A 57,671-nucleotide genomic window follows, 5' to 3' on the forward strand; every position below is an offset into this window, starting at 1 on the left:
ACGCCCGACCGCGCCGACGCGTCGGCGCGGTCGGGCGTGCTGGCCGAAGGGGATCCCGGCTCCGTCGGGGCGGCCAGCGCGTGCGGCGCCGCGCCGAACAGCCCGCCGATCACCGCCACGGCCACCGCGGTCGCCGTCCGCCTGCCATGTCCGAACTGCATGGGGCTCCCCTCCTGCGGCCTGGTCGGAGCCAGGCGATCCGGCCGAGCGGCCCCGAGCCCACCACCCCCGTGGTGAGGGTGTCAATGCGCGTGGCCATTGTGTCGGATTTGCCCGTTGTGATAGTCAAGACCTGTCCTTCCCTCGCGGGATCGAAGGGGACTCGTAAGGGTCTCGTGGGAGCCTCGCGGGGGTTTCCCGGAGGTCTCGCGGGGGTCTCGTGAGGGGCGCGCGGGGAACAGATCGTGACTCGGCGCACGTTTACCGGCCATACACGTCTGTGGCCCCGCCCGCTGGGTAGGGCTGGCTGTGACCTGTTCCCCTTCCATGGGAGGCGCCATCATGGCGGCATCCGCGCAGCTTCTTCTCTCCGCCCTTTCCAAACAGGCGGAGCCCGCCCCGCTGACCAGCGAGCCCCCGCTCGCGGAGGCGGGCGCGGGACCGCTCACCAGCGAGCCCCCGCTGGCCGACGCGGCACCCCTCACCAGCGAGCCCCCGCTCGCCGACACCGCGCCGCTGACCAGCGAGCCGACCGCGCCCGGCACGGCGGGCGGCACGGAGTACCCAGGAGTCTGAACAATCGAACAGTCGAACAGGAGTAGGTATGGGCTTGGCCAGGCTCGCCGAGCTGCACGGTGTCGCCACCGCGTACTCACCCTCCCCGGGCGTCACCGTCCCGGTCCCCGACGACACGGTCGTCTCCGTGCTCGCCGCCCTGGACGTCGACGCGTCCGGCCCCGCGGCGGTGGCGGAGGCGCTGAGCCGCGCCGAGTCCGCCGCCGCGAGCCGCCTGCTGCCCCCGACGGTGGTCCTGTGGGCCGACGGGGCGGGCGGCGCGACCGCCGCCGCCCCGCCGCCCGCCCTCGCCGCCCTGCCGCCCGGCACGACGCTCCGGGTGGAGACCGAGCGGGGCGGGACGGTGGAGCTGCCGCGCACCGCCCCGGACGACGCCGCCGCCGTATGGGCGCGGCTACCGCTCGGCGTCCACGTGCTGGCAGCCGAGGCCCCCGACGGCCGCGCGCGGCGCGCCACCTTGGTCCACGCGCCCGCCCGCGTCCCGCAGCCGCCCGCCCGCACCCACGGCTTCCTGGTCCAGCTCTACTCCCTCCTGTCCGCCCGCTCCTGGGGCATGGGCGACCTCGGCGACCTGGCCGAACTCGCCGGCTGGTCCGGCCGGGCCCTCGGCGCCGGTTTCGTGCAGATCAACCCGCTGCACGCCGCCGTACCCGGCGCCCCCACCGACCCCTCTCCGTACCGCCCCTCCTCGCGGAGCTTCCCCGACCCGGTGCATCTGCGGATCGAGGACGTACCGGAGTACGCGTACGTGCGCGGCGCCGACCGGGAGCGGCTCGACGCCCTCGTGGAGCGCGCGGCGCGGCTGCGGGCCTCGGTCCTGGAGAAGGACGCGCTGATCGACCGCGACGCCGTCTGGGAGCTGAAGCGCGCCGCCCTGGAGATCCTCGACACCGTTCCGCTCGGCCCCGGCCGCCGCGCCGCCTACTGCGACTTCCTGGCCGACCGGGGCACGGCCCTGGAGGACCACGCCACCTGGTGCGCCCTCGCCGAGACACACGGCCCGCGCTGGTCCCAGTGGCCCGCCGCGCTGCGCGACCCGCGCTCCCCGGAGACCGCCGAGGCCCGGCGGCTGCTGCGCGACCGCGTCGACTTCCACTCCCGGCTCGCCTGGCTGACCGACGAACAGCTCGCGGGCGCCTGCCGGGCCGCCCGGGAGTCCGGTATGGCCGTCGGGATCGTCCACGACCTCGCCGTCGGCGTCCACCCCGAGGGCGCGGACGCCTGGGCCCGCGGGGACGCCTTCGCCGCCGGCATGTCGGTCGGCGCCCCGCCCGACGCCTTCAACGCGCTCGGCCAGGACTGGGGGCTGCCCCCGTGGCGCCCCGACGCGCTGGCCGCGTCCGGTTACGCCCCGTTCCGCGACCTGCTCAAGAGCCTCCTGCGGCACGCGGGAGCGCTCAGGATCGACCATGTGATGGGCCTGTTCCGGCTCTGGTGGGTCCCCGAGGGGCGGCGCGCCACCGACGGTACGTACGTGCGGTACGACGCCGAGGCGATGCTCGCCGTCCTCGCCCTGGAGGCCCATCGCGCGGGCGCCGTCGTCATAGGGGAGGACCTGGGCACGGTCGAGCCCGGCGTCCGTGAGGCGCTGGAGCGGCGCGGAGTCCTCGGCACCTCCGTCCTCTGGTTCGAACGCGACTGGGAGGGCACGGGCCGCCCGCTCGCCCCCGAGACCTGGCGGGCCGGCTGCGTGGCCACCGCCACCACCCACGACCTGCCCTCCACCGCCGCCCGCCTCACCGGCGAGCACGTGGAGCTGCGCCACCGGCTCGGACTGCTCGGCCGCCCGCTGGAGCGGGAGCAGGCCGAGGACCGCGCCGAGGTCGCCGAGTGGCTCGCCGCGCTCACCCGGCTGGGGCTGCTCCCGGAGGGCGACGGCAGCGAGGAGGAGGACATCCGCGCCGTCTACCGCTTCCTGCTGCGCACCCCGGCCCGGATGGTAGGCGTCTGGCTCCCGGACACGGTCGGCGACCGCCGCCCGCAGAACCTCCCCGGCACCTGGGACCAGTACCCGAACTGGCGCCTGCCCCTCGCCGACGCCACCGGCCGCCCGACCACCCTGGAACAGCTCGCGGCCTCGCCCCGTCTGCACCGCCTGATGGACGTCCTGCGCCCGCGCTGACGCGGGCGCGGCACGGCTTGCGGCACCCCGGCCGCGCGGTCCGCCCGGCCATTCGCTACGTTTGCACCGTGGACAAGAAGAACGCTCTGCGCGCCGGGGCCCTGACGGCCGGTACGACGCTGATGATGCTGCTCATGACGTCCCCGGCGCTCGCGCTGACCCGCGACGACGGCGACGACCCGGGACCGGGCCTGAGCGTCGGCGAGACGCTGGGGCTGTTCGTCGTGGCTCCCCTGGTGATCTTCGCCGTCATCACCGGCCTGGTCATGGTTCTCGACAAGTCGCGCAAGCAGGACCACGGGCACGCCTGACCCACCGGTCCTCCGGACCAGCCGGTCCTCCGACGCGCCGGTCCTCCGACCGCCTGTCCTTCCGACCGGCTGTCCTCCGGCGCGCCTGTCTTCCGACCGCCGGTTCCACCGGCCACAGGTCCTTCCGGCCACCGGTCCTTCCGCGACCGCCCCGCACCTGAGGTGCCGGGCGGTCGTCCCCGTCGACCCGGGCGGTACGTCAGCCGGGCAGCCGCCAGAACTGGTTCGGGTTGCCCAGGCAGTCCCAGAGCGCCAGCTCCGTACCGTTCTCGGTGTTGCCCTGGGGGATGTCCAGGCACCGCCCCGAGCCGGTGTTCCTGAGGGCTCCGTCCGGCTGCGGCTCCCACTTCTGGGCGTCGGACCCGTTGCACTCCCACAGCCGTACGGGCGTGCCGTTCTGCGTGCCGCTCCACTCGACGTCCATGCACTTGCCCAGGGCCTTCAACTGGCCCTCGTCCGTCGCCTGCCAGCGCTGGGCGTCGGTGCCGTTGCAGGTCCACATCTGGAGCACCGTGCCGTCCTGCGGGTCGGAGTTGGCGATGTGCACGCAGGTGTCGTTCAGGCCCGTCAGCGGTCCCTCGACGGGGGCGGGTTCCTCGGGCGCCGGTTCCTCGGGTGCGGGCTCTTCCGGGAGCTTCACGTTCGAGGGGGAGGCCGAGGAGCCGGCCGTCCCGGGGGACTTGGAGGTGTCCGAGCCCTCGCGCATGAGGACGGCCGTCAGCGAGCCCGCGACGACGACGAGGACGGCGGCTGCCGCGCCCGCCCACCGGATGGCGCGGCGCCGGTCGCGACCGGGCGAAGCCCCGGCCGTCCCCGCGCCCGCGCCCGTACCCCCTGCCGTACCCGCTGCCGGGGCCAGCGCCGTCATCGGAGCGGTCCTGGGGGCCGTCGCGGCGCCGGCGAGGGTGACGTCCGCGGGCGTGAAGTCCGCGGGAGCGATGTCCGTGGGAGCGGAGTTCGACGCCACCGTTCGCGCCGGATCGGTAACAGGGCTCTCGGCCTCGGCCACGAGCGCGCGGTACACCTGGTTCTCGGTGAGGGAGGCCCGGACGTCGCACCGCCGGATGATCTCCGCCGGGTCGGGCCGGAGCGCGGGATCCGTGGCGACGCAGGCCGTGATCAGTTCCGCGACCCTGCTGTCCACACCGGTGAGGTCGATCTCGCCCTTCATACTGCGGTACACCACCGACGCCATGGTCGAACCGAACGGCGCCCGCCCGGTCGCCGCGTAGGCCATCGTGGCGCCGAGCGCGAACATGTCCGCGGCGGGCCCGACCGGCCCCTCGGTCATCGCTTCGGGCGCGGTGTAACCGAGGCTGCCCACCGTCTGTCCTGCCTGGGTCAGCACGGTGTGGTCCGTGGCGCGCGCGATGCCGAAGTCGATCAGCCGGGGACCGACGGACGACAGGATGATGTTCTGGGGCTTCAGGTCGCGGTGGCTGACCCCGCGCGCGTGCACATCCGCCAGCGCCTCCGCGAGCGCCGCGAACAGGAGCAGGCACACCTCCGCCGACAGCCCCTCCGCCGTCGGCACGGCCGCGCCGAGCGTGGGGCCGGACACGTACTCGGTCGCCAGCCAGTACGGCTTGGAGGTGACGTCGTAATCCACCAGGGCCGCCGTGTAGGCGCTGCGCACCCGGCCGACTGTCTCGACCTCGCGCCGGAAGCGGGTCAGTACGTCGGCGGACTGGGCGAAATCGTCCCTGACCACCTTCACCGCGAGCAGCCGGCCCCCTGGCGAACGTCCGAGGTACACCTGCCCCATGCCTCCGGCACCGATGCGCCCGAGAATGGTGTGGTGGCCGAGCTGGGTGGGGTCATGGGCACGAAGCTGGTTCACGGCGGGACCATCTCACATACCCTGTGGGGGAGTTGAACTGGGTATCGATCTGACGGCCGGGGCCCGGCCGTGACGGGCGAGGTCCGGCCGTGACGGGCGAGGTCTGGTCGGCGCTGACGCCCGCCAGAACCGCGACGTTCGCGGGGCGTCAGACGATGCGCGGGACGGCACCGGCGACGGTGGTGCTCCAGTTGGTGACGAGGGGCTTGTCGACGGTGGCGGTGTCGGGGAGCTTGACCTCGGCGGGGTCGGCGTCCTCTTCGGTCACGGAGATGATGAGGAATTCGAACTCCACGCCGCCGTCCGTGTTGGTGCTCTTGGGGCTGACACCGGTGTAGGCGACGGTGGAGCCGCTCAGCTTGATGGGGTCCTCACCGCCCTGGCCGACGGGGGAGGCGACGCCTTCGGGCTTGGAACCGAAGGAGACCTCGGGAGTGTTGACGTCCAGGTAGCAGGTGATGCCGGACTTGGCCTTGGCGGTGACGAGGTAGTAGCCACCGGCCTGGCTCTCCGAAGTGGCCGTGAAGTCCAGGTCGTTGGTGCCGCAGGACTGGCCGTAGCCGTCCTTCTTGTTGTCGTCGGTGGTGTCGCCGGAGCCGCCCGTGGAGGAGCCGCCCGTGGTCGAGCCGCCCGTGGAGGAGCCGCCCGTGGAGGCGGCGGAGGCGGTGGGAGCCGCGTCGATGTCGTCGGGGTCACAGGCGGTGGTGGTGGCGGCGAGGGCCGTCACGGCCGCGGCGGCCAGGACGAGGCGGGCGGAACGGGTGGCGAGACGCGAACGCATCTTGTATCTCCAGCGACTTGTCGGTTGCGGTGTTTCCTGCTGACACCGATCACACTAGGGCCGAGTCGATCCTGAAATGATCCCGTGCATGTCCGGGTTCTGTCCCACCGCTCCGGTTCCGCGAAAACGCCTCGGATCGCGGCCGATTGCAGCTCAGGGTGGCTGTCCGTGCCCAGGGTCCTGGCCCGTGCGCAGCGCGGCGGCGTAGCGCGCGTGACGGTCCGGACGGCCGTCGCGAACCGGCGGGGCCGCCCAACCGGCGGGCAGGTGTGGAAATCGCCTTTCGTGCCGCGCCCGTCGACGGTTAGTGTTTTCGGGCACGGCGAGTGACCCACGAGGAGTGAAAGACATGCCCGGTCGTCCGAGCGCGCGTTGACGTCGTAGGCCGTGATCGGCCCGTCATCGCGTGCTGCCCCTGAAGTCGCGGCACAGCGAGCCTTCTCCCGCCCGAACCGTCGGCGCCCCTGTGGGGTGCCGGGTGACGGGCCTCGTGGTGAGCGACCCCAGGGAATACTCCGTGCCGTCAGCGTCCCGTGCCGCATCCGAATCCTCACGGCCTGTTCCGCCAAGCCTCTGGCGGGACGGCGACTTCCGTAGGCTCTGGTTCGGCCAGACAGCTTCCCAACTGGGCGAACATGCCGCCCTGGTGATCGTTCCGCTCTTCGCCGTCCTGACCCTGCACGCCGACGCCGGTCAGTTGGGCGTCCTGCGCGCGGTGGGGCAGGCGCCGATCCTGCTGCTCTCGCTCTTCGTCGGCGCGTGGGTGGACGGGTGGCGCACCCGCACGGTCATGGTGCTGACGGACATCGGCCGGACCTTGGTACTGGGCGCCGCCGCCGTGGCCGGTCTGCTCGGCCGGCTCGGTCTGCCCGCGCTGCTCGTGGTGGCCTTCGCCGTCGGGGCGTTGTCGGTTTTCTTCGACGTGGCCTATCAGGCGTCCGTCGTACGGCTGGTGGAACGTGACCAGTTGGTGCGGGCCAACAGCGCGCTCGAAGGCAGCCGGTCGGCGGCCCAGATCGGCGGTCCCGCCCTCGGCGGCGCGTTGGTGTCGCTCCTGTCGGCGCCGGTCGCCGCCGCCTCCGGCGCGCTGTTCTTCGCGCTGTCGTTCCTGTCGATCCGGCGGATCCAGCGGACCGAATCGGTCCCGGAGCGCCCGGCACGTTCCCCCAGGGTCTGGCGGCGGATCCACGAGGGCCTCCGCTTCGTCGTCGGCGACGCCACGCTGCGAGCCGTGTGCCTCGCCTCGGGCGCCTTCCAGCTCTCCTTCGCGGCCATGATGACCGTCTACCTGATCTTTTTGCCCCGGGAACTGGGTCTGTCGGGCACCGCCGTGGGCCTGGTGCTCGCGGCGACGGGACCGGGCGCGCTCCTGGGCTCGGTCCTGGCCGCCCGGCTGCCGAGCAGGTTCGGCTACGGCGCGGTGCTCGTCTCGGCGGCGGCGCTCGGCGACGGCGTCTTCCTGTGCGTGGCCGCGCTGCACGACTCCTCCGCCATGACGGTTCCCGCGCTCCTCGCGGTGAGCTTCGTATGCGGGGCAGGCGGCCAGTTGGTGAATGTCACGGTCATGGCCGTCCGGCAGGCCGTCACCCCGGACGGCATGCAGGGGCGCGCGGCCGCGACCATCACGTTCGTCGGCATGGGGCTGACCCCGCTCGGCTCACTGCTCGGCGGATTCCTCGCGGAGGAGTGGGGCCTGCGCACGGCCCTCCTGGCGACGGCCGCGGCCATGCTGCTGTCCCCGGCGGCGATGGCCCTGTCCCCGCTCGCGCGGCTGGGACGGGCGCTCCCGGGCGGGCGGGACGCACCGCCGACGGCCTGAGGGCGACGAGACGGGCCACGGCGCCGACGGCCGCTCAGTCGAGACAGAACTCGTTGCCCTCGATGTCCCGCATCCCGAGGCACGACTCGTTGAAGCCATCGGCACGCAGCAGTCGCCCACGGACCGCGCCGAGCGGGATCAGCCGTGCGCACTCGGCCTCCAGCGCGGCCAGCCGCTCCTCACCCACGAGGCCCGTGCCGACCCGCACGTCGAGATGGACCCGGTTCTTGACGGTCTTGCCTTCGGGAACGCGCTGGAAGAACAGCCGTGGGCCCGCGCCCGTGGGATCAAGACAGGCGAACGCCGAACCCTGACGCTCAGGTGGCAGCGAGCGGTCGAAATCGTCCCACGTGGCACATCCCGCCGGGGGCGGCGGTACGACATACCCCAGCACCTCGCACCAGAAACGAGCGACGCGCTCGGGGTCCGCGCAGTCGAAGGTGATTTGGACCTGCCTGATCGATGCCATCGCGCCATCGTATGAGCGGGTGCGTCGTGCGCGGGCATCCTTTTTCGCGCCCCGGACCTCGCCTGGTCGGTAGCGGTTCCGCTCGTACGACTCCGCGGAGCGAACCCGCCGGTCCCGTCAGGACGTCGCGGGCAGTCGCCCTCCGAGCAGCTCCTCGGAGCGTTCCCACAGCCTGCGGGCCAGGCCGGGGTCGGCGGCCTGGGAGTTCTTCGGCCGCACGTCCTTGCGCTTGTAGTAGTACGCCCCCGGCCGCCAGTCCCTCCCCGGGGTGCTCTCGGCGAGCCACACGATCTGGTCCGCGCCCTGCTCGGGCGTGGACAACAGGACGCGGCCGATCACCGGTCTCGTGCCGAGGAAACGGACGGTACGCATGATCGGGCTGGTGGTGTCGGAGGCGAAGTTCGTCTCGATGTTGCCCGGGTAGAAGCAGGCCGCCGAGAGGCCGTCGGCGTGGTGGCGCCGGTGGAGTTCCGTCGTGAACAGGATGTTCTCCAGCTTCGACGCGCCGTACGCGCGGACCGGGTCGTAGTCGCGGTCGTGATCGAGGTCGTCCAGGTGGATCTCCTTGCTGAACCGCACCGTGCTGGAGGTCTGGAGCACCGAAGCCCGCGAGGCGATGAGCCTGTCCAGGAGCAGCCGCGTGAGCAGGAACGGCGCGAGATGGTTGACCTGGAACGTCTTCTCGAAGCCGTCCACGGTCTTCGTCCGGGTGCCGAAGACCCCGCCCGCGTTGTTGGCGAGCACGTCGATCCGCGGGTAGGCGGCGCGGAGTTCGGCGGCGAGCCGCTCGACGTCGTCGAAGCGGGTGAAGTCGGCGACGAAGCTGTCGGCCCCGAGTTCCGCGGCGACAGCGCGGGTCTTCTCGGCGGAGCGGCCCACGACGGCGACCGTATGCCCGTCCGCGTGCAGCTTCCGCGCCGCGGCTGCCCCGATGCCGTCACTCGCGCCCGTGACGACGATCACCTTTTTGTCGCTCATCGCTCATCGCTCCCTCTGTCGAGGCATGCCATCCCGTTCGTGGGACACGGTACCATTTTCGATTCATGGTGCCGTGGAGTGGAGTGGAGTGGTGTGGCGTGAGGTGGTGGTCCGGACCGGCCCGAGCGCGGCCGGGTACGCTCGGCTCCGTGCCCCGCAAGACGAAGAAGGCCCGTCGGCTGGTCGCCGACGGGCACGTGTACCTGTGGAGTATCCGGCACAGCCACCGGGTGCTGGACGACGGCCGGTCCGCGGACTGCCGCCAGACCCTCACACTGCACCCGCAGCCGCCCGGCACCGGCGGCTCCCTGCGCGTCGTCTTCGCCGACGGACCGGGCCGGTACGTACCGGGTGGAGCCCCCATGGGGTCCGGAGACGTGGGACAGGTCCGCGGCGCCTCCCTGAACCTGCACCGACCAGGCGCCGTCCGGGCCCTGCTCGACGCGGCGCTGGCCATCGGGTGGCGGCCGGGGGAGCGGCGGGCGGTGGAACTGGACGGCTGGCCCCTGCTGGACGCGGCGGACGCGGCCCGCGCCGGACGCGGCGAGCCCCGCCCGGACGGCGGACGCCCGGAGGGCGGACGGCGCCATGTGCCGGACGGGGCCTGAGGACTGGCCGGCTTCGGCGGAGGGCCCGGTGGCGGTTCGCGTCCCGGCCCGGCGACGCCCGCGCGCCGTACGGGGCCCGGCGACGCCCGCGCGCCGTAACGGGGCCCGGCGACGCCCGCGCGCCGTAACGGGGCGCACTCGCCGCGCCCACCGCACGGTCGGGATCAGTACGCGCCCCGGGCGTGCCCTGCGGGCATGGGACCCGTGGGCCGGGCCCGGCGACAGCCCACAGGTCGTCGCCGGGCCCGGCCCACGGGCACGCTACGCCGCCGCCTCGTCCGCCGCCTGGGCCCTCAGCGCGCGCTCCACGCCCGCGCGTGACTCCGAGATCAGCCTGCGCAGCGCCGCGTTCGGGCCCGCCGCCGCGAGCCAGGCGTCCGTGGCGTCCAGGGTGGCCTGCGAGACCTGGAGCGAGGGGTAGAGGCCGACCGCCACCTGCTGGGCCATCTCGTGGGAGCGGGACTCCCAGACGGCGGCGACCGCCGCGAAGTACTTCTCCGTGTACGGGGCGAGCAGCTCGCGCTGGTCGGTCTGGACGAAGCCGCCGATCACCGCCTCCTGGAGGGAGTTGGGCAGCTTGTCGCTCTCCACCACCGACGCCCACGCCTCGGCCTTGGCCTCGGCCAGCGGGCGGGCCGAGCGCGCGGCGGCGGCGTGGCGTTCGCCGGCGGCCGTGCGGTCGCGCTCGTACTCGGCGGTGATCTCCTCCTCGTCGTGCAGGCCCACCGCCGCCAGCCGCTGGACGAACGCCCAGCGCAGCTCGGTGTCGACGGCCAGGCCCTCGATCGTCTCCGTACCGTCCAGCAGCGCCTGGAGCAGGTCGAGCTGTTGCGGGGTGCGCGCCGTCGCGGCGAACGCCCGCGCCCACGCCAGCTGGTGGTCGCCGCCCGGCTCGGCCACCCGGAGGTGGGCCAGCGTGGCGTCCGTCCACCGGGTCAGCCCGGCCTCGCGCCACGCGGGCGCCGCGTACAGGTCGAGCGCCAGCTTCACCTGGCGGTGCAGGGACTGGACGACGCCGATGTCCGACTCCTTGGCGATGCCGGACAGCACCAGCTCCAGGTAGTCGCGCGTGGCGAGTTCGCCGTCGCGCGTCATGTCCCAGGCCGACGCCCAGGACAGCGCGCGCGGCAGCGACTCGGTGAAGTCGCCGAGGTGTTCGGTGACGACCCGCAGCGACTCCTCGTCCAGCCGGACCTTCGCGTACGACAGGTCGTCGTCGTTGAGGAGGACGACCGCCGGGCGCGGGGTGTTCGCCGGGAACGGCACCTCGGTGCGCGCGCCGTCCACGTCCAGCTCGATCCGGCTCGTACGGACCAGCTTGCCGTCCTCGCCCAGGTCGTAGCAGCCGACCGCGATCCGGTGCGGACGCAGGACGGGGGAGCCCTTCGCGCCCTCCGGCAGCGCCGGGGCCTCCTGGAGCACGGCCAGGGACGTCACATGGCCCGCGTCGTCCAGCTCGATCTCCGGACGCAGGATGTTGATCCCGGCCGTCTCCAGCCACGCCTTCGACCAGGTCTTCAGATCACGCCCGGAGGTCTCCTCCAGCGCGCCCAGCAGATCCGACAGGCGGGTGTTGCCGAACGCGTGCGCCTTGAAGTACGCCTGCACGCCCTTGAAGAACTCGTCCTGGCCGACATACGCGACGAGCTGCTTCAGTACAGAAGCGCCCTTGGCGTACGTGATGCCGTCGAAGTTGACCAGCACGTCGTCCAGGTCGCGGATCTCCGCCATGATCGGGTGCGTCGACGGCAGCTGGTCCTGCCGGTACGCCCAGGTCTTCATGGAGTTGGCGAACGTCGTCCACGAGTGCGGCCAGCGGGACTCCGGCGCGTACGCCAGGCAGGCGATCGACGTGTACGTGGCGAACGACTCGTTCAGCCACAGGTCGTTCCACCACTCCATGGTGACCAGGTCGCCGAACCACATGTGCGCCAGCTCGTGCAGGATCGTCTCGGCGCGCGTCTCGTACGCGGCGTCCGTCACCTTCGACCGGAACACGTACTGGTCGCGGATGGTCACCGCGCCCGCGTTCTCCATCGCGCCCGCGTTGAACTCCGGCACGAACAGCTGGTCGTACTTGGCGAAGGGGTAGTCGTAGGCGAACTTCTCCTGGAACCAGTCGAAGCCCTGCCGCGTCACCTCGAAGATCGCGTCCGAGTCGAGGTACTCGGCGAGCGAGGGCCGGCAGTAGATGCCGAGCGGCACGGACTGCCCGTCCTTCTCGTACGAGCTGTGCACCGAGTGGTACGGGCCCACGATCAGCGCGGTGATGTACGACGAGATGCGCGGCGTCGGCTCGAAGACCCAGGTGTGGTCGCGCGGCTCGGGCGTCGGCGAGTTCGAGACGACGGTCCAGCCGTCGGGCGCCTTCACGGTGAACTGGAAGGTCGCCTTCAGGTCGGGCTGCTCGAACGACGCGAAGACGCGCCGCGCGTCCGGCACCTCGAACTGGGTGTAGAGGTACGCCTGCTGGTCGACCGGGTCGACGAAGCGGTGCAGCCCCTCGCCGGTGTTCGTGTACGCGCACTCCGCGACGACCGTCAGCTCGTTGTCGCCCTCGTGCAGCCCGTCCAGCGCGATCCGCGCGTCCTTGAACGCCGCCGCGGCGTCCAGGGCGGTCCCGTTCAGCACGACCTCGTGCACGGCGGGAGCCACCAGATCGATGAACGTCCCGGCTCCGGCCTCCGCGCTCCGGAAGCGCACGGTCGTCGCGGACCGGAAGGGGCCCCCCTCCTGCGCGCCGGAGAGGTCGAGGTCGATCTCGTACGAATCCACGGTGAGCAGCTTCGCCCGCTGCTGCGCCTCTTCGCGGGTCAGATTGGTGCCGGGCACGCGGTCATCTCCTCGGTATGTCCTCGATCTGTGACGTTCGGGTTCATCCTTCCACGCGGGCGCCGGTGCAATGAGGTGGCTATCCAGGTAGCTATTCAGTGGCTGTCTGAGTGGCTGTCCGAGTGGCTATTAAGGTGGCCAGTCAAGTAGCTATGAAATTCCTACCCAGGTAGCATTGATGGCATGAAGATCAGTGTGAGTCTGCCGCAGGAGGACGTGGCTTTCGTCGACGAGTACGCGAAGAGAGCCGACGCCGAATCCCGGTCCGCCGTGATACACGCCGCGATCGAGCTGCTCCGTGCCGCCGAACTGGAAGCGGAGTACACGGAGGCGTTCGCGGAGTGGGACGGGAGCGAGGACGCCGTTCTCTGGGACCGGACTGTCGGGGACGGACTCGCCGATGCGTAGGGGCGACATCTTCCTCTGTGACCTGGAACCGAGCGGGGGCGGCGAGGCCAGCAAGGTCAGACCGGCCGTGATCGTCTCCAACGACGGCGCCAACCAGTCGGTCGGTCTCCATGGCAGAGGCGTGATCACTGTGGTGCCTCTGACCTCGAACACCTCGCGCGTTCTGACCTTCCAGGTCTTTCTCAGCGCGGACGAATGCGGGCTGGCCAAGGACTCCAAAGTCCAGTGCGAGCAGGTACGGGCCATCACCCCGGACCGGCTCAACGGCCGGGTCGGCTCCGTACCGCGCCAGCGCATGGCCGAGATCGACACGGCGCTCCGCCGGCATCTGGGGCTCTGACCTCCGCCTACGGTCGGGCGGCCCGGCACGAGGGGCGCGGTTCGTCGAAGCGTGAGGTCGTGGCCGTTGTTCCCGGCCGCCGTCCGGCGAAGGCTGGTCCCTATGGAACAAATAATCGAACAGTCGCCGGACCGGGGTGCCTTGGCGCCCGCCGTGCTCGCCGTGGCCGTCGCCACGTTCACCGTGGTCACCACCGAGATGCTGCCCGTCGGCCTGCTGACCACGCTCGGCGACGGGCTGGGCCTCAGCGACGGTACGGCCGGGCTCACCGTCACCCTGCCCGGCGTGGTCGCCGCCCTCGCCGCGCCCGTGCTGCCCGTCGCCGTGCGCCGCGCGGACCGGCGGAGCGTGCTCTGCGCGCTGCTGGCGCTGCTGGCCGGGGCCAATCTGCTCGCCGCGCTCGCGCCCGCCTTCGGCGTGCTGCTGGCGGCGCGGGCGCTGGTCGGGGTCTGCATCGGGGGCGTGTGGGCGGTGGCTGCGGGGCTGGGCGTCCGCCTCGTCCGCGCCGAGGACGCCGGGCGGGCCACCGCCGTGATCTTCAGCGGGATCGCCGTGGCCTCCGTGCTCGGTGTGCCGACCGGGACGCTGATGGGCACCCTGGCCGGCTGGCGCTGGACGTTCGCCGCGATGGCGGGGCTCGCCCTCGCGGTCGCCGCGTTACTCGCCCTGCTGCTGCCGCCGCTGCCCCCGCGCGGTGCCGTGCGCCCCGCCGAGATCGCCGGGCTGCTGCGGATCCCCGCGCTGCGGGCCGGGCTGCTCGCGGTCGCGCTCCTGGTCACCGGTCACTTCGCCGCGTACACGTACGTACGGCCCGCCCTGGAGCGGGTGCCGGCGATCAGCCCCGAGGCGGTCAGCGGGCTGCTGCTCGGGTACGGGGTCGCGGGCGTGGCCGGGAACTTCCTGGCCGGAGCGGTCGCCGCCCATACCCCGCGCCGGGCGCTGCTGACCGTCTCCGCGGTCCTGGCCGGGACCGTCCTGCTGACCGCGCGGGCCGGGGGCTCGCTCCCGGCCACGGTGACGCTGCTGGTGGTGTGGGGGCTGGCGTACGGCGGTGTCTCCGTCAGCGCGCAGAACTGGCTGATGGCCACCGTGCCCGCGCACCGCGAGGCGGGCTCCGCGCTCTTCGCCGGGATCTTCAACGCGGCGATCGCCCTGGGCGCGCTGGCCGGCGGCCGGGCCGCGGACCGCTTCGAGGTCGCCGGGGCGCTCTGGCTCGGCGGCACGCTCGCCGCGCTCGCGCTCGGGGCGGGCCTGGCGGGCCTGGCGGGGCGGCCGGGGGCCGGGCGGGAGCCGGGGCGCGGCTCACGTACGTACTGAGCGGCCCCGGACCCGGCCGTACTGAGCGGCCCCGGCCCCGTTTCCCGAGGCTCAGGCCGTCAGCTCGGCCGCCACCAGCTCCGCGATCTGGACGGCGTTCAGCGCCGCGCCCTTGCGCAGGTTGTCGCCGGAGACGAAGAGGGCGAGGCTGTTCTCGGCCGTCTCGTCGTCGCGGATCCGGCCCACGTACGAGACGTCCTGGCCCGCCGCCTGGAGCGGCGTCGGGATCTCGGACAGCGCCACGCCCGGCGCGTCCCTGAGCAGCTCGTACGCGCGCTCCACGCCGATCGGGCGGGCGAAGCGGGCGTTGATCTGGAGGGAGTGACCGGTGAAGACCGGCACGCGGACACAGGTGCCGGAGACCTTCAGCCCGGGGATCTCCAGGATCTTGCGGGACTCGTTGCGCAGCTTCTGCTCCTCGTCCGTCTCGAACGAGCCGTCGTCCACGACGGAACCGGCCAGCGGCAGCACGTTGAAGGCGATGGGGCGCCGGTAGACGGTCGGCTCGGGGAACTCGACGGCCCCGCCGTCGTGCGTGAGCCGGTCCGCCTCGGCCACGACCTTCTGCGCCTGCCCGTGCAGCTCGGCGACCCCGGCCAGCCCGGAGCCGGAGACGGCCTGGTAGGTGGTGGCGACCAGCGCGGTCAGCTCCGCCTCGTCGTGCAGCGGGCGCAGTACGGGCATCGCGGCCATCGTGGTGCAGTTCGGGTTGGCGATGATGCCCTTGGGGCGGTCCGCGACCGCGTGCGGGTTGACCTCGGAGACGACCAGCGGCACCTCGGGGTCGCGCCGCCAGGCGGAGGAGTTGTCGATCACGACGGCGCCCTGGGCGGCGACCTTCTCGGCGAGCGCCTTCGAGGTGGCGCCACCGGCCGAGAAGAGCACGATGTCGAGGCCCGTGTAGTCGGCCGTCGCGGCGTCCTCGACCGTGATCGCGCGGTCCTGCCACTCGATGACCGAGCCCGCGGAGCGGGCGGACGCGAACAGCCGCAGCTCGGCCACGGGGAAGCCGCGCTCGGCCAGGATGCTGCGCATGACCGTGCCGACCTGACCGGTGGCTCCGACGATTCCGACCTTCACTGAGGCTCCTTCGCTCACGGCTGTGCCCGTACCTGTTCGCTGTGCCCGTACCTGTTCGGGGCGCGTTCCCGGACGCGGTTGTGGGGGACCACGTCCCCTCATCATGCGTCTGTCCCCGGCCCGCTTGTCCAATCCACTGTCCAAGGGCCGGGACACGGAAGGGCGGGCGCCCCGGTGGACGCCCGCCCCGATCACCGCGTGCCGTCACCGGCCGTCACCGGCCGGTCCCGGCGGTTACGGTGTGACGCTCTCGATGATCACGCTGCCGGTGCCCGCCGCCGTACCGCGCGCGTTCACCAGCTTCACCTCGCCGAAGAACTGCCGGCCCGCCGGGGCCGCGCTGTTCACCAGGATCTCGGCCGAGACCTTCGCCGTGCCGCCGCTCGCGATCTTCACCGGCCCGGTGCCGGTCGTGACCTCGCCGAGCGACGCCGAGTAGTAGACGTCCCGGTAGTCGTACGCCGTCGACCCGGCCGGGACCGAGTAGGCGTCGACGACGATCTCGTACGTACCGGCGGCCGGGTTGGCCAGGCTGACCCGCTCGTCCGACGAGGCGGTGGTGGACTGGCCGACCACGACCCCGTTCCGTACGACGTAGAGGTCCAGGTCGGCGGCCGGGTCCGCGGTGTTGCCGATGGTGATGTCGAGCCGCTCGACGCCCGCGCCGATGGTCACGGTCGACACCTGCTCCTCACCGTCCGCGATCGTCGGACGGGCGACCTTCGCCGAGCCCAGCGAGCCGCCGGCCAGCGTGCCGTCGATGGCGGCGAAGCTGTTGGTGACGTTCCAGGAGACCGGCGAGGGAGTGCCGATCTTCGCCTCGGGCAGCGTGGTGACCGCCGGGTCGAAGGCGGTGCCCAGGACCGACACCTCCAGCGTGTAGGGGTTGTCGAGCAGCGGCGACGTACGGCGCGCCTCGACCTCGACCTCCCAGACGCCCGGCAGCGGATCCGGGTACGAACGGACGTCCGGACGGCAGGTGTTGGCCGGGTTCGAGTAGTTCGGGTAGCAGTTGACCGTGGAGCTGTTCTCGATCTGCTTGCCGTACGGGTGGAGCGTGATGAACCGGGTCTGGCTGTCCTTGGCGAGTCCGCCGAGCGCCACCTCCAGGGTCTTCGCGCCCTCCGGGACGGTGATGAAGTACGACTTCGAACTGTTGCGCTGTACGGAGTTCTTCTCGGAGAACGCGTACGACGGCTTCGCCAGCGGCTTCGCGACGACCACGGTGGCGAGGATCTGCTTGTCCACGCCCTGCGTACGCGGGTCGTCGACCTCCAGGATCGCGCTGTGGGTCCCGGCGGAACCGGGCTTCGCCTGGACCTTCACGGTCACCGGCCGGTTCAGCGGCAGCTTGACCTTGTCGCTGCCGAGCAGCTTGTAGGTGCCGTCGTTGTACTTCCACTTCAGCCGGTGCTCGACGGCGCCCGCCTTGCCCGTGGTGCGGGTGACGACGACGTCGTACGTACGGCTCTGGCCGGCCTTCAGGCCGCCCTCGCGGTCGTACACGCCCGTGCCGAAGCCGGGGTCCTTCAGGTACTGGTCGAGCGTGGTGCTGACCGGCGCCTTGACCGCGAACTCGTTGACGTCCGTGCCCGAGGCCCGCTGGATGGCCTTCCACGCGTCGACGATGTCGATCAGGCCGGAGCCCTGCTCGTGCGCCTGGACGCCGGAGATCTTGGTGGCGGTGCTGGTGAGCGCCGTCCGCAGCCGTGCCGGGGTGAGGCTGATCTTCTTCTGCTTGGCGGCGGAGAGCAGCAGCGCGCTCGCGCCCGCGACCTGCGGCGAGGACATCGAGGTGCCCTGCAGCATGGAGTAGCCGGCGGGCAGCTGGTAGCCCGCCTCGGCGACCGGACCGCCGGGCTGCCAGGTCGGGGTGGTGTTGATGGCGGCGCCGGGGCCTGTGATGGTCGGCGTGAAGCCGCCGTCCTCACGCGGACCGCGCGAGGAGAAGGGCATCATCGCGTACTTCTTGGTCACGCCGGAGCCGTAGTTGGCGGCCCAGGTGTCCTTGGAGATCGCGGCGCCGACCGAGACGACCTTGTCGGCGAGGCCCGGGTCACCGATGGTGTTGAGGCCGGGGCCGTCGTTGCCCGCCGAGATCACCAGCTGGACACCGTAGGTGTCGATGAGCCGCGTGTACATCTGCGCGCGGGCGTTGTTGCCGTCGTTGAGGGTCGGCAGGCCGCCGATCGACATGTTGACGATGTCGACACCGCGGTTGACGACGAGGTCGATCATGCCCTCGGTGAGCGCGATGTTGGTGCAGCCGCCGCTCCAGGTGCAGGCGCGCGAGGAGACGATCTTGGCGCCGGGGGCGGCGCCGTTCATCGCGCCGCCGAACAGGCCGTTGGCGGCGGTGATCCCGGCGACGTGGCTGCCGTGCGCGCCCTCGACCACACCGATGCTGACGTAGTCGGACTTCGCGCCGGCCGCGTTGTAGACGACGTCCTTGCGGACCTCGACGGTGAAGGGGATACGGGTGGCGACCTTGCTGGACGGGTCCTGCTCACCGAAGTAGCCGACCTGGAAACCGTCCTTGTACGGCTTCATCGGCACGCTGTCGGTGAAGTCGCCGTCGTTGTCCAGGTCGACCCTGACGGTCCCGTCGGCCGGGTTGTAGAGCACGCCCCAGACGTCGGTGGTGGTGCCGTTGCGGTTGAGGTCACCGGCCATCTCGCCGCCCAGGGTGGCGGATTCGGCGAAGGTGGTGAACCTGTACGAGCCGGCGGGTGCCTTCCAGGTACGCCCGGCCGCCGTGAAGACGGGGCCGGTCACCGAGGTGTTCATCCGCAGCCAGGTGCCGTCGCCGTCGGAGACCGGGTCGGTGGCGGTCACCCAGTCGACGATCTTGCGCTCACCGGTGCTGGTCTTCTGGAGCGCCGGGTGGGCGATGTCCACCCCGGAGTCCAGGACGCCGATGGTGACCCCGCGGCCGTCGGCCTTGGGGTTCTTCTTGACGAAGTCCACCGCGCCGGTCTCGAAGGACGGGTTGTACGGGTTCTTCGCCGAGGTCTTCCGGTCCGGCGCCGGGTAGAGCTTGACGCCCGGGTTCTTCTTGTCCGTGCCCTTCGCGCCCTTCGCGGTGTCCGCGCCGGGCGTCGGGTCGTCCAGCATGATCTCCTGCTTGAGATCGATGCCCTGGACCGAGGAGAGCTTCTGGGCCGCCAGGATCGCGGCCTCCGCCTTGGCGGTGGGGAGCGTGGCGCGTACGTAGCCGAGCTTGTCGTACGTCTTGCCGACCACGGAGCCCTCGACGGCGTCCAGTTGGCCCGCGACCTGCTGGGTGGCCCCGGGGGTGGTGGCGACCATCATGGTGACGTTCTTCTCGCCCTCGGCCTTGGCCTTGGCGAGCAGATCCGCGTCGGCCGTGTCCAGCTTGCCGGGGTCGGCGGCCGATTTCACGGGCGCGGGAACCGTGGGGGTGTCGGCGCGCGTCGCGGAGAGCGCGGGCGCCGCACCGGAGGCGATCAGCGCTGCCACCAGCCCGGCCGCGGCCGTCACCCTGGCCACGCGTCTCGGCCCGGATATGGAGCTGTCGGATTCGGAGGTCATCAGCATCCTGTTCGGTGAAAAGACAGTCCGGATTTCGGTACCGGCTGACCGGTCAGCTTTTCCTACGAACCAGGGATTTGTGGAGGGTTGCCGGGCACGGGATGCGGTCATGGCGGAGATCCGCCATGGCGCGAGGCGCGCCACTGGGAATCAACCCGCCCAAAACGGCGCGGAATCAGCCCGGAAGCCCTCCGCTGACGACGAGTTCGGGCCACCGGCACCCCTCGGCCCACCGGCGCTCCTCGGGCCACCAGCACCTCTCGGGCCCCCGGCGCTCCTCGGGCCACCAGCACCTCTCGGGCCCCCGGCGCCCCTCGCGCCCCTGAGCGGCCGGAAGGTGACGAACCCTCCGGAGCGCGACCGGGCATGAGGCCGCGGGCGGCCCCGCGACGGCCGCCCGCACTCCCGTACCGCCCCGGATCATCTGGGCAGGACCACCACCCGCGCCGCCGGATCGCGGTCGTCCGCCGCCAGCAGCGCCGTGCGCACCACCGTCGCCTGCTGTTCGAGCGATTCGCGCAGCTTCTTCGGCGTCAGATGCACGACCGTGATGCCCAGCCGCTCCAGATGCTCGCGCTTGCGCACGGCGGCCGACCACTGCTCGTCGTCCTCCTCCTCGTCCCACCGGCCGGCCTGCCGGGGCGCGCGGGTGTCCAGCTCGACCGCCACCGAACGCTCCGGCCAGTAGGCGTCCACCGCGCCCAGTCGCGGCCCGTCCGGCAGCCGCAGATCCACGTTCCACACCGGCTCCGCCAGACCGTACGTCCGCACCAGCTCGTACAGCCGCCCCTCGGCCAGGCTGCGGCCCTCCGCCAGCAGCGCGTCCACCGCGTCGACCACGTACGGGCGCACCAGCAGCCCCGACTGGTTCAACTCCCGCACCACCACGGTCGGCTCGCAGTGTCCGTCCCGCACCGCCTCGGTCAGCAGCGCCACCACCGAGTCCGCGTCGGACAGCTGCGCCACCGCGTCCGCCACCGCGCGCGCGACGGGCGCCACCGGCAGATCGCCGATCAGCTCGGGCCGGGGCAGGGCGTGCGCCCGGATCAGCCGGGCGTACCCGGCGGACCGCAGCCGCCGGGTACGGGGGACGAGCACGTCGATCCGCTCCGCCGCGACCGGCGGCGGAGCGGACTCGGTGAAGCCGTGCAGCGCCAGCGCGGCCAGCCCCGTGATCATCGCCGAGCCGTACGGGGCCGACGCCGCCCGGCCACCGCCCCCGGCCGCGCCGGACGCGGGGCGCGGCCCCGGCTGGGCCGGGACGTCCCGGCCGCTCGCCGCGCCGGGCCGCCCCGCGTACAGCAGCGCCCCGCGCAGCCGCTCCTCGGCGGTCGGGGTCCCGGTGTGCAGCAGATAGACGCCGGGCAGCAGATGCCGCCAGGAGCCACCGGGCCTGCACAGGGCGGCGGCCCGGCCGGCCGGGACGCCGTAGGCGCGCAACTGCGCGAGCGAGAGCACCCGGCCGCTCGCGTCGTCGGAGAGACGGCTGAGAGGGAGCGGGAGGCCGAGGGGGCGGAGGGAGACCGGGGTGTTGTTCTTCATGTCCCGGGATCTGCCCCGCCGCCCCCACTCCTCAACCCCTGTAACCGATTCGTCGACAAAACCGGACAAGCTCGTACTAAAGTAAGTGCGTTCGACTGCCGATCACACAGCCCGCCCCCAGGCCCGGTCCGAGGCTGAAGACGGGCTGATCGGATCTGGGGCGTGTTGCGAAAGTCCCGCCTGGCCCGCGACGCCCGGCACGCACGCTCGCCGCGTTGTCGGAGTCGTCCGAGTACGTCCAGTACGAGGACGATCCTCCGCCTTGCGGGAGCGCTCGGCATCCGAAGGACGCGTCAACGCCGAGGCGGAGGGAGCGAAGCGAGCGCAGCGCACCGGACGCCGCCGGGCCCGCCCTCCGGGCGGACGGCGCTACTTTCGCAACACGCCCTAACGGCTCGCCGCGTCGCACTCCTGTCCGCGCAGCCCGCGCGCCAGGTCGTCGGCCGCCTCCAGCACCAGCCGACGCAGCGCCGGTGCCGCGTTCCGGTGGCCCTCCAGCCAGCTGTCGGCCGCCTCCAGGGCGCCTCGGCCGTCCTGGAGCCCCGGGAACAGACCGCGCACCACGTCGATGCCGATCTGGATCGAACGCTCCGTCCACACCCGGTCGATCGCCTCGAAGTACCGGGCGGCGTACGGCGCGATCAGCTCCCGCTGGCCCGGCTGGACGAAGCCGCCGATGGCCGCGCCGACCAGCGCGTTCGACAGGGCGTCCGACTCGACGACCTGCGCCCAGACCTGCGCCTTGACCGCGGCCGATGGCCGGGCCGCCATGCAGCGCACCTCGTGGCGCTTGCCCGACGCGGTGTCGTCGCGGGCCAGTTCGGCGCCGATGGCGCTCTCGTCGGCCAGCCCGTGCGCGGCCAGCGGCTCCAGGAAGGCCCAGCGCAGCTCCTGGTCGACGCTCAGCCCGTCGATCTTCGCGGTCCCGTCCAGCAGCCCGCGCAGCAGCTGGAAGTCCGCGTCCGAGGTCGCGACCGAGGCGAAGAAGCGGGCCCACGCCAGCTGGTGCTGGCTGCCGGGCTCCGCGTACCGCAGCTCGCGCAGCGCGCCCTCGGCGAGCAGCCGCCCGCCCTCCTCGCGCCAGTCGGGCGCGGCGTAGTGGACGAGGGCCGAGCGGGCCCACGCGTGCAGCATCTGGAGGACGCCGATGTCCGTCTCGCGGCCCGCGTGGGTCAGGACGAGCGCCATGAAGTCCCGGGCGGGCATGAGCGCGTCACGGGTCAGGTTCCACATCGCCGACCAGCACAGGGCGCGCGCCAGCGGGTCGGAGAGGTCGCCGAGCCGGTCGCGCAGGGTGTCCAGCGACGCCGGGTCGAAACGGATCTTGCAGTACGTCAGGTCGTCGTCGTTGACGAGCACGAGGTCGGGGCGCTCGGCCCCGGTCAGCTCCCCGACGACCGAGCGCGGCCCCTCGATGTCCGTCTCGGCGCGCGCGAACCGTTCGAGGCCGCCGTCGGGCAGCCGCCGGTACAGCCCGACGGCCACCCGGTGCGGACGCAGCGTCGGGTGGGAGGCGGCGGCCTCCTGGATCACGGCCAGCTCGGTGACGCGGCCGTCCGCGTCGTACATGACCTGCGGGGTCAGCGAGTTGAGCCCGGCGGTCTCCAGCCAGGACCGCGACCAGGCCGTCAGGTCGCGCCCCGAGGTCTCCTCCAGCACGGAGAGCAGGTCCCCCAGCCGGGTGTTGCCGTACGCGTGGCGCTTGAAGTAGCCGCGGGCGCCCGCCAGGAACGCGTCCCGGCCGACGTACGCGACGAGCTGCTTGAGCACCGAGGCGCCCTTGGCGTACGTGATGCCGTCGAAGTTCAGCTTCGCGTCCTCCAGATCACGGATGTCGGCCGTGACGGGATGGGTGGACGGCAGCTGGTCGGCGCGGTACGCCCAGGACTTGCGGTTGTTGGCGAAGGTGGTCCAGGCGCCGGTGAAGCGCGTCGCCTCCACGAGCGCGAAGACCCCCATGAAGTCGGCGAAGGACTCCTTCAGCCACAGGTCGTCCCACCACTCCATGGTGACCAGGTCGCCGAACCACATGTGCGCCATCTCGTGCAGGAGCGTGTTCGCCCGGCGCTCGTACGCGGCCTGGGTGACCTGGCCCCGGTAGATGTACTCCTCGCGGAAGGTCACCAGGCCCGGGTTCTCCATCGCGCCGAGGTTGTACTCGGGCACGAACGCCTGGTCGTACTTCCCGAACGGGTACGGGTAGTCGAAGTTGTCGTGGAAGAAGTCCAGCCCCTGCTTGGTCACCAGGAAGATGTCGTCCGCGTCGAAGTGCCGGGCCAGGCCCTTGCGGCACATCGCGCCGAGCGGGATCTCCAGGACCGTGCCGTCGTCGAACGTGCGGCGGTAGGAGTCGGTCACGTAGTGGTAGGGACCGGCGACGACGGCCGTGATGTACGTCGAGATCGGCTTCGTCTCCGCGAACCGCCAGCCCCCGTCGGTCAGCGTGCCCGCGCCGTTGCTCCACACCGTCCAGCCCTCGGGCGCGCTCACCTCGAAGCGGTAGGGGGCCTTCAGATCGGGCTGCTCGAAGTTGGCGAAGACCCGGCGGGCGTCGGCAGGCTCGTACTGCGTGTAGAGGTAGACCTCGCCGTCCTCCGGGTCGACGAAGCGGTGCATGCCCTCGCCGGTCCGGCTGTAGGCGCACTGCGCGTCCACCACCAGGACGTTCTCCGCGCCCAGGTCCTCCAGCGCGATGCGCGACCCGTCGAAGACGGCGGCCGGGTCGAGGTCGGTTCCGTTCAGCGTCACGGCGGTCACGCTCGGCGCGATCAGGTCGGCGAAGGTGGCCACGCCCGGATCCGCGCAGCGGAAGCTGATCGTCGTCACCGAACGGAACGTCCGGGGTCCGTCGTCCGCCCCGGCGTCCCCGACCGCCGACCGCAGGTCGAGGAAGACCTCGTACCCGTCTACGGACAGCAGGCGGGCCCGCTCACGGGCCTCGTCACGGGACAGGTTCTCACCGGGCACGGTCACTCCTTCTCGGCTCTCGTTCATGGCTTGTTCGGCAGCCGGGACGATCCTCGCACGCGCCGCTGACACGACGGGCGCGGGAATGTCCCCGGCGGTGTGCGGCGTTTGCCCGGTGAGGTGCGTACGCAGCCCTGATCCGGGCCGACCCCGCTGAGGAGAGACATGTCCGACAAGACTCCCGTCGACTTCTGGTTCGATCCGCTGTGCCCCTGGGCCTGGATGACCTCGCGCTGGGTGCTGGAGGTGGAGAAGGTCCGGGACATCGAGGTCCGCTGGCACGTCATGAGCCTCGGCGTGCTGAACGAGGACAAGCTGGACCAGCTGCCCGAGGAGTACCGGGAGAACATGCTGCCGGGCGGCAAGTCCTGGTGGCCGGTCCGCGTGGTCATCGCGGCGCGCGAGAAGTACGGCGACGAGGTCGTCGGCTCGCTGTACACCGCGCTCGGCACCCGCTTCCACAACGAGGGTCAGGGCGCGACCCGCGAGGCCATCGCCGGTGCCCTGGCCGATGCCGGGCTGCCCGCCGACCTCATCGAGTACGCCGACTCCGACACGTACGACACCGAGCTGCGCGCCTCCCACAAGGAAGGCATCGACAAGGTCGGCCAGGAGGTCGGCACCCCGGTCATCGCCGTCCCGGGGGCGGACGGGGAGCAGATCGCCTTCTTCGGCCCCGTGGTCACCCCCGCGCCCAAGGGCGAGGAGGCCGCGAAGCTCTGGGACGGCACGCTGATGGTGGCGTCGATCCCCGGCTTCTACGAGATCAAGCGGACCCGTACACAGGGCCCGATCTTCGACTGACGCCCGGCCCGCCCGCTACCCGCCCGTTACACCCGCCCGCTGCACCCGCCCGGTACGGACGGAAGGGCCCCCGCGAGTCCTTTCCTCGCGGGGGCCCTTCGTCATTCCGTCCGCCGGTGAAGGTTGAGAAGACGATCACGAGGCAGGACGTTCGGGGGGCCGGTCAGGGGGCCACCAGCAGGCTGTGGGCGCGCTCCTTGGCGGACGCGTACCGCTTCGCCACGTCCTGCCAGTTCACGACCTTCCACATGGCCTCGATGAAGTCGACCTTCTGGTTCTTGTACTGGAGGTAGAAGGCGTGCTCCCAGGCGTCGAAGACCAGGATCGGCACCGAGCCCTGGCCGACGTTGCCCTGGTGGTCGTAGATCTGCTCGACGATCAGCCGGGCGCTGACCGGCTCGTACGCGAGCACGCCCCAGCCCGAGCCCTGGGTGGTCGCGGCGGCCTTGGTCAGCTGCGCCTTGAAGCCCGCGAAGGAGCCGAAGGACGCGGCGATGGCGTCCGCCAGCTCGCCGACGCCGTCCGCCGCGAGCGGCTCGCCGCCGCCTTCGCCCGCCATGTTGTGCCAGTAGATCGAGTGCAGGATGTGGCCGGAGAGATGGAACGCGAGGTTCTTCTCCAGTCCGTTCACGGCTCCCCACGCGTCCTTGTCCCGCGCCTCCGCGAGCTGTTCGAGGGTGTCGTTGGCGCCCTTCACGTAGGCCGCGTGGTGCTTGTCATGGTGCAGCTCGATGATCTGCGGGTTGATGACGGGTTCGAGCGCCGCGTAGTCGTAGGGAAGTTCAGGAAGCGTGTAGGGACGTTCGTGAAGCGTGGCCATGTGTCCAAACCCTCCGGCCTCTTATTGCACATCTTATGCAACTGCACGCTAGCAGCAAGACGGCGGGGCGGCGCGCGCGGCGTGTCCGGCGCGCCCGGGTCGCGCCCCGCCCCCGCCGCGGCCGCTTGTGACACCTCCGACAACGTCCTGACCTCCGCTTTGTCGGCGTCTGACGGTGATCGCCCACAGCTGCCTGGACTAACGTCGTACCGTCCCCGAACGCCCTCGCACCCCTGATGACCGCGGAGTCCCCATGAGCACTGCTGCCGCAGCCCCCCGTACCGGAGTGGTCCTCGCCGATCTCCTCCCCGCCACCCGCACCCGCTCCGTCGCCCTGGTCGTCGGCGGCGCGGTGCTCACCGGCGTGGCGGCGCAGATCGCCGTCCCCGTCCCCGGCTCCCCGGTCCCGGTCACCGGTCAGACCTTCGCGGCGCTGCTGGTCGGCGCCGGTCTGGGCGCCCGCCGCGGTTTCCTCTCCCTCGCGCTCTACACGCTGGTCGGGATGGCCGGGGTGCCGTGGTTCGCCGCCGGTTCCTCCGGTCCCGGCGGCGCCTCGTTCGGTTACGTCCTCGGCATGCTGCTCGCCGCCACCGTCGTGGGCGCGCTGGCCCGCAGGGGCGGCGACCGCTCCGTACCGCGCACGGCGGGCACGATGGTGCTCGGGTCCGCGGTCATCTACGCGGTCGGCGTGCCCTACCTGGCGCTGTCCACCGGCATGTCGCCGAGCGCCGCCGTGGCCGCCGGGCTGGTGCCCTTCCTGCTCGGCGACGCGCTCAAGGCGGCCCTCGCCATGGGCGCGCTGCCCGCCGCGTGGAAGCTCCTCGGCCGCCGGGGCTGACGGACGCGCGCCCGGTCCCGGCCGTACGGGAAGGTGCCGTCAGCGCCTGACGGTCTCGTCCCGCGCCGCGTCCGGTTCCGCGGCCGGGGCCGCCGCCTTCGCGCCGCGCTCGCGGAAGTCCCTGACCAGGGCGATCGCCACGACGACCGCCGCCACCAGCAGGGAGAGCAGGACCTGCTCGCGCGCGTCGTCGTCGGTGAGCATGTAGACCAGGACGAAGGAGATCATCGCGATGGTCGCCCAGGTCAGATACGGGAACAGCCACATCCGTACGACGAGCTTCTCCGGCGATTCGCGCAGGATGATCCCGCGCATCCGCAGCTGGGTGAAGCAGATGACCAGCCAGACGAAGAGGGCCACCGCGCCCGACGAGTTCAGCAGGAACGCGAAGACCGTGTCGGGCCACTGGTAGTTGAAGAAGACGGCCACGAAGCCGAAGAGGACTGACGACAGGATCGCCGCCTGCGGCACCCCGCGCCTGGTCACCTGGCCGAAGGCCCTGGGCGCGTCGCCGCGCTGGCCGAGCGAGAAGGCCATCCGGGACGCCGTGTAGAGACCGGAGTTCAGACAGGAGAGCACGGCGGTCAGCACGATGACGTTCATGACCTGTCCGGCGTGCGGGATGCCGATCGAGTTCAGCGCCGCGACGTACGAGCCGTCCTTGGTGATCGACGCGTCGTTCCAGGGGAGCAGCGTCAGGACGACGAAGACCGAGCCCAGGTAGAAGACCGCGATGCGCCAGATCACGCTGTTGGTGGCCTTGGCCACGGCCCGCTGCGGGTTCGACGACTCACCGGCGGCGAGCGTGACGATCTCGCTGCCCATGAACGAGAAGACGACCATCAGCACACCCGTGAGGATCGCGCCGGGCCCCTTGGGGAAGAACCCGCCCGCGTCCGTGAGATGTCCGAAACCGGCGCCGGGGTTGTCGGAGCCGGGCAGGACGCCGAAGACGGCCAGCAGTCCGACGACGACGAACCCGCCGATCGCCACCACCTTGATTCCGGCGAACCAGAACTCGAACTCGCCGAAAGAGGAGACGGAGACGAGATTGGTCGCCGTCAGCACGACCATCACGATCAGCGCCCACGCCCACTGGGGCACGGCCGGTATCCAGCCCTCCAGGATCTGCGCGCCCGCCGTCGCCTCGACCGCGAGCACCACCACCCAGAAGAACCAGTAGAGCCAGCCGATGGAGAAGCCGGCCCAGCGGCCGAGCGCCTGGTCGGCGTAGGAGGAGAAGGACCCGGAACTGGGCCGTGCCGCGGCCATCTCGCCCAGCATGCGCATGACGAGCACGACCATGAGGCCGACCAGCGCGTACGACAGGAGGATGGCGGGGCCTGCGGCGGCGATGCCGGAGGCCGAGCCGACGAACAGACCGGCGCCGATGACGCCGCCGATCGCGATCATCGACAAATGACGGTTCTTGAGACCGGCGTGCAGGCCGTCGGAGGAGGGCTGTGGATTCCCAGGCTCGCTGGGAATCCCGCCTTCCTTCGTGGGGGACGGCAGGGAGCTCATGCGTCAATCCTTACGTCTACGGTCCACTCGAATAACGAGTCCCGGCATTCAAGCGCCTGACCCCCGGAGAGTGGAAGTGGCAATGCCGTCTCTTTACCCGGGGTCCACTGCGCCGTAATGGCGGGTTGACCTCGCACACCGATACCCAACGGAGCGTCCGCCACACCACGCGTGCCACACTTCACACCATGCGCGTGTACCTCGGTTCCGACCATGCCGGCTACGAACTCAAGAACCACCTCGTCGAGTGGCTCACGGCCCACGGCCACGACCCCGTCGACTGCGGGCCCCACCTCTACGACGCCCAGGACGACTACCCGCCGTTCTGCCTGCGCGCCGCGGAGCGCACGGCCGCGGACCCCGACGCCCTCGGCATCGTGATCGGCGGCTCCGGCAACGGCGAGCAGATCGCCGCGAACAAGGTCAAGGGCGTCCGGGCCGTCCTCGCCTGGAGCGAGCAGACGGCGGCGCTCGGCCGCGAGCACAACGACGCGAACGTCATCTCGGTCGGCGGCCGGATGCACACCAGGGAAGAGGCGACCAGGTTCGTCGAGATCTTCCTCGCCACGCCCTACTCCGGCGAGGAGCGTCACGCGCGCCGCATCGCGATGCTGGCCGCGTACGAGACGACCCACGAGCTGCCGCCCGTACCGGCGCACCACCCCCAGCCGGAGAACTGACACTCCCGTGCCGCCGGGCCCGGTCCCGCACGACCGCGCCCGGCGGCACAGCCATGCCCGGACCCGCGTCGCATGTCCCGCGTCGCATGTCCCGCGTCGCACGTCCCACGTCGCACGTCCCGCATCCCACGTCCCGCGTCAGAAAGGCAGGACCCCGTGCCCGAGGGGCATACGATCCACCGCCTCGCCGAGGACCACCTCGCCCGCTTCGGCGGCCGTCCCGTACGGGTCAGCAGCCCGCAGGGCAAGTTCTCCGACAGCGCCGCCCTGCTCGACGGCCGGGTCCTCGACGCGGTGGACGCCCACGGCAAACACCTCTTCCTCGGCTTCGGGGGCACCGGCTGGGTCCATATCCACCTCGGCCTCTTCGGCAAGGTCGGCTTCGGCGGCGCGCCCGCCCCGCCGCCCACCGACACCGTCCGGCTGCGGCTCGTCTCCCCGGCCGCGCACATGGATCTGCGCGGCCCCACCACCTGCGCCCTGATCACCGACCCCGAGAAGCGGGCGATACACGACCGGCTCGGCCCCGACCCGCTGCGCGCCCGCGACGACGGCACCGGCGACGACGGCGAGAAGGCGTGGGCCAGGATCTCCCGCTCCCGTACGACCGTCGCCGCCCTGCTCATGGACCAGAAGGTCATCGCGGGCGTCGGCAACGTCTACCGCGCCGAGGTCCTCTTCCGGCACGGCATCGACCCCTACCGCGCCGGCCGGGAGCTGCGCCGCGCCGAATGGGACGCGATCTGGGCGGATCTGGTGGCGCTGATGCGCGAGGGCGTACGGAACAACCGCATCGACACCGTCCGCCCCGAGCACACCCCCGAGGCGATGGGCCGCCCGCCCCGCGTGGACGACCACGGCGGCGAGGTCTACGTCTACCGCCGGGCGCGGATGGCCTGCCTGCTGTGCGGCGGCGAGATCCGCACCGAGACCCTCGCCGCCCGCAACCTCTTCTGGTGCCCCGGCTGCCAGCGGGCCTAGTATCCGCGAAGTCCCGCCCGGTCGACGGGCGGACGGCGCTCCTTCGCGGACACGCCCCGGGGGCTCAGAACCCGTGCGGCAGCCACGGCGCCACGTCAGAACCGAACGCCGTGGACGCCTCCGCCAGCGCGCCCGTGCGCACCTCCCGCACCCGCCCCGCGCGCGCCAGCGCGGCCAGCGACGTACCGCCCAGATAGGCGGCGGCCAACTCCCTTACGCCCAGCGTCAGATCGGGCCGGTCGGCGGTGCGCTCGCAGGAGGCGCCCTTGGCGTCGCCGCTCAGCCGCCAGTTCCCCTCGTTCCACGGACAGAAGGCGTCCTCGACGCCGAGGACCACATCCACCGGGGCGCGGTACGTACGGGCCTCCAGCGCGGCCCCCACCTCCACCGGCCGCAGATACAGCGAGTCGCGCAGCCGCAGCGCGCACCGGCGCACGTCCGAGACCACGTACTGGAACGGGTCGTCCGGGGGCCGGTTGTCGGCCAGGACGGTCGAGGTCAGATCGATGGAGAAGAGGAAACGCCAGAGCGAGACGTACGCCGCCGCGTCCCGCGCGTACAGATCACCCAGCTCGATCGTGCCCTTGGGCCCGGCCATGTCCCACTCGGGCTTGTTGCGGAACAGCGTGAACCCGACCACCTCGCCGTGCCGCTCCGCCAGCACGCACTGCAGCGGTGACGCGCCGTCCTTGGGCCGCCCGCCGTCGAGGACCGGCAGCCGCTCCCAGCCCGGCCGCCGCGCGAGCATCCCCGGCCGCCCCGCCACCTGCGCCGCGTAGACCGCCTCGCACGCTTCCCGTACGGCGGGATCATCCGGCTTCACCCGGCGCAGACGTACCTCCTGGGACCCGTCGGCCGCCTCCGGCGCGGCGGGCGGCGCGATACGCACCCGCGAGGTGTCGATCCGCGCCGTGAGCTGCTGGGCCGCGAGCCCGTACCCGAACCGTCCGTAGATCTCCGGCTCGGACGCCGTCAACACGGCGAGCGGCTCGCCCCACGTACGGACGTCGTCGAGCTGGCGCCGCATCATCGACGTCAGCACCCCGCGCCGCCGGTACGTCGCCGCCACGCTCACCATCGTCACGCCCGCCGTCGGTACCAGCGCGCCGCCGGGCACCGAGAGCCGGAAGCTGAAGGCGCCCGCCGTACCGACGCACTCCTCGCCGTCCCAGACACCGAGCGAGCGCTCGAACTCGGTCAGGTCCCGCCACAGCGCCCGCTCCGCGCCCGTCTCGGGCACCCCGCCGAACGCCAGCTCCAACGCCCCGAACCAGCTGGCCCATTCGGCCGGGCGCAACACCCGCAGTTCCGTAGTCATATGCCATCAGTACCAGGGGTACGACAACCGGGCGACCCGATTTCGAACGCAATGTCACAGGGGTCCCCCTGCACGCGGGGCGGGCGGATCGATAGGGTCCACAACAATGGCCGGTGGCGTGCGCGCGGATTCGTACTCGGCCCGGATGCGCAAGACGCTGCACCGGGTCCGCACCGGCGTGCGCAAATCCGGGGTCGACTACTTCAGGGGCGACGGCTCGGACTGGATCGCGCTCGTCGGCCTGATGCTCACCGTTCCTGCCATCGCCCTCGCCACCATCGCCGTCCCGGTCTGGTTCGCGCCCTCGGCGCTCGTCCTGCCGATCGTGGCCGGCGGACTCGTCCTGCGGCCCGCCAGCCTGCTCAGCCTGTACGCCGCCGCGGCGGCCGCCCTGATCGTCGAGTCGATGGTCCTCGGCCCCTACCCGGAGGGCCCGGCCAGGGTCACCCCCGGCACGGTCCTCGTGGTCGCCGCCTGCGGCCTCTTCGGACTGCTCATCGCCCAGTTCAGAGCCCGGGTCGGGGTGCCCTGGCGGCGCGGCGGCACGATGCTCTTCGACCTGCGTGAACGTATCCGCGTCCAGAGCGCCCTGCCCTGGCTCCCCAAGGGCTGGCACCACGAGATGGCGCTGCGCCCGGCCGGTGGCCAGTCCTTCTCCGGCGACTTCGTGGTGGCCGCGCGGACCAACGGCGGACGCTCTCTGGAGGTCGTCCTCACCGATGTCTCCGGCAAGGGCATGGACGCCGGCTCCCGGGCGCTGCTGCTGTCCGGCGCCTTCGGCGGGCTCCTCGGCTCGCTCCCGCCGCACGGCTTCCTTCCCGCGGCCAACGGCTATCTGCTCCGGCAGGACTGGGACGAGGGCTTCGCCACCTCCATCCACCTGGTGCTCGACCTCGAATCCGGCGACTACGAGCTGCTCTCGGCGGGCCACCTGCCCGCCCTCCAGCTGCACGCGGGCAGCGGACGCTGGGAGGAGAAGTCGGGGGAGGGGCCGCTGCTCGGCGTGTACGACGGGGCCCAGTTCGACCCGGCGAAGGGCTCGCTGCGCCCCGGAGACGTCCTGATGCTCTTCACGGACGGTCTGGTCGAGGCCCCGGGGCGGGACATCTCCGAGGGCATCGACCGGCTCACCGGCGAGGCGGACCGCTATGTGGTGCCCGGCTTCGAGGGCGCGGCCTGGCATCTGATCGAGGCGGTGGCCAAGGACGTCAACGACGACCGGGCGCTGCTGCTGATCTGCCGCGAAGCCTGAAGCGGAACCGTCCCGGCGCCGCCGTTCCCTGCCGTACTCATGGTTCGCCCCGTCGACCGGGGCGGCCGACGGGGCGGGTGGTGCGGGAAAGGGGGACTGGAGTCCGCGGGTGGAAGGGACCGGTACGGGGACGAGCGCGGCGGGTGCGGGTGCTGCGAGTGCGGGTGCGAGTGCGGGTGCGGGTGCTGCGGGTGCGTCGGCGGATATAAGAGCATCGGAAGCGGTCAGCTCGTCACTGATGCCTCCGCGCTCTTCTGGGTATCCGTAGTGTCCGTCCCTTCGGCGGCAGGCGGAGCGTCCCCTGGGGGACCGGTGCCGCCGTCCTTGGCGCCACCACCGCCACCGGCCCGGCCACCCGGGAGGATCCGGGCCAGCCAGTGCGACCGGCCGGCCGCGAGCGGTCCGAGGACCGCGAGGACCAGGACGTATCCGGCGATGAAGGGCGCGAGCCTGCTGTCCAGCCCGGCTCCCGCCGCCATCGTCGCGAGGATCAGCGCGAACTCACCGCGCGCCAGCAGCGTGGTCGAGATATTGGCCGCGGGTTGCGCGCCGAAACCGAAGATCTTCGCCGCGGCCACTCCGGCGCCGACGTTCATCACGACCGTCAGGATGACGGCGATGAGGACGGGCCAGAACACCGAGGGCAGATCGCCCGGGTTGATCGACAGACCGAAGGAGAAGAAGAAGATCGCGCCGAACGCGTCCCGCAGCGGGTGGACGAGTTCGCGGATCCGGTCGCCCGACGTCGTCGCGCCGAGCATCAGACCGACCATGAACGCGCCGATCGCGTCGGCCACGCCGAACCACTCGGAGACACCGGCGATCAGCACCGCGGCCCCGAGGAAGGAGATGACGAGCAGCTCGTCGTCCTTCGTGTTGATGAACCGGCTGATCACCTTCGTGCCGAACCGGGCGGCGAGCGCGAGGAGCAGCAGGAAGCCGAACGCCTTTCCACCGTCCACGAGCGCGGCCTGAGCGCTGTCCGCACCGGACAGGATCGGCTGCAGCGCGGCGAGGTAGAGCGCCAGGAAGATGTCCTCGACGACGATGATCCCGAGGATGGGTTTGGTCTCGGGATTGCCGATCCGTCCCATGTCGACCAGGACCTTGGTGACGATCGCGGACGAGGAGATGCCGAGCACACCGGCCAGGACCAGCGCCTCCGACGTGCCCCACCCCATCGCGAACCCGAAGCCGAGACCCGCGCCCACGTTCAGCAGCAGGTACACGCCCCCGGCGAGGGCCATCTTCCGGCCGCCCTCCTTGAGGTCGTCCAGGTGGAATTCCAGGCCGAGGTAGAAGAGCAGCAGGACCAGGCCGAGAGCGGAGAGCATCTCCAGCTCGTGCGGGTCCTTGACCAGCACGATGCCGGGGGTGTGCGGGCCGAGGAGGATCCCGGCCAGGGTGAACAGGGGAATAGTGGGCAGCCCGATACGGCTGCCCAGACGGGCGAGCACGGCGGCGGCGAGGAAAGCGCCGCCCATCGCTATGAGGGTCTCTGCGTGTCCGATGGGATCGTTCCTCCATCATCGAGTCAAAGGAGCGTCAAGGAATCGTCAGTAATTAGTTTACCAAATGGTTTACTGAGTAACTGTCAGATTCGTGGTGGACGCTGCTTCGGCCCCTGTTCCACGGGTGATCAACAAGCCTGTGTGCGGGGGCGGTTACCGCGCGTTGAGACATGGGTCACGGAAGTGACGGGCCCTCCGGGCGCGGCGGGGCGCCCCTCGGCCGGACCAGGCTTTACCGAGGGGCGCCGGAGATATGTATGTGTCATGTACGGAACAGTGCTCGTGATCAATACGTCTAGCCGGTGCGGCGGAACGCCCACTTCATCTCGGGCTCGGTGACGGGGCGCAGCAGCCGCCGCACCGGCGCCGTGCACAGCGCCGTCACCGCGACCGCGGCCGCCACGGTCACCACGACCCTGCCCAGCGGGGTCGTCGGCCACGCGTGGTCGTCGAACAGTCCCGCGTACACCGCGCCCTTGATCACGAACCCGTGCAGCAGATAGCCGCAGATCGTGCCCGCGCCCAGCGCCGTGAACCAGGTCCGGCGGCCCGGTACCCAGGACAGGAAGGCGGCGGTCAGCAGCAGGGAGCAGCCGAACAGCGCGAAGGTCATCACCGGCCCCACCCACCCGGGGGAGTCCAGCTCCTGCGCGCTGTTGTCGTGGTAGAGCCACGCGGTACGCATATGGGTCGCGGCCCAGTACGCGAACGCCGCCGCTCCGGCCAGCACCGGCAGCGCCAGCAGCCGGACCTCGCGCCGCCGTACGAGCTGGAAGTGCTCGGGCCTGAGGCAGAGTCCCACGACGAAGTACGGCGCGAATTGGAGCACCCGCTGCAGTCCGAGGTCCTCGCCGATGCTCGGGGTGAGCGAGGCGAGCGCCGCGACGACGAGCGCGACCGCGAGCGGATGGCGCAGCGTCAGCCAGAGGGGCGTGGTCAGCCGCCAGATGAACAACGCGGCCAGGAACCAGGTGAGATACCAGGGGTCGAGCAGGCTGATCGGATGGCCGGGGGAGTCGTCCGCGTACCGCTTGAAGAGGGAGTACGCCACCTCGAAGACCACGTACGGCACGACGATCGTGGTCAGCAGCCGCCGCAGCTGACCGGGCGCGGCGGTGAAGCGCCGGGAGAAGTAGCCGGAGATGACGATGAAGGCCGGCATGTGGAAGGCGTAGACGAGCAGATAGAGCGCCTTCGTGGCGCGGCTGCCGGCCATGACCGGCTCCCAGGCGTGCGCCACCGCCACCAGGACGATCGCCAGGAACTTGGCGTTGTCGAAGAACGCGTCCCGCCTGGTGGACACGGCGGGGCGATCCGGGGCGGAGCCGGCCGGGGGCCGTCGGGCCGGTACCGGCGTGTCGGCCACCGTGGAAGGGGTGGTTCCGGTGGTCGTTCCAGGCTCCTCGACCTGGTCGACCGAGGGCCTCGCATATCCATTCGGCGCCTGGGGCATCACTCCACGCTAACCGCGCCCGAGGTAATTCGTAAAACGCGCGCGCCGGGTGGTGTATTCGCAACTGAAACCGACGGCAACCAGGTGATATGCACTAATTAATCGGCCTTAAATGGCGCATATCGCCCAGCTCTGTCCTGTGCTGCAACGCTGAGTTAATTCGCTGTCGATCGCTCCGTGCCGCTCGTCGGAATGGTGTGTGAATAACCTGTGCGCACAGAAGATCGGGTCGGTCGAAATTGCGTCCGTATTCATCGGCGGTCCCGCCGGGCCCCGAAGGTGTGGCGGGCGGGGCGGCGTGGCGCGCCGAGGTGCGATTGGCGTGAATCCGATGGCGAGGAATCGTCACGGGGCCCCACCCGCGCGGAGGTTGATGGCACGATGGTGCGAGCGGGAATACCGGGGTACATGGCGTCGTACTCCCCGGGGGTGCTCCCGCGGGGCTGGGCTAGGCGGACCGACCGAGGGTGTGATCAGTAGTGGCCATTTCACTGTCTGTGGTGCTTCTGTTGGCGATCATTCTCGTCGTGCTGATCCGCGGTGGCTCGATCAAGGCGGGGCCGGCGATCGTCGCGATCCTCTTCGGCTTCTTCCTCGCCTCCACCAACATCGCGCCGACGGTGAACAACTTCCTCAACTCGCTGGCCGAGACCATCAACAAGATCAGCTTCTGAAACGAATCCGGCCCGCCCCGCGGAGAGATCCACGGAACGGGCCGGAGGCGATGGAGCGGGCGACGGGAATCGAACCCGCGTAGCTAGTTTGGAAGACTAGGGCTCTACCATTGAGCTACGCCCGCACAGAGCGCGCCGCGTCTCCTGCGAGTGCGGCACGGACAACATCGTAGCGGGTCCCGACCGTTCGGCGCACACGCGCAAAGCGCCGGTCAAAGATGGCGGCGCGGGGCCCGTGGGCATGTACCCTACGTGTCGCACCGACGGGGTGTGGCGCAGCTTGGTAGCGCGTCCGCTTTGGGAGCGGAAGGTCGTCGGTTCGAATCCGGCCACCCCGACCATCTCTTTCGAGATCGCATCGCGCGATCACATTGTGGGGCCGTTCCCGCTTGCGGTTACTATGCAAGCTGCGTGCCCGTGTGTCTGCAGAGTCTCTGAAGAACCGGGCCGATCCGCTGGGGCCGCCGCAGTGCGGTGGTCGCGGCAGAACCCAAGAATCAGCCACCAAGGAGACCGAACCGTGAAGAGCGCCGTGGAGACCCTGAACCCGACTCGGGTTCGGCTCACAGTCGAGGTGCCCTTCGAGGAGCTCAAGGACAGCCTCGACGCGGCGTACAAGAAGATCAACCAGCAGGTCACGGTGAAGGGCTTCCGCAAGGGCAAGATCCCGGCCCGGGTCATCGACCAGCGGTTCGGGCGTGGTGCTGTGCTGGAGGAGGCCGTCAACGACGCCCTCCCGAAGTTCTACACCGAAGCGGTCAACGAGGGTGAGATCAACGTCCTCGGCCAGCCCGACGTCGACATCACGGAGCTGAAGGACGGCGAACTGCTCTCCTTCACCGCCGAGGTCGACGTGCGTCCGGTCATCGAGATCCCGGACTACTCCGGCATCGCGGTCACCGTCGACCCCATCGAGGTCAGTGACGAGGACATCGACAAGTCGGTCGAGCAGCTCCGTGACCGCTTCGCCTCGACCAACCCGGTCGAGCGCGCCGCCGCCGACGGCGACGTCGTGACGATCGACCTGGAGGCCAAGGTCGACGGCGAGGTCCTGCCCGACGGTGTCGCCGAAGGTGTGCAGTACACCATCGGCTCCGGCGACCTGCTGGACGGTATCGACGACGCCGTCACCGGTCTGGAGGCCGGCGGTGAGACCACCTTCACCTCCGAGCTGAAGGGCGGTGCCGCCGAGGGCAAGGAGGCCGAGGTCACCGTCAAGGTCACCCAGGTCGCCGCCCGCGAGCTGCCCGCGCTGGACGACGAGTTCGCCCAGCTGGCGAGCGAGTTCGACACCCTCGACGAGCTGAAGGCCGACAGCCGCAAGCGCCTTGAGAGCAGCAAGCAGTACGAGCAGGCCACGCAGGCCCAGGAGCGCGTCCTCGACGCGCTGCTGCAGCTGGCCGAGGTGCCGATCCCCGAGAAGCTTCTCGCGGAGGAGATCAACACCCGCAAGCACAACCTGGAGCACCACCAGCTCGGTCAGATGGGCCTCGACCTCGCCAAGTACCTGGAGATCCAGGGCAAGACCGAGGAAGAGTTCGACGCCGAGACCAAGGAGCAGGCGGAGAAGGGCATCAAGACCCAGTTCATCCTCGACGAGCTGGTCAACAAGGAGAAGCTGAACGTCAACCAGGAGGAGCTGACCGAGCACCTCATGCGGCGCGCGCAGTCCTCCGGCATGTCCCCCGACCAGTTCGCCCAGGCGGTCGTCGAGGGTGGCCAGGTGCCGATGCTCGTCGGCGAGGTCGCCCGCGGCAAGGCCCTCGCGGTGGTCGTCGAGGCCGCCACGGTGACCGACACCAACGGCAACCCGGTCGAGCTGGACGACGAGGACGACGACGCGGCCGAGGCCGCCGAGGCGTCCGCGGACGCCCCCGCCGTCGAAGCCACCGAGTCGGCCGACGCAGACAAGGACGCCGACAAGGCCGAGGCGAAGACGGCCGAGGCCACGACGGACGAGGCGAAGACGGACGAGGCGAAGGACGAGAAGGCCGGAGCCTGAGCGTCCCGCACCTCATGACTGGACGGGCCCCGGACGCGACCACGCGCCCGGGGCCCGACCTGTCCCGGCCCGCCGGGACAGGGAGCCGCCCGCCGGGCCCAGGGAGGCCGCCAGGGGCCCGTCCCGGCCTCAACTACCTTGCGCTCCCAGCGAACAGCCACGGAAGCGGGATGGCGCCCGCCGACCAGCGCGTTAGGGTCCATGAATACGAGGGCAGGGGAGTATCCCGTCCCCGGTACGAAGACGCTGAGACGGCCAAAGCCGTCAGAGACGAGCAGGTGTATACGTGACGAATCTGATGCCTTACGCCGCCGGTGAGCCGTCCCTCGGTGGTGGCCTCGGCGACCAGGTCTACAGCCGGCTGCTCGGGGAGCGGATCATTTTCCTCGGCCAGCAGGTCGACGACGACATCGCCAACAAGATCACGGCGCAGCTCCTCCTTCTCGCGGCCGAGCCCGACAAGGACATCTACCTCTACATCAACAGCCCCGGTGGGTCCGTCACGGCCGGTATGGCCGTCTACGACACCATGCAGTACATCCCCAACGACGTCGTCACCATCGGGATGGGCATGGCGGCCTCCATGGGGCAGTTCCTGCTGACCGGCGGCACCTCGGGCAAGCGGTTCGCGCTCCCCAACACCGACATCCTGATGCACCAGGGCTCCGCCGGTATCGGCGGTACGGCCTCGGACATCAAGATCCAGGCCGAGTACCTGCTCCGTACGAAGAAGCGCATGGCCGAGATCACGGCCCACCACTCGGGCCAGTCGATGGAAACGATCATCCGCGACGGCGACCGCGACAAGTGGTTCACCGTCGAGGAGGCCAAGGAGTACGGCCTGATCGACGAGATCATCTCCGCTGCTTCGGGCGTTCCGGGCGGCGGCGGTACCGGGGCCTGACGTACCCACGTACATCCGCCCCGCATCAGCCCGCCCAGCCCACTCGAACGCCACAGGATGGTGAACACTCCCATGAACAACTACTCCGCGAGCGGCCTCTACTCCGGCCCGCAGGTGGACAACCGTTACGTCGTGCCGCGTTTCGTGGAGCGCACCTCACAGGGTGTGCGCGAGTACGACCCGTACGCCAAGCTCTTCGAGGAGCGTGTCATCTTCCTCGGTGTGCAGATCGACGACGCGTCGGCCAACGACGTCATGGCGCAGCTGCTGTGCCTGGAGTCGATGGACCCGGACCGTGACATCTCGATCTACATCAACAGCCCCGGCGGCTCGATGACGGCCCTCACGGCCATCTACGACACGATGCAGTTCGTGAAGCCCGACATCCAGACCGTGTGCATGGGCCAGGCCGCCTCGGCCGCCGCCGTCCTGCTCGCCGCCGGTTCCCCCGGCAAGCGCCTCGCGCTGCCGAACGCGCGCGTGCTGATCCACCAGCCGTCCAGCCAGACCGGCCGTGAGCAGCTCTCCGACCTGGAGATCGCGGCCAACGAGATCCTCCGGATGCGTTCGCAGCTGGAGGAGATGCTCGCCCGGCACTCCACCACGCCGATCGAGAAGGTCCGCGACGACATCGAGCGCGACAAGATCCTCACGGCCGACGACGCGCTCGCGTACGGCCTGGTCGACCAGATCGTGTCGACCCGCAAGACGACGGCCGCCGCAGCGGCCGCCTGACAACCCGGCGCCCTTGGCGCGGACTCGCACCGGTCGTCGCGGACAACCCCACGACCACGCGAACCGTGCCAAGGGGGGCCCGAACGGGGGCCCGAGCAAGGTACCGTCGGATATGAGGCACAGGAGCCGCTGAACCAAGCTGCTCCCAGGCGAAGGGGAAGCACCTCGTGGCACGCATCGGTGATGGCGGCGACCTGCTCAAGTGCTCGTTCTGCGGGAAGAGCCAGAAGCAGGTGAAGAAGCTCATCGCAGGTCCCGGTGTCTACATCTGCGACGAGTGCATCGATCTCTGCAATGAGATCATCGAGGAAGAACTCGCGGAGACCTCCGAGGTGCGGTGGGAGGAACTGCCCAAGCCGCGCGAGATCTACGAGTTCCTCGAAGGCTATGTCGTCGGGCAGGAGCCCGCGAAGAAGGCCCTCTCGGTGGCGGTCTACAACCACTACAAGCGCGTCCAGGCCGGTGAGAACGGCGGTGGCGCGGGTCGCGAGGACGCGATCGAGCTGGCCAAGTCCAACATTCTGCTGCTCGGCCCCACCGGCTCGGGCAAGACGCTCCTCGCGCAGACACTGGCGCGGATGCTGAACGTCCCGTTCGCCATCGCCGACGCGACGGCGCTGACGGAGGCCGGTTATGTCGGCGAGGACGTCGAGAACATCCTGCTGAAGCTGATCCAGGCGGCGGACTACGACGTCAAGAAGGCCGAGACCGGGATCATCTACATCGACGAGATCGACAAGGTCGCCCGCAAGAGCGAGAACCCGTCGATCACCCGCGATGTCTCCGGCGAAGGTGTCCAGCAGGCGCTGCTGAAGATCCTGGAGGGGACCACCGCCTCGGTCCCGCCGCAGGGCGGCCGCAAACACCCGCACCAGGAGTTCATCCAGATCGACACGACGAACGTGCTGTTCATCGTGGGCGGCGCCTTCTCCGGTCTGGAGAAGATCATCGAGTCGCGCGCGGGAGCGAAGGGCATCGGCTTCGGCGCCACGATCCGCTCCAAGCGCGAGGTCGAGGAGAGCGACCAGTTCCAGGAGGTCATGCCGGAGGACCTGGTGAAGTTCGGGATGATCCCCGAGTTCATCGGCCGGCTGCCCGTCCTGACCTCGGTCCACAACCTCGACCGCGAGGCGCTGCTCCAGATCCTGGTCGAGCCGCGCAACGCGCTCGTCAAGCAGTACCAGCGCCTCTTCGAAATCGACGGTGTGGAGCTGGACTTCGACCGTCCCGCCCTGGAGGCCATCGCCGACCAGGCGATCCTGCGCGGCACCGGCGCGCGCGGACTGCGCGCCATCCTCGAAGAGGTCCTGCAGTCGGTGATGTACGAGGTGCCGTCCCGCAAGGACGTCGCCCGGGTCGTCATCACGGCGGAGGTCGTCCGCGACAACGTGAATCCGACGCTGGTCCCGCGCGAGCCGCGCATCGTGAAGAACGACGGCCGCCACGAGAAGTCCGCGTAGCGGCGCACCCACCGCACCACACAGGGGCGCCCGGCCAGTGCGACTGGCCGGGCGCCCCTGTGGTGTGTCGACCGCGCGCGGATCAGGCCTTGGTGCGGGAGCTGTTGTAGAACTTGGCCGCCAGGTCGGCCACCTCGTCCTGCGGCGTGGTCTTGCCCGTGAGCAGCCCGGCCACGTCCCCGACCGAGACCACACCGACCGTGGAGTAGTCGGCCCAGATGCAGGTGGGCACCTCGAACTCCTTCGGGCCCTTCGACGCGGTCCCGTCGCCGTTCGGATTGGTGAACTTGATGTTCTGGCACTTCATGAGCGCGCCGTCGAAACCGTCCGGTGTGACCAGCTTGGCCGTGCCGACCAGCTCGGCCTTGGTACCGGAGACCGAGTCCTCCTTGGTGACACCGTTGAAGGAGTTGTCGATGACCTTCGCCGGGTCGTCGACCTCTCCCCACCAGCCCTGCAGCGAGGCGGACTTCGCCGTCGCCCCGCTGCCCGCCGAGTAGGCGGCCGCGACCTGGGTGGGGTCCTTGACGCCCTCCGCCTCGATCTCGGACTTCTTGTCGCCGGTCAGCTTCTCGCTCTGGGGCTCCTGGGCGCGCTTGTACGCGTCGACGGACTCCGTCGGCGTCAGTTTGTAGCCCTTCGTGCCGTCCGCGACGTCGCTGTTGCTGGCGCCGCCCGACGTGAGGAAGTACACCACGGTGCCGATCACCGCGAGCGCCACCACGGCCGCGCCGACGATCAGGCCCGTCTTCTTCTTCGGCGCGCCCTGCGGGGGCGGGTACGCGCCCCCGCCCCCGTCCCCGCCCCACTGCGGCTGCTGGCCGTAGGGGCCGGGCTGCGGGGGCTGCTGCTGGCCGTAGGGCCCGGCGGGCTGGCCCGGCTGCTGCTGCGGATAGCCGTACCCCGGCGGCGGCGGGGGCTGCTGCGGCGGGACGCCCTGCGGGGCCTGGGGGGCCTGCGGCGGGTAACCGTAGCCGGGCTGGGGCTGGCCCTGCGGCTGCTGACCGTAAGGACCCGGCTGGCCGTACGGTCCCGGCTGCTGCGGCTGCTGCTGCCCTCCGTACGGTCCCGGCTGGTTGTAGCTCATGTGTGCAGTCCCCTGTCAGATGTTTATGCGTTTCGAACATCCTGACCTAACGGGAGGCCGCCGAGGGCTCCGGGGGCCGCACCGTTACGGAACAACCCGTTTCAATACACAGCTGTGACACCTCTAAACTGAGCCCCGTGACCGAGAACACTCAGCAGCAGCCAGCCAGCAACCCCGAACTGCCGACCCAGTACGTTCCGGCCGAGGTGGAGGGGAAGCTGTACGAGCGCTGGGTAGAGCGCGGTTACTTCGCGGCGGACGCCAAGAGCGACAAAGAGCCGTACACCGTCGTCATCCCGCCGCCCAACGTCACCGGCAGCCTGCACCTCGGGCACGCCTTCGAGCACACCCTGATCGACGCCCTCACCCGCCGCAAGCGCATGCAGGGCTACGAGACGCTGTGGCAGCCCGGCATGGACCACGCCGGCATCGCCACCCAGAACGTCGTCGAACGGGAGCTGGCCAAGGAGGGCAAGTCCCGCCACGACCTGGGGCGCGACGCGTTCGTCGAGCGCGTCTGGCAGTGGAAGGGCGAGTCCGGCGGCCAGATCTCCGGCCAGATGCGGCGGCTCGGGGACGGCGTCGACTGGTCGCGCGAGCGCTTCACGATGGACGAGGGGCTGTCCGAGGCCGTCCAGACCATCTTCAAGAAGCTCTACGACGACGAGCTGATCTACCGCGCCGAGCGCATCATCAACTGGTGCCCGCGCTGTCTGACGGCGATCTCCGACATCGAGGTCGAGTACCAGGACGACGACGGCGAGCTGGTCTCCCTCAAGTACGGCGACGGCGAGGACTCCGTCGTCGTCGCGACCACCCGTGCCGAGACGATGCTCGGTGACACCGCCGTCGCCGTCCACCCCGACGACGAGCGGTACGCGCACCTCATCGGCAAGCGGATCAAGCTGCCGCTCACCGACCGTACGATCCCGGTCGTCGCGGACGAGCACGTCGACCCCGCGTTCGGCACCGGCGCGGTCAAGGTGACCCCCGCGCACGACCCGAACGACTTCGAGATCGGCCGCCGCCACGACCTGCCGAACATCACGGTCATGGACGAGCGCGCCGTGATCACCGTCCCCGGCCCCTTCGAGGGGCTCGACCGGATGGAGGCGCGCGCCGCCATCGTCGCCGCGCTGCGCGCCGAGGGCCGCATCGTCGCCGAGAAGCGCCCGTACACCCACTCCGTCGGGCACTGTTCGCGCTGCAAGACGACCATCGAGCCCCGGCTCTCGCTCCAGTGGTGGGTCAAGGTCGCCCCGCTCGCCAAGGCCGCCGGTGACGTCGTCCGCGACGGACAGGTGAAGATCCACCCGGCGGAGATGGAGCCCCGCTACTTCGGCTGGGTCGACAACCTCCGCGACTGGTGCATCTCGCGCCAGCTGTGGTGGGGCCACCGCATCCCCGTCTGGTACGGGCCGGACGGCGAGGTCGTCTGCGTCGGCCCCGACGACGAGGCGCCCACCGGCGAGGGCTGGACGCAGGACACGGACGTCCTGGACACCTGGTTTTCCTCCGGACTGTGGCCGTTCTCCACGCTCGGCTGGCCCGAACAGACCGAGAGCGTCGAGAAGTTCTACCCGAACTCGGTCCTCGTCACCGGCTACGACATCCTCTTCTTCTGGGTCGCCCGGATGATGATGTTCGGCCTGTACGCGATGGACGGCACCCCGCCGTTCCATACGATCGTGCTGCACGGCATGGTCCGCGACCAGTTCGGCAAGAAGATGTCGAAGTCCTTCGGGAACGCGGTCAATCCGCTGGACTGGATGGACACCTACGGCTCGGACGCGGTCCGCTTCACGCTGGCCCGCGGCGCCAACCCCGGGGTCGACGTGCCGATCGGCGAGGACTGGGTCCAGGGCTCCCGCAACTTCGCCAACAAGATCTGGAACGCGACGCGCTTCGCGATGATGAACGGCGCGACCGTCGAGGGCGACCTGCCCGACGCGGCCGAGATGTCCGCGAGCGACCGGTGGATCCTGTCCCGGCTGAACTCCGTGGTCGCGGAGGTCGACGCGTACTACGAGGACTACCAGTTCGCGAAGCTGTCCGACACCCTGTTCCACTTCGCGTGGGACGAGGTCTTCGACTGGTACGTGGAGCTGTCCAAGACCTCCTTCTTCGCGGGCGGCGAGCCCGCGCGGGTCTCCGGGCGGGTCCTGGGCGAGGTCCTCGACGTCACGCTGCGGCTGCTGCACCCGGTCATCCCGTTCGTCACCGAGACGCTCTGGACCACGCTCACCGGCCGCGAGTCGGTCGTCATCGCCGACTGGCCCGCCACTGTGCTGGTTCCTGGGGCTGACGCCCCGGGCGGCTTCCGGGACGCGGCGGCCGAGCGTGAGATCGGGAACCTCCAGCAGGTCGTCACCGAGGTCCGCCGCTTCCGCTCCGACCAGGGCCTCCAGCCGGGGCAGAAGGTCCCGGCCCGGCTCGACCTGTCGGGCACCGCGCTCGCCGCGCACGAGGCGGCCATCCGCCAGGTGCTGCGGCTCCAGCCCGCCGAGGACGGCTTCCACGCGACGGCGACCCTGCCCGTCGCGGGCGCCACGGTGGAGCTGGACCTCTCCGGCACGATCGACGTCGAGGCGGAGCGCAAGCGGCTCACCAAGGACCTGGCCGCCGCCGAGAAGGAGAAGGCCCAGGCCACCGCGAAGCTCGGCAACGAGGCGTTCCTCGCCAAGGCCCCGGACAACGTCGTCGACAAGATCCGCGGCCGGCTCGCCAAGGCCGAGGCCGACATCGAGCGGCTCGCCGCACAGCTGGCGGCGCTGCCCCAGGGCTGACGCCTCCCGGACCGCGCACGGCCCCCGGCCCACCGGCCGGGGGCCGTGCGCGTGCCCGGTTCGTTACGGGACGGGGCGCGCCGGGACCGCTGTCGGTGGTCCTCCGTAGACTGGGGGCGTGAGTGAGCAGCGTCCTTCCGACCAGCCCGGCGAGCCCGACGATTTCGACGAGATCGTCGCCGCCGCGACCGACCGAGACCCCGACCTCGCGGTGATCGAGGCCGGCAGCCGCACCCTGCGCGCCCAGGCGGGTCCGCCCGCAGGTGACGACGTGCCGGGCCGCCCGGAGGACCCGGAGGTGGACAAGGCGCTGCGCGCCGTGGAGCGGCAGCTCGCGGAGCGCTGGGGCGAGACGAAGCTCGACCCTTCGCTGGTGCGGATCGCCGCGCTGATGGACGTGCTGGGGGAGCCCCAGCACGCCTACCCGTCGATCCACATCACGGGGACGAACGGCAAGACGTCCACCGCCCGCATGATCGAGGCGCTGCTCAGCGCGTTCGAGCTGCGCACCGGCCGCTACACCAGCCCGCACGTCCAGTCGCTCACCGAGCGGATCAGCCTGGACGGCGCCCCGGTCTCCGCCGAGCGGTTCATCGAGACGTACGCGGACATCAAGCCGTACGTCGAGATGGTCGACGCGGCGCAGGAGCACCGGCTCTCCTACTTCGAGGTGCTCACCGGCATGGCGTACGCGGCGTTCGCCGACGCCCCGGTGGATGTCGCGGTGGTCGAGGTCGGCATGGGCGGCAGCTGGGACGCGACGAACGTCATCGACGCCTCGGTCGCCGTCGTCACCCCGATCGACCTGGACCACACGGACCGGCTCGGCTCCACCCCCGGCGAGATCGCCGGGGAGAAGTCCGGGATCATCAAGCGGGGCTCGACGGTGATCCTGGCGCAGCAGCCGGTGGACGCCGCGCAGGTCCTGCTCAAGAAGGCCGTCGACGTGGATGCGACGGTCGCCCGCTCGGGCATGGAGTTCGGTGTGGTCGCGCGCGAGATCGCGGTCGGCGGCCAGCTGCTGACCCTGCGCGGTCTCGGCGGCGAGTACGAGCAGGTCTTCCTGCCGCTGTACGGCGCGCACCAGGCGCACAACGCGGCGGTGGCGCTCGCCGCCGTGGAGGCGTTCTTCGGTATCGGCGCCGAGCAGGCCCGCCCGCTGGACATGGAGACCGTCCGCAAGGCGTTCGCCGCGGTCACCTCGCCGGGCCGGCTCGAAGTGGTCAGGCGCTCCCCGACGGTGGTGCTGGACGCCGCGCACAACCCGGCGGGCGCGCGGGCGGCGGCCGACGCCGTCACCGAGTCCTTCGGTTTCAGCCGGCTGATCGGCGTGCTCGGCTCCCTGGGCAAGAAGGACGTGCGCGGGGTGCTCGAAGCGCTGGAGCCGATCTGTACGGAGCTGGTGGTCACGCAGAACTCCAGCCACCGCGCGATGGACGTGGACGAGCTGGCGGCCGTCGCCGTCGAGGTCTTCGGCGAGGACCGCGTCCAGGTGGAGGCGCGGCTCGACGACGCGCTGGAGGCGGCGATCACGCTGGCCGAGGAGGAGTCCGAGTTCGCCGGCGCCGGAGTGCTGGTGACGGGCTCGGTCATTACGGTCGGCGAGGCCCGGCTGCTGCTGAAGAGGGGCTGAATCCCATGCGAACGCTCTGCGCGTCCACCCTGATCGGTGAGTTCTTCGTGATCGGCTTCGCCGGTCTGGTCGCCATGAAGTCGGACGACCTGTCGATGGGCACGGTCTGGACGGTCTGCGGCGTCGGCATGCTGCTCTCCGTGGTGCTGTGCGGGATGGTCACCCGGCCCGGCGGGGTGCGGCTGGGCTGGGCCTTCCAGATCCTGCTGATCGCCAGCGGCTTCGTGGTCCCCGCGATGTTCGTGCTCGGCCTGATCTTCTCGGTGCTCTGGTGGGCCTCGGTCCACTACGGCCGCAGGATCGACGAGGCGAAGGCCCGCTGGGCGGCGCAGGCGGGGGCGGAGACCGGCGCGGGAGCCGCGTAGTCCTGGGTCCGGGGCGGGTCGGGACCGGTGCCGGGGGCCCGGTAATCTCAGCCCACCGCACTCTTTTGGCTGCAAGGAGCCGCACACATGACCCAGCGCACTCTCGTCCTTCTCAAGCCGGACGCCGTCCGCCGCGGACTCGTGGGCGAGATCATCGGCCGCATCGAGCGCAAGGCGGGCTGGACCGTCAGCGCGCTGGAGATGCGCACGCTCGACCAGGACACGCTGGAGCAGCACTACGGCGAGCACAAGGGCAAGCCCTTCTACGAGCCGCTCGTCGCCTTCATGGCCTCGGGCCCCGTGGTCGCCCTGGTCGTCGACGGCGAGCGGGTCATCGAGGGGGTACGCGCGCTGTCCGGTCCGACTGACCCGATCGCCGCGGCCCCCGGGTCCATCCGGGGGGATTTCGGCACCATCGTCCGGGAGAACCTGATTCACGCCTCGGACTCCGAGGAGTCCGCCATTCGGGAACTTAAAATCTTCTTCCCGGGACTTTCCTGACCTACTGTCAGCCAAACGGCGCTGACGACCTGGGGCGACCGAAGGAATTCGGTCGCCTTTGGGCATATCTAGGCCACTTCCGGGAACGCATCGCACCGACACTTCGTCACCCTTATTGAGGTGGGCCAGCGCGCCGCCGCCCTTCCGGCGGCACTACGATGGAAACCTCCACGCCAAAGCACCCACCTCGCCATCCTGAAAAGCCATCAACGCTTGGGAAGGCCAGACGCATCCTCATGGGGAACAACATGTCGTTCATCGGCCGTGACATGGCTGTCGACCTCGGGACCGCCAACACGCTGGTGTACGTCAGGGGCCGGGGCATCGTGCTCAACGAGCCGTCCGTGGTCGCCATCAACACCAACACGGGCGGCATTCTCGCGGTCGGCTCCGAGGCGAAGAAGATGATCGGCCGGACGCCCGGCAATATCGTCGCCGTCCGGCCGCTGAAGGACGGCGTGATCGCCGACTTCGAAATCACCGAGCGCATGCTGCGCTACTTCATCCTGAAGATCCACAAGCGCCGCTACCTCGCCCGCCCCCGTGTCGTCGTCTGCGTGCCCTCCGGCATCACCGGAGTCGAGCGCCGCGCCGTCATCGAGGCGTCCACCCAGGCCGGCGCGCGCCAGGTGCACATCATCGAGGAGCCCATGGCCGCCGCCATCGGCTCCGGCCTCCCCGTCCACGAGGCGACCGGCAACATGGTCGTCGACATCGGCGGCGGCACCACCGAGGTCGCGGTGATCTCGCTCGGCGGGATCGTCACCGCGCAGTCCATCCGGGTGGCCGGCGACGAGCTGGACAACGCGATCATCCAGCACGTCAAGAAGGAGTACTCGCTCCTCCTCGGCGAGCGGACCGCCGAAAGCATCAAGATCACCATCGGGTCGGCCTACGACCTGGACAAGGACGAGCACACCGAGATCCGCGGCCGCGACCTGGTCTCCGGCCTGCCGAAGACCGTCGTCATCTCCGCCGCCGAGGTCCGCAAGGCCATCGAGGAGCCGGTCAACGCGATCGTCGACGCGGTGAAGACCACGCTCGACAAGTGCCCGCCCGAGCTGTCCGGCGATGTGATGGACCGCGGGATCGTGCTCACCGGCGGCGGCGCCCTGCTGCGCGGCCTGGACGAGCGGCTGCGCCGCGAGACCGGGATGCCCATCCACATCGCCGAGGATCCGCTGGACTCCGTCGCGCTCGGATCCGGCAAGTGCGTCGAGGAGTTCGAGGCGCTCCAGCAGGTGCTGGACGCGCAGCCCCGCCGTTAGCCCAGGCGACTTCGAGTGCGGCGGATCGTTGGTACACAGGCAGAATCATTCCTACGAGGAAGGCACGGCCGCCGCACGTGAGGGACACACGAGAGAGCCGTCTGCTCCTGGTGCTGCTGATCGCCATCGCGTTCGCCCTGATCACCGTGGACATCCGCGGGGGTGAGGACTCCCCGGTCGACGGCGCGCGGCAGGCCGCCGCGACGGTCTTCGGACCGGTGGAGAACGGGGTGGCGTCAGCGGTCAACCCGGTCGGCAACGCCATAGGAGCCGTACGGGACTCCGGCGCGCGCCACGACCGGATCGCCGCGCTCCAGCGGGAGAACACCGCGCTCAAGCAGCGGCTCGGCAGCGACGACCGCAACCGCAGCCGGGTGCGCGAGCTGGACAAGATGCTCAAGGCGGCCGGCGCCGGCCAGTACGGCATCAAGGGCGCCCAGGTCATCGCCATAGGAGCGGCCCAGGGCTTCTCCTGGACCGTCACCATCGACATGGGCCGCGCCGACGGCGTCAAGCGCGACATGACCGTCATCAACGGCGAGGGGCTCGTCGGCCGCGTCACCACCGTCGGCCCGAACACCGCGACCATCCTGCTCGCCAACGACCCGGGCTTCACCGTCGGTACGCGGATGGAGGGCAACGACGAGCTGGGCTTCGCCACCGGACAGGGCGACCGGCCGCTCTCCGTACAGCTCCTCAACGGCAAGGCCAAGATCAAGAAGGGCGACCGGCTGGTCACATTCGGCTCCAGCAAGGACAAGCCCTTCGTGCCCGGCGTCCCGGTCGGCGAGGTCGTCCGCGTGGACCCGTCCGGCGGCGATCTGACCCGTACCCTCTCGGTACGGCCCTTCGTCGGCTTCACCAAGCTCGACATCGTCGGTGTCGTCGTGGAAGCGCCCCGGCAGGACCCGCGCGACACGGTGCTGCCCCCCAAGTCCAAGCCCGTTCCCACCCCCACCGTCACCGTCACGGTCACCCCGTCCCCGAACGGCAACGCCGAGCTGAACCCCAACGGCGAGGCCGACCCCGAGGCCGTCGGAGCCGTCACCGGCGACACCTCCGCACCCGCCGTCGCCGACGGCCGGCCCGACGGCAGACCCGACGCGCAGACACCCGGCGGCGATGGCCGGGCGGACGGCGACGGCCCGGCAGACGAGCAGGAATAGAGCTGATCCCCATGCGCTTCAACCGGATTCTGCTCTCGGTCACGCTGGTCGTGGTCGCCCTGGTGGTCCAGGTGTCCGTCCTCGCCCGGCTCCAGCTCCCCGGCGCCGTACCCGACCTGGTGCTCCTGGTCGTGCTCGCCCTGGCCTTCGTGTACGGGCATGTCAGCGGCGCGCTCATCGGCTTCGGCGCGGGCCTGCTGGCCGATCTGGCGCCGCCCGCCGACCACGCCGCCGGCCGCTACGCCCTGGTGCTCTGCGTGATCGGCTATCTGGCCGGTCTGGTACGCCCCGAGAAGGGCCAGCTGCGCTCGGCGTTCGTCCCGATGGCAGCGGTCGTCGCGGCGGCCCTCGGCTCGACCCTGCTCTACGCGGGCGTGGGCGCTCTCGTCGGGGACACCGCCGCCCGCCATGTCGGCCTGGCCGGACTGCTGTTCACCGCCGTCGTCTACGATCTCCTGCTCGCGCCGTTCACCGTCCCGCTGGTGATGTGGCTGGCCAGACGCGCCGACAACGATCCGCTCGCCGAGTCGGGCGGCGGTGCCGGCAGCGATGTCGCGGCGGGCTGGATCACCAGCGGCACCGGTCTGCGCATCGGCGGCCAGCGCGGCGGTCTGCGCCTCAAGGCGGCCCGCGGCCGCGCCGCGCGCGCAGGCCGTATCAAGGGGGTCAAGCGCCTGTGAGCACACCGCCCGTGAGCGCGCCGCCGCTGCCCACCCCCGCCCCCTCGCCCGTCACCACCCTTCCCACGAGGGGCCCTTCGCAGCCATGAGCAATATCCCCGAGACCGGCAGGACCCCCCGCGTCCAGATCCGGCTCATCGCCATCCAGGTCCTCGTCTTCTCCCTGCTCCTCACCCTCGGCGGGCGCCTGTGGTACCTCCAGGTGCGCAACGGCCAGGAGTACACCGACGAGGCCAAGAACAACCACGTACAGCAGGTCGTCCAGCCCGCCGTGCGCGGCTCCATCCTCGACAACCGGGGGATCCCGCTCGCCGACAACGAGACCCGCCTCGTGGTCTCCGCCAGCCGTACCGACCTCATGAAGATGAGGGACGACGGCAAGGCCGTGCTGACCCGGCTCGCCGACGTCCTCGGGATGAAGCCCGACGAGGTCATCAACAAGGTCCGGCTCTGCGACTCGAAGACCCCCAAGCCCTGCTGGAACGGCTCGCCCTACCAGCCGATCCCCGTCACCGACGAGGCCACCACCCAGCAGGCCCTCCAGATCCGCGAGCGCGCCGAGGACTTCCCCGGCATCACCGCCGAGCCCACCGCCGTACGCCGCTACCCGGCGCCAGGACTGGCCAACACCGCGCAGGTCCTCGGCTATCTCTCGCCCGTCACCGACGACGAGATCGCCAAGGCGCAGGACACCGACTCGCCCTACCTGCGCTCCGACCAGGTCGGCCGCTCGGGACTGGAGCGCACCTACGACAAGCAGCTGCGCGGCAAGGCCGGGGTCACCCGCTACGAGGTCGACAACCTCGGCCGGGTCATCGGCGAGGCCCAGAGCGACAAGGCCGAGCCCGGGGCCAACGTCGTCACCTCGATAGACGCCCGGGTACAGGCCGTCGCCGAGTACGAGCTGAACGAGGCGATGAAGGCGGCCCGCAAGGAGCTGGACCGCAACACCGGCGTCAACTACAAGGCCGACTCCGGCGCCGTCGTCGTCATGGAGGCGAAGACCGGCCGGGTCGTCTCGATGGCCTCCCAGCCCAGCTACGACCCCAACGCCTGGGTCGGCGGGATCTCCGCCAAGGACTACGCCAAGCTCACCGGCAAGAAGTCCAACTTCCCGCTGCTCAACCGGGCCATCCAGGGCCAGGCCGCCCCCGGCTCGATCTTCAAGGTCATCTCCTCCACCGCCGCCGTCAACGCCGGATACCCCTTCAACGGCAACTACCCCTGCCCCAGCTCGTACAGCGTGGGCAGCCAGGTCTTCAAGAACTTCGAGTCCAAGGGGTACGGCTCCATCACCCTCGGCAAGGCCCTCGAAGTCTCCTGCGACACCGTCTTCTACGGGCTGGCGCACAAGGAGTGGCAGAAGGACGGCGGCACCAAGCCCAAGAAGTCGGCCAACAACTGGTTCTACAAGACCGCCCACCAGTTCGGCCTCGGCAAGGAGACCGGCATCGACCTCCCCAACGAGGTGGCCGGACGCGTCCCGGACCGCGACTGGAAGCAGAAGTTCTGGGAGGCCAACAAGGGCGGCTGGTGCAAGCAGGGCAAGAAGGGCGGCACCTACGTCGAACAGCTCGCCTACGAGGGCTGCCTCGAAGGCAACCTGATGCGCGCCGGTGACTCCGTCAACTACTCCATCGGCCAGGGCGACACCCTCGTCACCCCGATCCAGATGGCCACGATCTACTCCGCGATCTCCAACGGAGGCACCCTCTTCAACCCCACGGTCGGCAAGGCCGTCGTCAGCGCCGACGGCAAGCGCGTCGAGGAGATCGCCCCCAAGTCCCACGGCAAGCTGCCCTTCGACCGCGCGACGCGCGACGACATGGACAAGGCCCTCGCGGGAGTGGCGACCACCGGCTCGGCCGCCTGGCGGTTCGGCGGCTGGCCGCAGGACAAGATCCCGATGCACGCCAAGACGGGTACGGCCGAGGTCTACGGCAAGCAGACGACCTCATGGTTCGCCTCGTACACCAAGGACTACACGATCGTCATGACGATCTCCCAGGGTGGCACCGGATCCGGTGCCTCGGGGCCCGCCGTCCGCAAGATCTACGAGGCGATGTACGGACTGGACAAGGAGGGCAACCAGGACATGAAGAAGGCGCTCATGCCCACGCCCGCCAAGGCGCTGCCGAAGATCCAGCCCGACGGATCGATCGACGCCCCGCAGATCAAGCCGTTCGAGCCGGAGAAGGAACAGCCCGCCGACCAACCGGTGCTCGCGGGTCCGCCCGCCGGCACCGGCCGGAGGGACTGAGCGATGGCCGGCACAAGCGGCTTCTCGGTCTCCGGCTACGGCCCGGAGCGCAGCGCGTGGGCACGTCTCTCGGCACGCGACTCGATGGTGCGCAGGCTCGACTGGCCACTCCTGTTCTCGTCGCTCGCCCTGTCCGTCCTCGGCTCGCTGCTGGTGTGGTCGGCGACCCGCAACCGCACCTCGCTCAACCAGGGCGACCCGTACTACTTCCTCTTCCGCCACCTGCTCAACACCGGCATCGGCATGGCGCTGATGGTCGCCACGGTCTGGCTGGGCCACCGCACCCTGCGCGGCGCGGTGCCGGTGCTGTACGGATTCTCCGTGCTGCTCGTCCTGCTGGTCCTCACCCCGCTGGGGGCGACCATCAACGGCGCGCACTCGTGGATCGTGGTCGGCGGCGGCTTCACCGTCCAGCCCTCCGAGTTCACGAAGATCACCATCATCCTGGTGATGGCGATGATGCTGGCCGCCCGGGTGGACGCGGGGGACCAGCTCCATCCCGACCACGGCACGGTCGCCAAGTCGCTGGGCCTCGCGGTCATCCCGATGGGGATCGTCATGCTGATGCCGGACCTCGGCTCGGTGATGGTGATGGCGGTCATCGTGCTCGGTGTGCTGCTCGCCTCCGGCGCCTCCAACCGGTGGATCATCGGCCTGATCGGCGCGGGCGTCGTCGGGGCGATCGCCGTCGCGGCGCTCGGGGTGCTCGACGAGTACCAGATCAACCGGTTCGCCGCCTTCGCCAACCCGAGCCTCGACCCGGCGGGCGTCGGCTACAACACCAACCAGGCGCGGATCGCGATCGGCTCCGGCGGACTGACCGGCACCGGCCTCTTCCACGGCTCGCAGACCACCGGACAGTTCGTCCCCGAGCAGCAGACCGACTTCGTCTTCACCGTCGCGGGCGAGGAGCTGGGCTTCCTGGGCGCGGGGCTGATCCTGGTGCTGCTCGGCGTGGTCCTGTGGCGCGCCTGCCGGATCGCCCGCGAGACGACCGAGCTGTACGGGACGATCGTGGCCGCCGGGATCATCGCCTGGTTCGCGTTCCAGTCGTTCGAGAACATCGGGATGACGCTCGGCATCATGCCGGTGGCCGGGCTGCCGCTGCCGTTCGTGTCGTACGGCGGGACCTCGATGTTCGCCGTCTGGATAGCGATCGGGCTCCTCCAGTCGATCCGGGTGCAACGCCCCATAACGGCATGAATCCGGTGGAAAGCCGCATCGGTGCCGGTTAGGTTCGTCCCATGGGCGACACCGAGCGGCGGACCGTACGGAAGGCCGGAGGAAAGTCCGGACGGAAGACCGTGCGGACCTACGAGAACCCCGGCCACGACGCCGCCCTCCCCGATCTGACCGGGGTCGGCGGCGTCGCGGCCGTTCTGCCGCAGGGCGTCGCGGAACTCGACACGGTCCACTACGACACCGCCGATCTGCGGCTGGCCGCCGCCTCCGTCACCCTGCGCAGGACGGCGGGCGGCGACGCGGCGGGCTGGCTGCTGGAGCTGCCCGGCGCCGACGGCGCCCGCGACGCGATCGGGCTGCCGCTCAGCGGCACCGTCCCGCCCGCGCTGGCCGCGCTGGTGCGCTCCCGCGCCCGGGGCGCCGCGCTGGTCCCCGTGCTGCGGCTGCGCACCTCGCGGGACGTCACCCGGCTGTTCGACGCGCGCGACGCGCTGGTCGCCGAGGTGGGCGTGGACACCGTACGGGCCCGGCGGCTCGACGGGAGCGGCGCCACCGCCGAGTGGACCGAGACCGGACTGGCGCCGGGCGAGGACGCCGCCCCCGCGCTCCTGGACGCCGTGGACGCGGCGCTGCGCCGGTCCTGGCCGCGACGCGGCGCCCCGGGGCCCCAGGCGGTCCGGGCGCTGGAGCGGACGGCCACGGAGCGGCCGGGAGGGGACGGGGCGCCGGGCGAGCCGGTGGCGGGGGAGAGCGCCGCCCCTGGCCCCGGTCCTGCCCCTGGCCCCGGTCCCGTCACCGCCGGAGAGCAGGTGCTGGCGTATCTGCGGGAACAGGCCGACGCCGTCGCCGCCCACGACCCCGCCGTCCGCCGCGACCTGCCGGACTCCGTGCACCGGATGCGCGTCGCCACCCGCAGGCTGCGCTCCGCGCTCCGTACCTACCGCGCGCTCCTCGACCGGCCGGTCACCGACCCCGTCGCCGGGGAGCTGAAGTGGCTCGCGGCGTGCCTCGGCGTCGACCGCGACCACGAGGTCCTCGCCCTGCGGCTGCGCGCCCGAATCGACGCGCTCCCCGCCGACCTGCTCCTCGGCCCGGTACGCGCCCGGCTGCGGAGCTGGGAGGGCGTCCGGCGGGCGGGCGCCCGCGCCCACACCCTCGCCGTCCTGGACAGCGCCCGGTACCTGGCCCTGCTCGACGCGCTCGACGCCGTCCTGGCCGATCCGCCGCTGCGCCCCGCCGCCGCCGCGCCCGCCCTGCAGGCGCTGCCGGGACGCGTCCTCAAGGCCCACGCCCGGCTGGCAGGCCGCGTCGACCGGGCGCTGGCGCTCCCGCCGGGCCGCGAGCGGGACCGCGCGCTGCACGAGGCGCGCAAGGCGGCCAAGCGCGCCAGATACGCGGCCGAGGCGGCGCGGCCCGCGCTCGGCGGGACCGCCGAGCGGTACGCCGCGCGGATGAAGGACGTACAGGCACTCCTCGGCGACCACCAGGACAGCGTGCTGGCCCGCGACGCCCTGCGGGAGCTGGCGCGCGAGGCGCACGCGGCGGGCGAGCCCACGTTCACCTGGGGGCTGCTGTACGGCGGGGAGGCGGCCCTGGCCGAGCGGCTGGAGCGGGAGCTGCCGAAGCTGTGGTCGAAGGCGTCGGCCCACCGAATCCGGACGGCGCGTGGCCGCTGGACGCCGGGGTAGTCTGGATGGTCATCCCCGGTCCGGAGACGGGCCGTGCCCGCCCACGAAAGTCGCGAGATGTCTGCTGCTGCGTCGGTCTTCCCACAGCTCGAAGCACTGCTCCCGCATGTGCAGAAGCCGATCCAATACGTCGGCGGTGAACTCAACTCCACCGTCAAGGAGTGGGACGACTGCGACGTCCACTGGGCGCTGATGTACCCCGACGCCTACGAGGTCGGGCTGCCCAACCAGGGCGTCATGATCCTCTACGAGGTGCTCAACGAGCGCGCGGGCGTCCTCGCGGAGCGCACCTACAGCGTCTGGCCCGACCTCGAAGAGCTGATGCGGGAGCACAAGCTCCCGCAGTTCACCGTGGACTCCCACCGCCCGGTGGGCGCGTTCGACATCTTCGGGCTGAGTTTCTCCACCGAGCTGGGCTACACCAACATGCTCACGGCCCTGGACCTCGCGGGCATCCCGCTGGCGGCCCGGGACCGTACCGTCGACCACCCCATCGTGCTCGCGGGCGGACACGCCGCCTTCAACCCCGAGCCGATCGCGGAGTTCGTCGACTGCGTGGTCATCGGCGACGGCGAGCAGGCCGTCCTGGAGATCACCGAGATCGTCCGCGCCTGGAAGGCGGAGGGCCGCCCCGGCGGGCGCGAGGAGGTCCTCTTCCGGCTGGCGAGGACCGGCGGGGTGTACGTCCCCGGCTTCTACGACGTCGAGTACCTCGCGGACGGCCGGATCGCCCGCGTCGTACCCAACCGCAGCGGGGTCCCGTGGCGGGTGTCCAAGCACACCGTCATGGACCTCGACGAGTGGCCCTACCCGAAGCAGCCCCTCGTCCCGCTCGCCGAGACCGTCCACGAGCGGATGTCCGTGGAGATCTTCCGCGGCTGCACCCGGGGCTGCCGCTTCTGCCAGGCCGGCATGATCACCCGCCCGGTGCGCGAGCGCTCCATCACCGGCATCGGCGACATGGTCGAGAAGGGGCTGAAGGCGACCGGCTTCGAGGAGGTCGGACTGCTCTCGCTCTCCTCCGCCGACCACAGTGAGATCGGCGACGTCGCCAAGGGCCTCGCCGACCGCTACGAGGCGGACAAGATCGGCCTCTCCCTGCCCTCCACCCGCGTGGACGCCTTCAACGTCGACCTCGCCAACGAGCTGACCAGGAACGGCCGCAGGTCCGGTCTGACCTTCGCCCCCGAGGGCGGCTCCGAGCGGCTGCGCAAGGTCATCAACAAGATGGTGTCGGAGGAGGACCTGATCCGTACGGTCTCCACCGCGTACGGCAACGGCTGGCGGCAGGTGAAGCTCTACTTCATGTGCGGCCTGCCCACCGAGACCGACGAGGACGTCCTCCAGATCGGCGACATGGCGGTGAACGTGATCGCCGAGGGCCGCAAGGTCTCCGGCCAGAACGACATCCGCTGCACCGTCTCCATCGGCGGCTTCGTACCCAAGCCGCACACCCCCTTCCAGTGGGCCCCGCAGCTCAGCGCCGAGGAGACCGACGCCCGGCTGACCAAGCTCCGCGACAAGATCCGCGGCGACAAGAAGTACGGCCGCTCGATCGGCTTCCGCTACCACGACGGCAAGCCCGGCATCGTCGAGGGCCTCCTCTCCCGGGGCGACCGCCGCGTCGGCGCCGTCATCCGGGCCGTATACGAGGACGGCGGTCGCTTCGACGGCTGGCGCGAGCACTTCTCGTACGACCGCTGGATGGCGTGCGCGGAGAAGGAGCTGCCCGCCGTCGGTCTGGACGTCGACTGGTACACCACGCGCGAGCGCTCCTACGAGGAGGTCCTGCCCTGGGACCACCTGGACTCGGGCCTCGACAAGGACTGGCTCTGGGAGGACTGGCAGGACTCGCTCGACGAGACCGAGGTCGAGGACTGCCGCTGGACACCGTGCTTCGACTGCGGGGTCTGCCCGCAGATGGACACGTCCATCCAGATCGGCCCCACGGGCAAGAAGCTGCTGCCGCTCACCGTCGTCACGTAGCCCCGGGCGCACAATGGTGCGATGCCCCGATTCATCGCACCCGACATCCGGGTCCACGCCTCCTTCCTCGACGCGATGAAAGAGTTCGTCGAGGAGGACGCGGGGGAACGGTCGCTGCTCCGCCACGAGATGGAGCGGTACGGCGCCACCTGGCACCGGCCCGAGGTCTTCGCGGAGTACGTGGCGCGGCTGAACGCCGAGCCGCTGGAGGAGACGCCCAGGTCCGAGGGGTGGGTGCCCAGCACGACGCTCTGGTACGCGGAGGGCGGCACCTTCCTCGGCCGCCTCTCGATCAGGCACCGGCTCAACCCGTTCCTGCGCGAGTTGGGCGGCCACATCGGCTATGCCGTCCGGCCCACCGCGCGTCGGCAGGGGCACGCCACCGCGATGCTGATCGCGTCGCTGCCGGTGG

45 protein-coding genes and 2 tRNA genes (1 of these 47 running past the window's edge) are annotated in these 57,671 nt (G+C 71.0%); 31 read left to right on the plus strand and 16 right to left on the minus strand.

What is annotated here, in order from left to right; translation table 11 throughout:
• Nucleotides 1-501: 501 nt before the first annotated feature.
• The 3 genes from DVH02_RS02035 to DVH02_RS02045 all read left to right on the plus strand — a co-directional run bounded on the left by DVH02_RS02035 (nt 502) and on the right by DVH02_RS02045 (nt 3,168).
• Entirely contained in the window at nt 502-735 is a 234-nt protein-coding gene (locus tag DVH02_RS02035; RefSeq protein WP_114621916.1) for a hypothetical protein, read from the plus strand.
• 28 nt (nt 736-763) lie between these two features.
• Nucleotides 764-2,857, plus strand: a complete 2,094-nt coding sequence (gene malQ / locus DVH02_RS02040; RefSeq protein ID WP_114621917.1) for a 4-alpha-glucanotransferase — start codon at nt 764-766, stop codon at nt 2,855-2,857.
• A gap of 68 nt (nt 2,858-2,925) precedes the next feature.
• Nucleotides 2,926-3,168, plus strand: coding sequence for a hypothetical protein (locus DVH02_RS02045; protein ID WP_114621918.1), 243 nt, complete (start codon nt 2,926-2,928; stop codon nt 3,166-3,168).
• Between the two features lie 199 nt (nt 3,169-3,367).
• Here DVH02_RS02045 and DVH02_RS02050 read toward each other — a convergent pair whose 3' ends face one another.
• Both DVH02_RS02050 and DVH02_RS02055 read right to left on the minus strand, forming a co-directional pair.
• The gene (locus tag DVH02_RS02050) at nt 3,368-5,008 is read right to left on the minus strand and encodes a serine/threonine-protein kinase (RefSeq protein WP_147285985.1); all 1,641 of its coding nucleotides are present in this window, start codon (nt 5,006-5,008) and stop codon (nt 3,368-3,370) included.
• 148 nt (nt 5,009-5,156) lie between these two features.
• Nucleotides 5,157-5,789: a DUF4232 domain-containing protein gene (locus tag DVH02_RS02055; protein WP_114621920.1), complete on the minus strand. Its 633-nt coding sequence runs from the start codon at nt 5,787-5,789 to the stop codon at nt 5,157-5,159.
• 517 nt (nt 5,790-6,306) lie between these two features.
• On the opposite strand from DVH02_RS02055, the gene DVH02_RS02060 reads away from it, so the two are divergent.
• Nucleotides 6,307-7,608, plus strand: a complete 1,302-nt coding sequence (locus tag DVH02_RS02060; protein WP_114621921.1) for an MFS transporter — start codon at nt 6,307-6,309, stop codon at nt 7,606-7,608.
• Nucleotides 7,609-7,642: 34 nt separating this feature from the next.
• Here the strand turns inward: DVH02_RS02060 and DVH02_RS02065 are convergent, their stop codons facing one another.
• Together DVH02_RS02065 and DVH02_RS02070 are read right to left on the minus strand one after the other, a co-directional pair.
• Complete coding sequence (locus tag DVH02_RS02065; protein ID WP_114621922.1) at nt 7,643-8,077, minus strand: VOC family protein; 435 nt, start codon at nt 8,075-8,077, stop codon at nt 7,643-7,645.
• Between the two features lie 117 nt (nt 8,078-8,194).
• Nucleotides 8,195-9,055 (minus strand): SDR family NAD(P)-dependent oxidoreductase, encoded by an 861-nt coding sequence (locus DVH02_RS02070; protein ID WP_114621923.1) that lies wholly within the window; start codon nt 9,053-9,055, stop codon nt 8,195-8,197.
• A 149-nt stretch (nt 9,056-9,204) separates the two neighbouring features.
• On the opposite strand from DVH02_RS02070, the gene DVH02_RS02075 reads away from it, so the two are divergent.
• Nucleotides 9,205-9,663: a hypothetical protein gene (locus DVH02_RS02075; protein WP_233517991.1), complete on the plus strand. Its 459-nt coding sequence runs from the start codon at nt 9,205-9,207 to the stop codon at nt 9,661-9,663.
• A 261-nt stretch (nt 9,664-9,924) separates the two neighbouring features.
• On the opposite strand, the gene pepN (DVH02_RS02080) is transcribed toward DVH02_RS02075, so the two are convergent.
• Nucleotides 9,925-12,495, minus strand: a complete 2,571-nt coding sequence (gene pepN, locus DVH02_RS02080) for an aminopeptidase N (RefSeq protein WP_114621924.1) — start codon at nt 12,493-12,495, stop codon at nt 9,925-9,927.
• Between the two features lie 183 nt (nt 12,496-12,678).
• Here pepN (DVH02_RS02080) and DVH02_RS02085 point away from each other — a divergent pair, with 183 nt between their 5' ends.
• The 3 genes from DVH02_RS02085 (at nt 12,679) to DVH02_RS02095 (ending at nt 14,560) form a co-directional block, all read left to right on the plus strand.
• Complete coding sequence (locus DVH02_RS02085) at nt 12,679-12,903, plus strand: ribbon-helix-helix domain-containing protein (protein WP_114621925.1); 225 nt, start codon at nt 12,679-12,681, stop codon at nt 12,901-12,903.
• The gene (locus DVH02_RS02090; RefSeq protein WP_114621926.1) at nt 12,896-13,243 is read left to right on the plus strand and encodes a type II toxin-antitoxin system PemK/MazF family toxin; all 348 of its coding nucleotides are present in this window, start codon (nt 12,896-12,898) and stop codon (nt 13,241-13,243) included. Before DVH02_RS02085 ends, DVH02_RS02090 begins: the two co-directional genes overlap by 8 nt.
• A 102-nt stretch (nt 13,244-13,345) precedes the next feature.
• On the plus strand, nt 13,346-14,560 hold the full coding sequence (locus tag DVH02_RS02095) for an MFS transporter (protein WP_114621927.1): 1,215 nt from the start codon (nt 13,346-13,348) through the stop codon (nt 14,558-14,560).
• 51 nt (nt 14,561-14,611) lie between these two features.
• Here the strand turns inward: DVH02_RS02095 and DVH02_RS02100 are convergent, their stop codons facing one another.
• The 4 genes from DVH02_RS02100 to pepN (DVH02_RS02120) all read right to left on the minus strand — a co-directional run bounded on the left by DVH02_RS02100 (nt 14,612) and on the right by pepN (DVH02_RS02120) (nt 23,701).
• Nucleotides 14,612-15,640, minus strand: coding sequence for an aspartate-semialdehyde dehydrogenase (locus tag DVH02_RS02100; protein ID WP_114621928.1), 1,029 nt, complete (start codon nt 15,638-15,640; stop codon nt 14,612-14,614).
• 234 nt (nt 15,641-15,874) lie between these two features.
• Nucleotides 15,875-19,198, minus strand: coding sequence for a S8 family serine peptidase (locus tag DVH02_RS02105; protein ID WP_199566136.1), 3,324 nt, complete (start codon nt 19,196-19,198; stop codon nt 15,875-15,877).
• A 414-nt stretch (nt 19,199-19,612) separates the two neighbouring features.
• Nucleotides 19,613-20,734 (minus strand): hypothetical protein, encoded by a 1,122-nt coding sequence (locus DVH02_RS02115; RefSeq protein WP_114621930.1) that lies wholly within the window; start codon nt 20,732-20,734, stop codon nt 19,613-19,615.
• Nucleotides 20,735-21,121: 387 nt separating this feature from the next.
• Complete coding sequence (gene pepN, locus DVH02_RS02120; protein WP_114621931.1) at nt 21,122-23,701, minus strand: aminopeptidase N; 2,580 nt, start codon at nt 23,699-23,701, stop codon at nt 21,122-21,124.
• 165 nt (nt 23,702-23,866) lie between these two features.
• Between pepN (DVH02_RS02120) and DVH02_RS02125 the strand changes: the two genes are divergently transcribed.
• A complete protein-coding gene (locus tag DVH02_RS02125) occupies nt 23,867-24,505 on the plus strand; it encodes a mycothiol-dependent nitroreductase Rv2466c family protein (protein WP_114621932.1) in 639 nt (212 codons plus the stop codon).
• A gap of 163 nt (nt 24,506-24,668) precedes the next feature.
• Here DVH02_RS02125 and DVH02_RS02130 read toward each other — a convergent pair whose 3' ends face one another.
• Nucleotides 24,669-25,325 (minus strand): superoxide dismutase, encoded by a 657-nt coding sequence (locus tag DVH02_RS02130; RefSeq protein ID WP_114621933.1) that lies wholly within the window; start codon nt 25,323-25,325, stop codon nt 24,669-24,671.
• Nucleotides 25,326-25,578: 253 nt separating this feature from the next.
• Between DVH02_RS02130 and DVH02_RS02135 the strand changes: the two genes are divergently transcribed.
• Nucleotides 25,579-26,163, plus strand: a complete 585-nt coding sequence (locus DVH02_RS02135) for a biotin transporter BioY (RefSeq protein ID WP_114621934.1) — start codon at nt 25,579-25,581, stop codon at nt 26,161-26,163.
• A 39-nt stretch (nt 26,164-26,202) separates the two neighbouring features.
• Here the strand turns inward: DVH02_RS02135 and DVH02_RS02140 are convergent, their stop codons facing one another.
• Nucleotides 26,203-27,687, minus strand: coding sequence for an amino acid permease (locus tag DVH02_RS02140; protein ID WP_114621935.1), 1,485 nt, complete (start codon nt 27,685-27,687; stop codon nt 26,203-26,205).
• A 188-nt stretch (nt 27,688-27,875) separates the two neighbouring features.
• On the opposite strand from DVH02_RS02140, the gene DVH02_RS02145 reads away from it, so the two are divergent.
• Together DVH02_RS02145 and DVH02_RS02150 are read left to right on the plus strand one after the other, a co-directional pair.
• Nucleotides 27,876-28,367 (plus strand): ribose-5-phosphate isomerase, encoded by a 492-nt coding sequence (locus DVH02_RS02145; protein WP_114621936.1) that lies wholly within the window; start codon nt 27,876-27,878, stop codon nt 28,365-28,367.
• A gap of 156 nt (nt 28,368-28,523) precedes the next feature.
• Nucleotides 28,524-29,348, plus strand: a complete 825-nt coding sequence (locus DVH02_RS02150; protein ID WP_114621937.1) for an Fpg/Nei family DNA glycosylase — start codon at nt 28,524-28,526, stop codon at nt 29,346-29,348.
• A gap of 64 nt (nt 29,349-29,412) precedes the next feature.
• On the opposite strand, the gene DVH02_RS02155 is transcribed toward DVH02_RS02150, so the two are convergent.
• The gene (locus DVH02_RS02155) at nt 29,413-30,666 is read right to left on the minus strand and encodes a GNAT family N-acetyltransferase (protein ID WP_114621938.1); all 1,254 of its coding nucleotides are present in this window, start codon (nt 30,664-30,666) and stop codon (nt 29,413-29,415) included.
• Nucleotides 30,667-30,772: 106 nt separating this feature from the next.
• On the opposite strand from DVH02_RS02155, the gene DVH02_RS02160 reads away from it, so the two are divergent.
• Nucleotides 30,773-31,918, plus strand: coding sequence for a PP2C family protein-serine/threonine phosphatase (locus DVH02_RS02160; protein WP_114621939.1), 1,146 nt, complete (start codon nt 30,773-30,775; stop codon nt 31,916-31,918).
• Between the two features lie 224 nt (nt 31,919-32,142).
• Here DVH02_RS02160 and DVH02_RS02165 read toward each other — a convergent pair whose 3' ends face one another.
• Nucleotides 32,143-33,402, minus strand: coding sequence for a cation:proton antiporter (locus DVH02_RS02165; RefSeq protein ID WP_114621940.1), 1,260 nt, complete (start codon nt 33,400-33,402; stop codon nt 32,143-32,145).
• A gap of 322 nt (nt 33,403-33,724) precedes the next feature.
• Entirely contained in the window at nt 33,725-34,882 is a 1,158-nt protein-coding gene (locus DVH02_RS02170) for an acyltransferase family protein (RefSeq protein ID WP_114621941.1), read from the minus strand.
• 479 nt (nt 34,883-35,361) lie between these two features.
• Here DVH02_RS02170 and DVH02_RS02175 point away from each other — a divergent pair, with 479 nt between their 5' ends.
• Nucleotides 35,362-35,556, plus strand: coding sequence for a hypothetical protein (locus DVH02_RS02175; protein ID WP_114621942.1), 195 nt, complete (start codon nt 35,362-35,364; stop codon nt 35,554-35,556).
• Nucleotides 35,557-35,607: 51 nt separating this feature from the next.
• Here DVH02_RS02175 and DVH02_RS02180 read toward each other — a convergent pair.
• Nucleotides 35,608-35,681, minus strand: a tRNA-Gly gene (locus DVH02_RS02180).
• 139 nt (nt 35,682-35,820) lie between these two features.
• On the opposite strand from DVH02_RS02180, the gene DVH02_RS02185 reads away from it, so the two are divergent.
• From DVH02_RS02185 to clpX, 5 genes are all read left to right on the plus strand, one after another.
• Nucleotides 35,821-35,897, plus strand: a tRNA-Pro gene (locus DVH02_RS02185).
• Nucleotides 35,898-36,076: 179 nt separating this feature from the next.
• Entirely contained in the window at nt 36,077-37,558 is a 1,482-nt protein-coding gene (gene tig, locus DVH02_RS02190; RefSeq protein WP_158575831.1) for a trigger factor, read from the plus strand.
• 298 nt (nt 37,559-37,856) lie between these two features.
• Complete coding sequence (locus tag DVH02_RS02195; RefSeq protein ID WP_199566141.1) at nt 37,857-38,462, plus strand: ATP-dependent Clp protease proteolytic subunit; 606 nt, start codon at nt 37,857-37,859, stop codon at nt 38,460-38,462.
• 57 nt (nt 38,463-38,519) lie between these two features.
• Nucleotides 38,520-39,197, plus strand: a complete 678-nt coding sequence (locus DVH02_RS02200; protein ID WP_114621945.1) for an ATP-dependent Clp protease proteolytic subunit — start codon at nt 38,520-38,522, stop codon at nt 39,195-39,197.
• 167 nt (nt 39,198-39,364) lie between these two features.
• Nucleotides 39,365-40,657, plus strand: coding sequence for an ATP-dependent Clp protease ATP-binding subunit ClpX (clpX, locus tag DVH02_RS02205; protein WP_114621946.1), 1,293 nt, complete (start codon nt 39,365-39,367; stop codon nt 40,655-40,657).
• A gap of 82 nt (nt 40,658-40,739) precedes the next feature.
• Here the strand turns inward: clpX and DVH02_RS02210 are convergent, their stop codons facing one another.
• Complete coding sequence (locus DVH02_RS02210; RefSeq protein WP_114621947.1) at nt 40,740-41,744, minus strand: hypothetical protein; 1,005 nt, start codon at nt 41,742-41,744, stop codon at nt 40,740-40,742.
• A 137-nt stretch (nt 41,745-41,881) separates the two neighbouring features.
• Here DVH02_RS02210 and DVH02_RS02215 point away from each other — a divergent pair, with 137 nt between their 5' ends.
• The 12 genes from DVH02_RS02215 to DVH02_RS02270 all read left to right on the plus strand — a co-directional run.
• Nucleotides 41,882-44,530 carry a valine--tRNA ligase gene (locus DVH02_RS02215; protein WP_114621948.1) on the plus strand — a complete coding sequence of 883 codons (2,649 nt, stop codon included), beginning with the start codon at nt 41,882-41,884 and terminating at the stop codon, nt 44,528-44,530.
• A gap of 118 nt (nt 44,531-44,648) precedes the next feature.
• Nucleotides 44,649-46,163: a bifunctional tetrahydrofolate synthase/dihydrofolate synthase gene (gene folC, locus DVH02_RS02220; protein ID WP_114621949.1), complete on the plus strand. Its 1,515-nt coding sequence runs from the start codon at nt 44,649-44,651 to the stop codon at nt 46,161-46,163.
• A 5-nt stretch (nt 46,164-46,168) separates the two neighbouring features.
• On the plus strand, nt 46,169-46,528 hold the full coding sequence (locus tag DVH02_RS02225; RefSeq protein WP_114621950.1) for a DUF4233 domain-containing protein: 360 nt from the start codon (nt 46,169-46,171) through the stop codon (nt 46,526-46,528).
• An 87-nt stretch (nt 46,529-46,615) separates the two neighbouring features.
• Nucleotides 46,616-47,029, plus strand: coding sequence for a nucleoside-diphosphate kinase (gene ndk / locus DVH02_RS02230; protein WP_114621951.1), 414 nt, complete (start codon nt 46,616-46,618; stop codon nt 47,027-47,029).
• A 248-nt stretch (nt 47,030-47,277) separates the two neighbouring features.
• Nucleotides 47,278-48,297 (plus strand): rod shape-determining protein, encoded by a 1,020-nt coding sequence (locus DVH02_RS02235; RefSeq protein WP_114621988.1) that lies wholly within the window; start codon nt 47,278-47,280, stop codon nt 48,295-48,297.
• A gap of 77 nt (nt 48,298-48,374) precedes the next feature.
• Entirely contained in the window at nt 48,375-49,463 is a 1,089-nt protein-coding gene (gene mreC, locus DVH02_RS02240) for a rod shape-determining protein MreC (protein WP_114621952.1), read from the plus strand.
• A gap of 11 nt (nt 49,464-49,474) precedes the next feature.
• Nucleotides 49,475-50,143, plus strand: a complete 669-nt coding sequence (mreD, locus tag DVH02_RS02245; RefSeq protein WP_114621953.1) for a rod shape-determining protein MreD — start codon at nt 49,475-49,477, stop codon at nt 50,141-50,143.
• Between the two features lie 85 nt (nt 50,144-50,228).
• A complete protein-coding gene (gene mrdA / locus DVH02_RS02250) occupies nt 50,229-52,403 on the plus strand; it encodes a penicillin-binding protein 2 (protein WP_114621954.1) in 2,175 nt (724 codons plus the stop codon).
• A 3-nt stretch (nt 52,404-52,406) separates the two neighbouring features.
• The gene (gene rodA / locus DVH02_RS02255) at nt 52,407-53,606 is read left to right on the plus strand and encodes a rod shape-determining protein RodA (protein WP_114621955.1); all 1,200 of its coding nucleotides are present in this window, start codon (nt 52,407-52,409) and stop codon (nt 53,604-53,606) included.
• Between the two features lie 41 nt (nt 53,607-53,647).
• Complete coding sequence (locus DVH02_RS02260; protein WP_114621956.1) at nt 53,648-55,273, plus strand: CYTH and CHAD domain-containing protein; 1,626 nt, start codon at nt 53,648-53,650, stop codon at nt 55,271-55,273.
• Nucleotides 55,274-55,330: 57 nt separating this feature from the next.
• Entirely contained in the window at nt 55,331-57,259 is a 1,929-nt protein-coding gene (locus tag DVH02_RS02265; RefSeq protein WP_114621957.1) for a TIGR03960 family B12-binding radical SAM protein, read from the plus strand.
• Between the two features lie 21 nt (nt 57,260-57,280).
• Nucleotides 57,281-57,671, plus strand: the 5' portion of a protein-coding gene (locus DVH02_RS02270; protein ID WP_114621958.1) for a GNAT family N-acetyltransferase. The gene runs 143 nt beyond the window's last position; the window shows 391 of its 534 coding nt (coding positions 1-391); its start codon is at nt 57,281-57,283; its stop codon lies beyond the right edge, outside the window.

The sequence above is a fragment of the Streptomyces corynorhini genome (genome assembly GCF_003346515.1).
GTDB lineage: Bacteria > Actinomycetota > Actinomycetes > Streptomycetales > Streptomycetaceae > Streptomyces > Streptomyces corynorhini.

What these genes read in the sequence shown, in the direction of transcription:
- mrdA (WP_114621954.1), top strand. Translation starts at nt 50,229, where the DNA reads ATGAGCAATATCCCCGAGACCGGCAGGACCCCCCGCGTCCAGATCCGG.
- ndk (WP_114621951.1), top strand. Translation starts at nt 46,616, where the DNA reads ATGACCCAGCGCACTCTCGTCCTTCTCAAGCCGGACGCCGTCCGCCGC.
- DVH02_RS02160 (WP_114621939.1), top strand. Translation starts at nt 30,773, where the DNA reads ATGGCCGGTGGCGTGCGCGCGGATTCGTACTCGGCCCGGATGCGCAAG.
- DVH02_RS02195 (WP_199566141.1), top strand. Translation starts at nt 37,857, where the DNA reads ATGCCTTACGCCGCCGGTGAGCCGTCCCTCGGTGGTGGCCTCGGCGAC.
- DVH02_RS02265 (WP_114621957.1), top strand. Translation starts at nt 55,331, where the DNA reads ATGTCTGCTGCTGCGTCGGTCTTCCCACAGCTCGAAGCACTGCTCCCG.
- DVH02_RS02130 (WP_114621933.1), bottom strand. Translation starts at nt 25,325, where the DNA reads ATGGCCACGCTTCACGAACGTCCCTACACGCTTCCTGAACTTCCCTAC.
- DVH02_RS02135 (WP_114621934.1), top strand. Translation starts at nt 25,579, where the DNA reads ATGAGCACTGCTGCCGCAGCCCCCCGTACCGGAGTGGTCCTCGCCGAT.
- DVH02_RS02065 (WP_114621922.1), bottom strand. Translation starts at nt 8,077, where the DNA reads ATGGCATCGATCAGGCAGGTCCAAATCACCTTCGACTGCGCGGACCCC.
- DVH02_RS02155 (WP_114621938.1), bottom strand. Translation starts at nt 30,666, where the DNA reads ATGACTACGGAACTGCGGGTGTTGCGCCCGGCCGAATGGGCCAGCTGG.
- DVH02_RS02115 (WP_114621930.1), bottom strand. Translation starts at nt 20,734, where the DNA reads ATGAAGAACAACACCCCGGTCTCCCTCCGCCCCCTCGGCCTCCCGCTC.
- DVH02_RS02055 (WP_114621920.1), bottom strand. Translation starts at nt 5,789, where the DNA reads ATGCGTTCGCGTCTCGCCACCCGTTCCGCCCGCCTCGTCCTGGCCGCC.
- DVH02_RS02070 (WP_114621923.1), bottom strand. Translation starts at nt 9,055, where the DNA reads ATGAGCGACAAAAAGGTGATCGTCGTCACGGGCGCGAGTGACGGCATC.
- DVH02_RS02165 (WP_114621940.1), bottom strand. Translation starts at nt 33,402, where the DNA reads ATGGGCGGCGCTTTCCTCGCCGCCGCCGTGCTCGCCCGTCTGGGCAGC.
- DVH02_RS02090 (WP_114621926.1), top strand. Translation starts at nt 12,896, where the DNA reads ATGCGTAGGGGCGACATCTTCCTCTGTGACCTGGAACCGAGCGGGGGC.
- DVH02_RS02210 (WP_114621947.1), bottom strand. Translation starts at nt 41,744, where the DNA reads ATGAGCTACAACCAGCCGGGACCGTACGGAGGGCAGCAGCAGCCGCAG.
- DVH02_RS02200 (WP_114621945.1), top strand. Translation starts at nt 38,520, where the DNA reads ATGGTGAACACTCCCATGAACAACTACTCCGCGAGCGGCCTCTACTCC.
- DVH02_RS02125 (WP_114621932.1), top strand. Translation starts at nt 23,867, where the DNA reads ATGTCCGACAAGACTCCCGTCGACTTCTGGTTCGATCCGCTGTGCCCC.
- DVH02_RS02235 (WP_114621988.1), top strand. Translation starts at nt 47,278, where the DNA reads ATGTCGTTCATCGGCCGTGACATGGCTGTCGACCTCGGGACCGCCAAC.
- DVH02_RS02225 (WP_114621950.1), top strand. Translation starts at nt 46,169, where the DNA reads ATGCGAACGCTCTGCGCGTCCACCCTGATCGGTGAGTTCTTCGTGATC.
- DVH02_RS02095 (WP_114621927.1), top strand. Translation starts at nt 13,346, where the DNA reads ATGGAACAAATAATCGAACAGTCGCCGGACCGGGGTGCCTTGGCGCCC.
- DVH02_RS02260 (WP_114621956.1), top strand. Translation starts at nt 53,648, where the DNA reads ATGGGCGACACCGAGCGGCGGACCGTACGGAAGGCCGGAGGAAAGTCC.
- DVH02_RS02140 (WP_114621935.1), bottom strand. Translation starts at nt 27,687, where the DNA reads ATGAGCTCCCTGCCGTCCCCCACGAAGGAAGGCGGGATTCCCAGCGAG.
- mreD (WP_114621953.1), top strand. Translation starts at nt 49,475, where the DNA reads ATGCGCTTCAACCGGATTCTGCTCTCGGTCACGCTGGTCGTGGTCGCC.
- malQ (WP_114621917.1), top strand. Translation starts at nt 764, where the DNA reads ATGGGCTTGGCCAGGCTCGCCGAGCTGCACGGTGTCGCCACCGCGTAC.
- DVH02_RS02105 (WP_199566136.1), bottom strand. Translation starts at nt 19,198, where the DNA reads ATGCTGATGACCTCCGAATCCGACAGCTCCATATCCGGGCCGAGACGC.
- DVH02_RS02085 (WP_114621925.1), top strand. Translation starts at nt 12,679, where the DNA reads ATGAAGATCAGTGTGAGTCTGCCGCAGGAGGACGTGGCTTTCGTCGAC.
- DVH02_RS02145 (WP_114621936.1), top strand. Translation starts at nt 27,876, where the DNA reads ATGCGCGTGTACCTCGGTTCCGACCATGCCGGCTACGAACTCAAGAAC.
- DVH02_RS02035 (WP_114621916.1), top strand. Translation starts at nt 502, where the DNA reads ATGGCGGCATCCGCGCAGCTTCTTCTCTCCGCCCTTTCCAAACAGGCG.
- DVH02_RS02170 (WP_114621941.1), bottom strand. Translation starts at nt 34,882, where the DNA reads ATGCCCCAGGCGCCGAATGGATATGCGAGGCCCTCGGTCGACCAGGTC.
- rodA (WP_114621955.1), top strand. Translation starts at nt 52,407, where the DNA reads ATGGCCGGCACAAGCGGCTTCTCGGTCTCCGGCTACGGCCCGGAGCGC.